The sequence below is a fragment of the Paenibacillus sp. V4I3 genome (assembly GCF_030817215.1).
Taxonomy (GTDB): domain Bacteria; phylum Bacillota; class Bacilli; order Paenibacillales; family NBRC-103111; genus Paenibacillus_E.
Genome location: NZ_JAUSZA010000001.1, coordinates 4,972,484 through 5,030,154 on the forward strand (window position 1 = coordinate 4,972,484; position 57,671 = coordinate 5,030,154).

At 40.2% G+C, this 57,671-nt stretch carries 57 protein-coding genes, 6 pseudogenes and 1 other annotated feature (2 of these 64 running past the window's edge); of the genes and pseudogenes, 53 read left to right on the forward strand and 10 right to left on the reverse strand.

From position 1 onward, the window contains the following. The 3 genes and pseudogenes from QFZ77_RS22860 to QFZ77_RS22870 form a co-directional block, all read left to right on the forward strand. Positions 1-39, forward strand: the final stretch of a protein-coding gene (locus QFZ77_RS22860; protein ID WP_307442903.1) for a carbohydrate ABC transporter permease. It extends 774 nt beyond the left edge of the window; only the last 39 of its 813 coding nucleotides appear in the window; the start codon falls outside the window, past its left edge; the stop codon is at positions 37-39. A 101-nt stretch (positions 40-140) separates the two neighbouring features. Beyond that, a pseudogene (locus QFZ77_RS22865) lies at positions 141-422 on the forward strand (sigma factor); the annotation flags it as partial. 230 nt (positions 423-652) lie between these two features. Then, positions 653-1,405 (forward strand): hypothetical protein, encoded by a 753-nt coding sequence (locus tag QFZ77_RS22870; RefSeq protein ID WP_307442904.1) that lies wholly within the window; start codon positions 653-655, stop codon positions 1,403-1,405. 814 nt (positions 1,406-2,219) lie between these two features. Here the strand turns inward: QFZ77_RS22870 and QFZ77_RS22875 are convergent. Then, positions 2,220-3,452, reverse strand: a complete 1,233-nt coding sequence (locus tag QFZ77_RS22875; protein ID WP_307449764.1) for an IS110 family RNA-guided transposase — start codon at positions 3,450-3,452, stop codon at positions 2,220-2,222. Between the two features lie 300 nt (positions 3,453-3,752). Here QFZ77_RS22875 and QFZ77_RS22880 point away from each other — a divergent pair, with 300 nt between their 5' ends. Then, on the forward strand, positions 3,753-4,022 hold the full coding sequence (locus QFZ77_RS22880) for a hypothetical protein (protein WP_307442906.1): 270 nt from the start codon (positions 3,753-3,755) through the stop codon (positions 4,020-4,022). Positions 4,023-4,067: 45 nt separating this feature from the next. Here the strand turns inward: QFZ77_RS22880 and QFZ77_RS22885 are convergent. Beyond that, positions 4,068-4,163: pseudogene (locus tag QFZ77_RS22885) on the reverse strand (SDR family NAD(P)-dependent oxidoreductase); the annotation flags it as partial. Positions 4,164-4,280: 117 nt separating this feature from the next. Next, positions 4,281-4,901 (reverse strand): hydrolase, encoded by a 621-nt coding sequence (locus QFZ77_RS22890; RefSeq protein WP_483874679.1) that lies wholly within the window; start codon positions 4,899-4,901, stop codon positions 4,281-4,283. Between the two features lie 500 nt (positions 4,902-5,401). Between QFZ77_RS22890 and QFZ77_RS22895 the strand changes: the two genes are divergently transcribed. The 6 genes and pseudogenes from QFZ77_RS22895 to QFZ77_RS22920 form a co-directional block, all read left to right on the forward strand. After that, on the forward strand, positions 5,402-6,571 hold the full coding sequence (locus tag QFZ77_RS22895; protein WP_307442908.1) for a murein hydrolase activator EnvC family protein: 1,170 nt from the start codon (positions 5,402-5,404) through the stop codon (positions 6,569-6,571). Between the two features lie 141 nt (positions 6,572-6,712). Continuing rightward, a complete protein-coding gene (locus QFZ77_RS22900) occupies positions 6,713-8,539 on the forward strand; it encodes an amidohydrolase (RefSeq protein ID WP_307442909.1) in 1,827 nt (608 codons plus the stop codon). A 39-nt stretch (positions 8,540-8,578) separates the two neighbouring features. Next, positions 8,579-8,785, forward strand: coding sequence for a CDGSH iron-sulfur domain-containing protein (locus QFZ77_RS22905; protein ID WP_307442910.1), 207 nt, complete (start codon positions 8,579-8,581; stop codon positions 8,783-8,785). Positions 8,786-9,884: 1,099 nt separating this feature from the next. Beyond that, positions 9,885-10,403 carry a GNAT family N-acetyltransferase gene (locus QFZ77_RS22910; RefSeq protein ID WP_307442911.1) on the forward strand — a complete coding sequence of 173 codons (519 nt, stop codon included), beginning with the start codon at positions 9,885-9,887 and terminating at the stop codon, positions 10,401-10,403. A 103-nt stretch (positions 10,404-10,506) separates the two neighbouring features. Then, positions 10,507-11,028, forward strand: coding sequence for a P-loop nucleotide/nucleoside kinase family protein (locus tag QFZ77_RS22915; protein ID WP_307442913.1), 522 nt, complete (start codon positions 10,507-10,509; stop codon positions 11,026-11,028). A gap of 184 nt (positions 11,029-11,212) precedes the next feature. After that, a pseudogene (locus QFZ77_RS22920) lies at positions 11,213-11,671 on the forward strand (IS110 family transposase); the annotation flags it as partial. Between the two features lie 1,537 nt (positions 11,672-13,208). Here QFZ77_RS22920 and QFZ77_RS22925 read toward each other — a convergent pair. Continuing rightward, a complete protein-coding gene (locus QFZ77_RS22925; protein WP_307442915.1) occupies positions 13,209-13,475 on the reverse strand; it encodes a spore germination protein in 267 nt (88 codons plus the stop codon). Positions 13,476-13,972: 497 nt separating this feature from the next. Between QFZ77_RS22925 and QFZ77_RS22930 the strand changes: the two genes are divergently transcribed. The 14 genes and pseudogenes from QFZ77_RS22930 (at position 13,973) to QFZ77_RS22990 (ending at position 23,581) form a co-directional block, all read left to right on the forward strand. Then, a complete protein-coding gene (locus QFZ77_RS22930; protein WP_307442917.1) occupies positions 13,973-14,542 on the forward strand; it encodes a TetR/AcrR family transcriptional regulator in 570 nt (189 codons plus the stop codon). A gap of 875 nt (positions 14,543-15,417) precedes the next feature. Beyond that, on the forward strand, positions 15,418-16,167 hold the full coding sequence (locus QFZ77_RS22935) for an SDR family NAD(P)-dependent oxidoreductase (RefSeq protein ID WP_307442918.1): 750 nt from the start codon (positions 15,418-15,420) through the stop codon (positions 16,165-16,167). An 82-nt stretch (positions 16,168-16,249) separates the two neighbouring features. Beyond that, positions 16,250-16,435, forward strand: a complete 186-nt coding sequence (locus QFZ77_RS22940; RefSeq protein WP_307442919.1) for a hypothetical protein — start codon at positions 16,250-16,252, stop codon at positions 16,433-16,435. 388 nt (positions 16,436-16,823) lie between these two features. Next, positions 16,824-17,576 carry an SDR family NAD(P)-dependent oxidoreductase gene (locus QFZ77_RS22945; protein ID WP_307442920.1) on the forward strand — a complete coding sequence of 251 codons (753 nt, stop codon included), beginning with the start codon at positions 16,824-16,826 and terminating at the stop codon, positions 17,574-17,576. A 134-nt stretch (positions 17,577-17,710) separates the two neighbouring features. Next, positions 17,711-18,463 (forward strand): SDR family oxidoreductase, encoded by a 753-nt coding sequence (locus QFZ77_RS22950; protein ID WP_307442922.1) that lies wholly within the window; start codon positions 17,711-17,713, stop codon positions 18,461-18,463. A gap of 271 nt (positions 18,464-18,734) precedes the next feature. Continuing rightward, a pseudogene (locus tag QFZ77_RS37945) lies at positions 18,735-19,064 on the forward strand (transposase); the annotation flags it as partial. Beyond that, positions 18,991-19,275: an IS3 family transposase gene (locus QFZ77_RS22955; protein WP_307442925.1), complete on the forward strand. Its 285-nt coding sequence runs from the start codon at positions 18,991-18,993 to the stop codon at positions 19,273-19,275. The pseudogene QFZ77_RS37945 and the gene QFZ77_RS22955, both read left to right, overlap by 74 nt. Next, positions 19,259-19,585 carry an MFS transporter gene (locus QFZ77_RS22960; protein ID WP_307442926.1) on the forward strand — a complete coding sequence of 109 codons (327 nt, stop codon included), beginning with the start codon at positions 19,259-19,261 and terminating at the stop codon, positions 19,583-19,585. The genes QFZ77_RS22955 and QFZ77_RS22960 overlap by 17 nt, the downstream gene beginning before the upstream one ends. 156 nt (positions 19,586-19,741) lie before the next feature. Beyond that, positions 19,742-20,620 (forward strand): SDR family NAD(P)-dependent oxidoreductase, encoded by an 879-nt coding sequence (locus QFZ77_RS22965; RefSeq protein ID WP_307442928.1) that lies wholly within the window; start codon positions 19,742-19,744, stop codon positions 20,618-20,620. Beyond that, positions 20,541-20,906: a hypothetical protein gene (locus QFZ77_RS22970; RefSeq protein ID WP_307442930.1), complete on the forward strand. Its 366-nt coding sequence runs from the start codon at positions 20,541-20,543 to the stop codon at positions 20,904-20,906. Before QFZ77_RS22965 ends, QFZ77_RS22970 begins: the two co-directional genes overlap by 80 nt. Positions 20,907-21,547: 641 nt before the next feature. Then, positions 21,548-22,036: a GNAT family N-acetyltransferase gene (locus QFZ77_RS22975; RefSeq protein WP_307442932.1), complete on the forward strand. Its 489-nt coding sequence runs from the start codon at positions 21,548-21,550 to the stop codon at positions 22,034-22,036. A 111-nt stretch (positions 22,037-22,147) separates the two neighbouring features. Continuing rightward, positions 22,148-22,630 (forward strand): hypothetical protein, encoded by a 483-nt coding sequence (locus QFZ77_RS22980; RefSeq protein WP_307442934.1) that lies wholly within the window; start codon positions 22,148-22,150, stop codon positions 22,628-22,630. Positions 22,631-22,760: 130 nt separating this feature from the next. Next, positions 22,761-22,898, forward strand: a complete 138-nt coding sequence (locus QFZ77_RS22985; RefSeq protein WP_307442935.1) for a hypothetical protein — start codon at positions 22,761-22,763, stop codon at positions 22,896-22,898. A 158-nt stretch (positions 22,899-23,056) separates the two neighbouring features. Next, complete coding sequence (locus QFZ77_RS22990) at positions 23,057-23,581, forward strand: GrpB family protein (protein WP_307442937.1); 525 nt, start codon at positions 23,057-23,059, stop codon at positions 23,579-23,581. Positions 23,582-23,798: 217 nt separating this feature from the next. Here the strand turns inward: QFZ77_RS22990 and QFZ77_RS22995 are convergent, their stop codons facing one another. Further along, positions 23,799-24,527: a hypothetical protein gene (locus tag QFZ77_RS22995; RefSeq protein ID WP_307442939.1), complete on the reverse strand. Its 729-nt coding sequence runs from the start codon at positions 24,525-24,527 to the stop codon at positions 23,799-23,801. A 466-nt stretch (positions 24,528-24,993) separates the two neighbouring features. Here QFZ77_RS22995 and QFZ77_RS23000 point away from each other — a divergent pair, with 466 nt between their 5' ends. The 6 genes from QFZ77_RS23000 to QFZ77_RS23025 all read left to right on the forward strand — a co-directional run bounded on the left by QFZ77_RS23000 (position 24,994) and on the right by QFZ77_RS23025 (position 28,711). Then, complete coding sequence (locus tag QFZ77_RS23000; RefSeq protein ID WP_307442941.1) at positions 24,994-25,449, forward strand: SMI1/KNR4 family protein; 456 nt, start codon at positions 24,994-24,996, stop codon at positions 25,447-25,449. Between the two features lie 158 nt (positions 25,450-25,607). Then, positions 25,608-26,183: a DUF3841 domain-containing protein gene (locus QFZ77_RS23005; protein WP_307442942.1), complete on the forward strand. Its 576-nt coding sequence runs from the start codon at positions 25,608-25,610 to the stop codon at positions 26,181-26,183. A gap of 145 nt (positions 26,184-26,328) precedes the next feature. After that, the gene (locus tag QFZ77_RS23010) at positions 26,329-26,607 is read left to right on the forward strand and encodes a hypothetical protein (RefSeq protein WP_307442944.1); all 279 of its coding nucleotides are present in this window, start codon (positions 26,329-26,331) and stop codon (positions 26,605-26,607) included. Between the two features lie 338 nt (positions 26,608-26,945). Continuing rightward, positions 26,946-27,395, forward strand: coding sequence for a hypothetical protein (locus tag QFZ77_RS23015; RefSeq protein WP_307442946.1), 450 nt, complete (start codon positions 26,946-26,948; stop codon positions 27,393-27,395). Between the two features lie 180 nt (positions 27,396-27,575). Continuing rightward, complete coding sequence (locus QFZ77_RS23020) at positions 27,576-27,980, forward strand: hypothetical protein (protein WP_307442948.1); 405 nt, start codon at positions 27,576-27,578, stop codon at positions 27,978-27,980. Positions 27,981-28,234: 254 nt separating this feature from the next. After that, positions 28,235-28,711: a DUF4871 domain-containing protein gene (locus tag QFZ77_RS23025; RefSeq protein ID WP_307442949.1), complete on the forward strand. Its 477-nt coding sequence runs from the start codon at positions 28,235-28,237 to the stop codon at positions 28,709-28,711. A 188-nt stretch (positions 28,712-28,899) separates the two neighbouring features. On the opposite strand, the gene QFZ77_RS23030 is transcribed toward QFZ77_RS23025, so the two are convergent. Further along, positions 28,900-30,270, reverse strand: coding sequence for an FtsW/RodA/SpoVE family cell cycle protein (locus QFZ77_RS23030; RefSeq protein ID WP_307442951.1), 1,371 nt, complete (start codon positions 30,268-30,270; stop codon positions 28,900-28,902). Continuing rightward, on the reverse strand, positions 30,267-30,599 hold the full coding sequence (locus QFZ77_RS23035) for a PadR family transcriptional regulator (RefSeq protein ID WP_307442952.1): 333 nt from the start codon (positions 30,597-30,599) through the stop codon (positions 30,267-30,269). Before QFZ77_RS23035 ends, QFZ77_RS23030 begins: the two co-directional genes overlap by 4 nt. 290 nt (positions 30,600-30,889) lie before the next feature. Between QFZ77_RS23035 and QFZ77_RS23040 the strand changes: the two genes are divergently transcribed. From QFZ77_RS23040 to QFZ77_RS23130, 20 genes and pseudogenes are all read left to right on the forward strand, one after another. Next, a complete protein-coding gene (locus QFZ77_RS23040) occupies positions 30,890-31,582 on the forward strand; it encodes a CTP synthase C-terminal region-related (seleno)protein (protein ID WP_307442954.1) in 693 nt (230 codons plus the stop codon). Positions 31,583-31,768: 186 nt separating this feature from the next. Beyond that, the gene (locus QFZ77_RS23045) at positions 31,769-32,236 is read left to right on the forward strand and encodes a GNAT family N-acetyltransferase (protein WP_307442955.1); all 468 of its coding nucleotides are present in this window, start codon (positions 31,769-31,771) and stop codon (positions 32,234-32,236) included. Between the two features lie 30 nt (positions 32,237-32,266). Then, positions 32,267-32,425: a hypothetical protein gene (locus QFZ77_RS23050; RefSeq protein WP_307442956.1), complete on the forward strand. Its 159-nt coding sequence runs from the start codon at positions 32,267-32,269 to the stop codon at positions 32,423-32,425. A gap of 12 nt (positions 32,426-32,437) precedes the next feature. Further along, on the forward strand, positions 32,438-32,887 hold the full coding sequence (locus tag QFZ77_RS23055; protein WP_307442957.1) for a hypothetical protein: 450 nt from the start codon (positions 32,438-32,440) through the stop codon (positions 32,885-32,887). A 185-nt stretch (positions 32,888-33,072) separates the two neighbouring features. After that, positions 33,073-33,294 (forward strand): hypothetical protein, encoded by a 222-nt coding sequence (locus tag QFZ77_RS23060; RefSeq protein WP_307442958.1) that lies wholly within the window; start codon positions 33,073-33,075, stop codon positions 33,292-33,294. A gap of 67 nt (positions 33,295-33,361) precedes the next feature. Further along, positions 33,362-33,820 (forward strand): methyltransferase, encoded by a 459-nt coding sequence (locus tag QFZ77_RS23065; RefSeq protein ID WP_307442959.1) that lies wholly within the window; start codon positions 33,362-33,364, stop codon positions 33,818-33,820. 355 nt (positions 33,821-34,175) lie between these two features. After that, positions 34,176-35,468: a TolB family protein gene (locus QFZ77_RS23070; RefSeq protein ID WP_307442960.1), complete on the forward strand. Its 1,293-nt coding sequence runs from the start codon at positions 34,176-34,178 to the stop codon at positions 35,466-35,468. A gap of 585 nt (positions 35,469-36,053) precedes the next feature. Then, positions 36,054-37,394 carry an AAA family ATPase gene (locus tag QFZ77_RS23075; protein WP_307442961.1) on the forward strand — a complete coding sequence of 447 codons (1,341 nt, stop codon included), beginning with the start codon at positions 36,054-36,056 and terminating at the stop codon, positions 37,392-37,394. Continuing rightward, positions 37,395-38,066, forward strand: coding sequence for an HNH endonuclease (locus QFZ77_RS23080; RefSeq protein WP_307442962.1), 672 nt, complete (start codon positions 37,395-37,397; stop codon positions 38,064-38,066). It begins immediately after the preceding gene. 26 nt (positions 38,067-38,092) lie between these two features. Continuing rightward, on the forward strand, positions 38,093-39,949 hold the full coding sequence (locus QFZ77_RS23085; RefSeq protein WP_307442964.1) for an ATP-binding protein: 1,857 nt from the start codon (positions 38,093-38,095) through the stop codon (positions 39,947-39,949). A 434-nt stretch (positions 39,950-40,383) separates the two neighbouring features. After that, positions 40,384-40,788, forward strand: coding sequence for a hypothetical protein (locus QFZ77_RS23090; RefSeq protein ID WP_307442967.1), 405 nt, complete (start codon positions 40,384-40,386; stop codon positions 40,786-40,788). Positions 40,789-40,976: 188 nt separating this feature from the next. Beyond that, entirely contained in the window at positions 40,977-41,561 is a 585-nt protein-coding gene (locus QFZ77_RS23095) for a GNAT family N-acetyltransferase (RefSeq protein WP_307442969.1), read from the forward strand. A 566-nt stretch (positions 41,562-42,127) separates the two neighbouring features. After that, positions 42,128-42,292, forward strand: a pseudogene (locus tag QFZ77_RS37950) (transposase); the annotation flags it as partial. A gap of 903 nt (positions 42,293-43,195) precedes the next feature. Further along, entirely contained in the window at positions 43,196-46,045 is a 2,850-nt protein-coding gene (locus tag QFZ77_RS23100) for an Ig-like domain-containing protein (RefSeq protein WP_307440786.1), read from the forward strand. Between the two features lie 828 nt (positions 46,046-46,873). After that, positions 46,874-47,518, forward strand: a complete 645-nt coding sequence (locus QFZ77_RS23105) for a copper amine oxidase N-terminal domain-containing protein (RefSeq protein ID WP_307442971.1) — start codon at positions 46,874-46,876, stop codon at positions 47,516-47,518. Positions 47,519-47,916: 398 nt separating this feature from the next. Beyond that, the gene (locus tag QFZ77_RS23110; protein ID WP_307442972.1) at positions 47,917-48,582 is read left to right on the forward strand and encodes a nucleotidyltransferase domain-containing protein; all 666 of its coding nucleotides are present in this window, start codon (positions 47,917-47,919) and stop codon (positions 48,580-48,582) included. A 167-nt stretch (positions 48,583-48,749) separates the two neighbouring features. Next, on the forward strand, positions 48,750-49,529 hold the full coding sequence (locus tag QFZ77_RS23115; protein ID WP_307442975.1) for an alpha/beta hydrolase: 780 nt from the start codon (positions 48,750-48,752) through the stop codon (positions 49,527-49,529). 159 nt (positions 49,530-49,688) lie between these two features. Then, a complete protein-coding gene (locus tag QFZ77_RS23120; protein WP_307442978.1) occupies positions 49,689-50,258 on the forward strand; it encodes a GNAT family N-acetyltransferase in 570 nt (189 codons plus the stop codon). A gap of 212 nt (positions 50,259-50,470) precedes the next feature. Beyond that, positions 50,471-50,731 (forward strand): hypothetical protein, encoded by a 261-nt coding sequence (locus QFZ77_RS23125; RefSeq protein ID WP_307442980.1) that lies wholly within the window; start codon positions 50,471-50,473, stop codon positions 50,729-50,731. A gap of 131 nt (positions 50,732-50,862) precedes the next feature. Then, complete coding sequence (locus QFZ77_RS23130; protein WP_307442981.1) at positions 50,863-51,654, forward strand: P-loop NTPase family protein; 792 nt, start codon at positions 50,863-50,865, stop codon at positions 51,652-51,654. A 135-nt stretch (positions 51,655-51,789) separates the two neighbouring features. On the opposite strand, the gene QFZ77_RS23135 is transcribed toward QFZ77_RS23130, so the two are convergent. Beyond that, complete coding sequence (locus QFZ77_RS23135) at positions 51,790-52,149, reverse strand: winged helix-turn-helix transcriptional regulator (RefSeq protein ID WP_307442983.1); 360 nt, start codon at positions 52,147-52,149, stop codon at positions 51,790-51,792. A 176-nt stretch (positions 52,150-52,325) separates the two neighbouring features. Between QFZ77_RS23135 and QFZ77_RS23140 the strand changes: the two genes are divergently transcribed. Further along, positions 52,326-53,072 (forward strand): NADPH-dependent F420 reductase, encoded by a 747-nt coding sequence (locus QFZ77_RS23140; RefSeq protein WP_056837635.1) that lies wholly within the window; start codon positions 52,326-52,328, stop codon positions 53,070-53,072. Between the two features lie 182 nt (positions 53,073-53,254). Here the strand turns inward: QFZ77_RS23140 and msrA are convergent, their stop codons facing one another. Together msrA and QFZ77_RS23150 are read right to left on the reverse strand one after the other, a co-directional pair. After that, positions 53,255-53,782 (reverse strand): peptide-methionine (S)-S-oxide reductase MsrA, encoded by a 528-nt coding sequence (gene msrA / locus QFZ77_RS23145; protein ID WP_056837637.1) that lies wholly within the window; start codon positions 53,780-53,782, stop codon positions 53,255-53,257. 1 nt (position 53,783) lies between these two features. Then, a pseudogene (locus QFZ77_RS23150) lies at positions 53,784-53,978 on the reverse strand (peptide-methionine (R)-S-oxide reductase); the annotation flags it as partial. Between the two features lie 731 nt (positions 53,979-54,709). Further along, positions 54,710-54,948: a binding site (T-box leader), on the forward strand. A gap of 75 nt (positions 54,949-55,023) precedes the next feature. On the opposite strand from QFZ77_RS23150, the gene gltX reads away from it, so the two are divergent. Together gltX and QFZ77_RS23160 are read left to right on the forward strand one after the other, a co-directional pair. Further along, on the forward strand, positions 55,024-56,706 hold the full coding sequence (gene gltX / locus QFZ77_RS23155) for a glutamate--tRNA ligase (protein ID WP_307442990.1): 1,683 nt from the start codon (positions 55,024-55,026) through the stop codon (positions 56,704-56,706). A 772-nt stretch (positions 56,707-57,478) separates the two neighbouring features. Beyond that, positions 57,479-57,671, forward strand: the start of a protein-coding gene (locus QFZ77_RS23160) for a YdeI/OmpD-associated family protein (RefSeq protein WP_307442992.1). 338 nt of this gene lie beyond the right edge of the window; 193 of the gene's 531 nt are visible here — the first part of the coding sequence; it begins with the start codon at positions 57,479-57,481; its stop codon lies beyond the right edge, outside the window.

Genomic DNA, 57,671 nt, shown 5'->3' on the forward strand with positions numbered 1-57,671 from the left:
ATTGAAAATGCATTGACGGCAGGAGCTATTTTGAAGTAATAGGAATAGGTTGAGTTGAACAACACCCTTAGTGATTTTCACTCCATTATTATCGGGGCGGGGCAATCACTCTTACATGTCATGAACTAAGTTACGTTGCTTTGTGTAAATTCGACAACACCGGAGAAGATTTGATCACCATTGGGACGATTGGATTGATCAAGGCTATCGAATCTTTCTCACCAAATAAGGGCACGAAGCTCGCGACATTTGCTGCACGATGTATAGAGAATGAGATCCTGATGCATCTGCGATCATTGAAGAAAACACGGAAAGATGTTTCACTGCATGATCCCATTGGAACGGACAAAGAGGGGAACGAGATTACCTTGATCGACATACTCGGCAGCGAGGCGGACGATGTGGTGGATGCGGTGCAGTTGAACGACGCGAGAACTTGCCCTTTCGTAGGGGAAGAAGAGCGGCAGCTACGCTAAACATTCCTCCCTCTGTATGAATGGTTTTTCTCGTAAAATTTTCAAAGTTATAAAAACAAAAAAGTCACCAGAAGACGCCATTAACAATATCACAGTTTAGTATCGATAATCAGGAGTGTTTTCACGATTACTATATTGATCACGATTTTACTCTAAATTCTTATAGAAGAGAAAATATGTCTTTCTACAAATATATGTATAGACAGAGTGTTAACGTATTCAAATCGATAGAGAGTCACTTATTAAATGGTGAATTAAACAAGCATAAATCATGTATTAAAAGGTTACGCGAATTAAGAAAAGAAGAAAGAGGGGAATATCCCGAAATCTGCCCATTTGCTTATTCCTATGTATTTTGGAAACACTCAATTATAGGTGATAAGTCTTTTTTCAGTGATGATCTATTGGTAAATCCTTCAAAGACACTACACGGATTTGAGCTACTGTCCGGATTCTTTCAACCTGATTTGGTAAAGTTGATTAAATTATTAATAGGAAATAATAATCAACAAAAAAAGATGCAAATGGGTTTATTTAAATGGATTATAATGAAATTTGTCTCAGTTAATTATTTGCATAATTTTAACTACTGGAAAACATTGGCGGTTGAAGGAGCGGCTAATAAAAAGGTACCCAATTATAACGAATTAGTTGAAAATAGGCATATAGAAATACCTATGATGATATTGAAGTTACCTTATCCAAGTAACTTATTCAAAGAATCTATGAGTACGAGTTTTATTGTAGATCATGATAGAAAAAATTCAATGTCAACAATTAATCTAATTTGCCCATATAATTCAAATAAGAAAAGAAAAATCAAACCAACTGAAATATCACATCATCCAATGTTATTGGCCGTAAATAAATCATCACATTCAAGTCTAACTGAAAGATACGTTAAAAATTTAGATATTTTCAGGATATGAAATTAGCCCTTTGCGAATCCGCGAGGGCTTTTGTATTGGAACAAGGGGCGGGGAATCCGGAACAGATTCTTGTCATTTATCGGAACAAATTCTTGTCATCCGACACATATGTAGGAGGACAAGATCATATATCCATTTGAATCCGTGATTTGAGCGGATTTTTTATTTTATGGATACAACTTCTTGTCTTTTCTAAAAGACAAGAAGTTGTATTGTTTTCCAATAAAGGACACTAAGTTGATACCTTCCCCTTAGTTGCTAAACGATACAGATTAGTGGTCTATTTAACATTATACAATACATCTTCATATCCTAAAATTCGGCTTTCATTACATGTTAATATTGAAACATAGCGATGCGAAAAACAGGCTCAAACTAATACAAAGGATAAACGGCCATAATCGGCTGATTTTGTTCAACTCCCTCAGAGAATAAGGATTTTCTCACGAATGCTCGCTCATTCGCAGGATTTCAATATGCATGTTAAATAGGGGTTCAGGTGTTTGGGTAGTATGTGGCAGGCAGTTCCGTTAGAGAGCATGCGGGAACAGAAGGTGCTGATCATTTTTACAACATCTTCCATAAAAAAGTTATACTGCACGCTTCTCTCCACAAGGTCCTTGGGGATTCACTCTCCCAAATCTCGACGGGTCTTTGCCCTCACATTCCTTCGTCCTATCTTTCCAAGGTGTGGAGTCCGATCATCGTTAACGGAACGGGTCTATGCCCTAAAGCGGAAAAATCTCGGTACTCGTGCTTTCTTTGTGAGATCCTGCGAATGAGCCAATCTACGTGTCAGGGTTACGATTTACTTTTATGCTGCTAACGGTAGCTGGGCCTTATCCATGGAGAATGTTTGTCCTTCTCTTGCCATGGCTACAAGCATCCGGGCCAGTTTCCCAATGAGCTTCATCATGGACTGCATTTTCGTCATTCGTTTTACGACGGTATTGTGCGCATGCATGGCTTGGAACGCTCCATTGAAAGATAACAGGTGAAACACAGTGAAGTAGAGATGCTTGCGCAGTAGTGAGTTGCCTCGTTTGGTGAGCTTGATTTGCCCCTTATACTTGCCTGAACTTCGTTCTGCTAAGTTCAATCCTGCCTTGCGTAGTAATTGATTTCCGTGAGACAGATTACGTAAGTCCCCCCCAAATGCCAATATGGCAGCCGTTGCAGGAACGGAAGCACCGACAGATCGAACGAGATCAGAACAAGGAATTTCAGGCAGTATCTTTTCAATCATCTCGTCCGCTTCGTCAATAATTCGGCAGATTCTTTCATACTCTTCGATGAGGTGCCTTAGCTCCCATTTGTCTTCTTCAAGGGCAGTAGTGTCTCCCACGCTATGTCTAGCGAGTGATTGAAGTTCCAACGCCTTGTTCTTACCTCGCACCCCGCCAGGTCTGGCCATATACTCACCCCAGATCTGTACCATTTGCTCCGGAGTTAGCTGCAAGAGGTCAGAAGGGGCTGGGAACCGGCGCAAAGTGGCCAACGAACGATCGCTAAAAATATCATCAAATGCTTGTCTGTATTCTGGAAACCGGATATCAAGCCAGCGGTGGATTCTATTCTTAGTCCTTCCTGATTTAACAACCCAGTGCTCTCTGTTTGTAACCATAACCCGTAGGCGGCGGAATGCTTCATCCTTTGGAGAGAAGGGCGTGTAGAACCCACGGCTCACCGCATCGGCGATGACCAGAGCATCTTTTGGGTCGTTCTTGGAAGGTGAGTTATCTCTGTTTTCCTTATTGCGTTTGGTTGTCATTGGATTGACAAGAGCTACATCAATGCCTTGACCCACCAACCAGTTGGCAATATTGAACCAGTAGTGACCGGTGCTCTCCATTCCCACAACGAAGTCATTCATGCCGTGCATCTTCTGTAATTTCCGAATACTGTGTTCTAAATGCTCAAAGCCAGCAAGGTCATTCGAAAATAGAATAGGGCGCTTGGAGAGGACAACACCTCGAAAATTAATGGCTTGTGCAGCGTGCTTCTCCTTGGCAATGTCGATGCCTATAACCAGAGTGGTAGTGGAGATTCGTTATACACGTTGATTTTGAGAATTAATTAGATTAGACTTCATGATAACGCCTCCTAAGGTGAGTTCTGAGGGCTGCAACCCAGTATATACTCATCCTAGCGAGGCGTCCTTTTTTCTGCAAGTTCAATCTACTAACACCTACAGGAATGTTAACGGGCAGTTTAGCGTGGTAGAGGTTGAAAGTATTTCAAAATACAATATGTAGGAAAAAAAGTTAATTTAAGTGAAATACTAAAGAGGATGGCTTAGGGAAATTCTGTGGTCGAAAGCATTTGTTTAAATCTAGAGGAGGTCAAGATGGGGAGTTTTGCCTTAATCTGTTTAATCGTTCTAACTCTAATAGCTGTTGCGATCTTTTATGGATGTGTATTATTGGACTTTATCAATCCAAGCGCTCTTCAAGTTCAACTTTTAGGTGTCATTATTATACTGTTCGGAGTAATTGTTTTGCTGTCTTTTGAAGATTCTTCTGGATATGGATTTACTTTTGGGTTAATTGGGCTTATTACAGGTATTTTCGGTTCATTTAGAGAATCCCAAAGGGCTAAACAAGAAAAAGATGGTTGAACTAGCGCAGAACGTTAGTATTATTTCCTGGTATTTCCTGTTTAGTTCACGTCGTCCACAAATAATGACTTTATTTCCAGCTTTTATAAAGCGCTCAGCAAAAGCTAATCCTATTCCAGCACTTCCGCCTGTAATAAGAATTTAACTCATGATATTGCTACAACGAAGAACTATATTTGAGGGGTTGCTTCGCGGCAGCTCTTAGCACAACATAAAAAAACCGCTAAAGGTGCTTCGGCGGTCATTTTTGTTTGAAGATTATTTTCCTTCTTTGCCGCCGAACATCTCCTTGGCGTATATGACACCAAGTCCATAAGCGCCGCCATGATCTTTGGCAATCGTGAGCACATCATTATAAGTCTTTTGATTCGCCCAGTCGCGCTGCATCTCGAGCAAGTATTGCAGCCAAGTCATAGGTACGGCACCGGCCTGGATCATACGTTGTACGGCCCTCTCGTGTGCCTCTTCGCTTACGCCTCCGCAAGCATCCGTAATAATGTATACTTGATGCCCCGCATCGATTGCCGAAAGAGCCGGATCGACAACGCAAACTTCTGTCCAAAGCCCCGCAATGACAAGTTTCTTTTTACCTGTCTTCTTAACTGCATCTACGACGCGCTGGTCTTCCCATGCATTCATGGTTGTACGATCGATTGGCGCTTGATCGGGAAACACAGCTTGAAGTTCCGGAAAGATCGGACCGCTAAACGTTTTGGATGCCACTGTCGTAAGAATCGTCGGCACTCCGAACAATTTCGCGGATTTAGCAGTCCCAGTTACGTTATTTCGAACGGATTCCAAACTATGGGATTTCGTTGCAAATGCCATTTGCGGTTGATGGTCAACTAATAAAAGTGTGTGATCGGTTGGGCTCAGCAATCGCGGTGATGCATTCGTGGCATTCGCTCTAATATCTGCCCCTTCTGAAACCTTTGTAGCAAGCGAGTTAAATTCTGTTTGTGGAGCCCCGCTTGCTGCATAAGGTTGAACCGTATCACTTGCGGTTCGGGCAACATAAGTGGGTGGGACTTGGCCGTCAGTCAATGTGTTAGCCTGAAAGTTCTTTGTTTGATAATTGGGATTGGTCCCTCTAGCTGTGCATCCTGTCAAAGCAGATAGTAACATGACGCCAGCAATAGGGTATATCAACTTTTTCATTAATAAACACCTCCATTCATAAGATGATTCTGTTGAGGTAGCATTATTCAAGTAATTAGTTCCATTTTTTAGAGTTAAAACGTCGTGTAGATAGATATATAAAGATTGTGCCACAAGATTCCAATGACATTCATCCTGCTCAGCTTATATACTTATCTATAGAGCAGTTCTAATTTCACCTGCCATCGAGACTTCTTAGAACAACTAGAAGGGATGATAGGATGAAATCCAAAAAACGTGTTATACCTTTCATCATCACCGTGATGTTAATGGTTTCCAATATGAATTTGGCTTATGCTCAAAATGATGCCAATCTGGCGGTCAAAGACTTGATCGATAATTATAATAAACGTCTGGAAGTCATTCAACAGCTTAATAATCAAGAAGAACAGATTCAAGGTCAGCTTTCTACGATTAACCGGCAAATATATGAATATGATCAATTGGTTAGCGAGCTGCAACCCGATATCGATAAAATTACAATGAAAATGCAATCCATACAAATCAATATCAGCAATACCGAGAAGAACATTGACTATCGTAATCAGTTATTGAAAAATCGCCTTAATAATATGTATACAAGCGGAAATCTCTCGGTTTCATTTATTGAAGTGCTTTTGGGTTCTACGGATTTTGGCGATTTTATTAATCGGGTGAGTATGCTGACGATGGTTATCAAATCGGATAAGCAATTGATCGAAGTCATGTCGCAGGACAAAGTAAATTTGACAAAATTAAAAGATGAGCTTGACCAACAACAAAGTTTGCTCTTGGCACAGCGGAATACATTAAGTTCTGCAAAGGCTGCACAAGAAGAAAAGATCAATCAACGGATTGCTTTATTAGATCAGTTACAGAAGAAAAGTCAGGCTGAAGTGGATACTGCTCATAAAGTAGAAGAAGACTTGTCGAGTATTGACGATAAGCTTACCCCTGAGGTTGAGGCGCAGCTCAATGCTGTCTTACAAAATAAGGTATGGAGTGACGGTTTTTGGGACTGGCCGGTTCCTTCCTCCCACATGATTACATCGGATTTTGGCCCGCGCGTACAAGAATTTCATGCGGGAATCGATATCGGTGCACCGATCGGAACATCCATCGTTGCGGTAGATAACGGGATTGTGCTTTACGCCGGGAAAGCGAACGGATTCGGCAACTGGGTTGTTATTAAACATTCCAACGGTTTAATGAGCGTATATGGCCATATGTTTGGAGCCGGGATCTACGTATCCGTAGGTCAGGAAGTAAAACTCGGGCAAACCATTGCAGTTGTCGGGAATGATGGGCAATCGACAGGTCCCCATCTGCATTTTGCCGTTGCTACAGGAATTACCGGAAATAAAATGAACTATATTGATCCTCGCCCTTATTTGGATAATAAAAAACTATAATCATGAAAACTCCCTTGGCGGCCATGTCCAACTAGGGAGTTTTTGATTTATAACCATGGGTACAATGGGCTGAATACATAGTTGCCAATTTAATGAATAAAGTGATGTAAGGAATTGTCATACTAAAGGAGGCGTACAGGTATGCGGCTTGAGCCTGATTTTCCAGAGGCTGATTTAGTCATTTATAACGCTAACATCGTAACCATGGATGAATCCAGACACATCGCAACAGCAGTTGCCATTAAGGGAGACCGTATTATTGCTGTGGGCAGAGATGCCGATGTTATGTGCTATAAAGGACCAAAGACTCGTGTTGTGGATGCTAACAAGCGCCTTATGATTCCAGGATTGAATGATACGCACATTCATCTAATACGCGGCGGATTGAACTATAACTTGGAGCTGCGTTGGGATGGAGTGCCGTCGCTTGCTGACGGTTTGCGTATATTAAAACAACAAGTAGACCGTACACCACCACCGCAATGGGTGCGCGTCGTCGGGGGGTGGTCGGAGTTTCAATTCAAGGAACGCCGATTGCCCACTTTGGAAGAAATCAATCGTATAGCTCCGGATACGCCCGTGTTCATTCTGCATTTATACCAACGAGCCCTTTTGAACAAAGCGGCTTTGCGCGCGGTTGGGATTACGAAGGATACGCCGGATCCACCAGGCGGTGAAATTCAACGGGATAGCCAAGGCAATCCGACCGGGCTGCTATTAGCCAAGCCGAGCGCAACGATTCTATATTCGACTTTAGCGAAAGGGCCTAAACTATCACATGAAGATCAGTTGAACTCCACGCGGCTGTTCATGCGTGAAATGAATCGCTTTGGCGTGACCAGCGTCATTGATGCCGGCGGCGGCTTTCAGAATTACCCGGAAGATTATCAAGTCTTTGAGGAACTCGACAAGAACGGAGAAATTACTATTCGAACGGCATATAATTTGTTCACGCAGCATCCCGGCCACGAACTGGACGATTTTAAAACATGGACGGCTACATCGAAGCCTTATACGGGGAGCCCTTATTATCGTCACAACGGCGGCGGTGAAATGCTTGTATACAGCGCAGCTGACTACGAAAACTTTGCCGAACCTCGCCCGATTTTGCCCGCTGTCATGGAAAGCGACTTATATAATGTTGTCCGGCTGCTGGTTCAACAGCGCTGGCCTTTCCGACTCCACGCAACCTATGGCGAGGACATCACGCGCTTCCTCAACGTGTTTGAACGTGTAAATAAGGAAGTTCCATTTAAAGATCTACGGTGGATCTTCGATCATGCTGAAACGATCCGCGAGCCGGATCTGGAACGCGTTATCGCGTTAGGCGGATCCATTGCCGTTCAAAACCGGATGGCGTTTCAAGGAGAATATTTCGTTGACAGATATGGAGCTGAAGAAGCTAAGCACGCTCCACCTGTCGTTAAGATGCTTTCACATGGATTGCATGTAGGCGTCGGTACGGATGCTACGAGGGTAGCCAGTTATAACCCTTGGGTTTCCTTGTACTGGCTAATTACCGGTAAAACGCTTGGCGGACTGCGCTTGTACCCTTCTTCCAATCGGGTCGACCGGCACCAAGCTCTTCGCATGTATACAGCCGGAAATGCCTGGTTCTCGAAGGAAGAGGATGTAAAGGGCCAAATCAGGGTAGGTTATTACGCAGACATATCACTCCTTTCTGATGATTTCTTCCGTGTCTCCGAGGAAGAAATCAAACGCATTGAGTCCGTATTGACTGTCGTAGGCGGTAAGATTGTTTATGGCGCTAGTGAATTCGCCAGATTATCGCCTCCAGCTCCGAAAGCAAGTCCAGACTGGTCGCCGATCAATTACTATGGCGGATACTGTAAAGCCCCGCATGATGGAGGCGGGGGTGGTCCGTGGATACATCGGCCGCAGCATGCGCATCATTGCGGCCATCATCACGGAAGCGGGTTCTGCGACTTGGATTGCTTCGTCTTTTGAACCTAACAACTAACTCACAAACAGAAAGGTCTGGCATGTATGTCCGATTTAACGATTAAAGTCAATGATAACGGTCCTTTACGGATCATGGGAAAAGTAGACATGGTGGATGCAGAGGGGAATCGCTTTGAGACCCCGGAATCTTTTATTCTGTGCCGCTGCGGACTATCCGATAAAAAACCGTTTTGTGATTTGGCACACAAAGGCAAGTTTGAAAGTGCTCCTCGTGCTGCCGATCAGGCTTAAATACAACAAAATAACCTTGAAGAGACAGCTGCGAGCTTGTCGTTCAAGGTTTTTTTGCATTTCTCGGGAAGCCGGCAGTTCAGGATTATGAGCGGCGATAGGCTTTCTCGTGAAATTTAATTATGCTTCGGAACAGCACCTTCCCGTCATCCGGCAGCCGATCCTTCTCATTAATAATCCTTCAAAAAAAGTAATGATAAAAATCGGTATGAGTTTTATTAAAATGTTCAGTCACTCGAAAGTTGAGAAAGATAGTCCTTTAAATAAACATGTTCTCTTTCATAAAAAGCAAAAATAATTCAGCTAACGGATACAAGAGCTCAAACTACATCACGAGGCTAACGCAGGAATAATTCGGCGGCCTCGTTAAGCTATCGGGCAGGATAGAGGAGCATAAGCGCAATATATCATGGTAGTATATAGAGTGAACACTGATTTGTGGAGAGGAGGATTTCTTGTTGAAGTATAATGAATTAATGGAACTGAAAGATGTATTCTTCCTTGGTCTTACAGAGCCTGAGATAAACGTATTAAGGCTTTATTTTAGCAGAAGCAATATCAGTGATACGCCTGAACCGCTCATTATAAGGTGAGAAAAACTTTGGAGATTCGTATTCAATAAATATTGATAAAAATTCCCCGATAATACAAATTGATTTTCACACATACATTGCGTATTCCATTCGAAATGAATCATTTACATCATGGGATGATTATGAGGAATTTGAAGGGAAGGGAAGATATTTAGGATTTACAAGAAATCTAGGTATGTATCCCGAAATCATCCCGCCAATACATCATCGATATATGTTCTTGTCCTCCGACACATCCGACATTTGTGTCGCGAAATGTCTGGTGACAAGAACATTATCTCATTAATATCCGTGTAAATCGCGGCTTTTTTATTTTATGGGATCAAGTTCTTGTCAAAAACCAATGACAAGAACTTGATCCCATTCCCGATTTTGACAAGAACTTGATCTCATTCCCGACGGATCCCCGGTCGAATACATTTTTGTTACGGTGAACTATAGCCTAATACGACGTAGTGCAGCTGCTGACAAAGATCGGCAGGCGTGTTCAACTAAAGGGCAGAATAATGCAACTGTCTAATGAATATTTATGGTATATTTTAGTGGATGAGGAAGGAGAGATTAATGTGGGCTTTGCATTCTTGGATTTAGAATTTATTCCTGGTAAAGAAGTTGACTTAGTTATCTCTGAGAAAGTTCCAGGTGATGAAGAGAAGGGATTTGTTCCTGCATATAAATACAACATCGTTCGAGCTGGTTCCAATGAAATCACAGGTAAAATAGATGTTCGGATTGGTAGCAATGAAAATCTTTATTATGGTGGACATATAGGTTATTCGATAACAGAGAAATTTAGAGGGAACCATTTCGCTGCAAAGGCTTGCTTATTAGTCAAGCAAGTAGCACTAGCACATGGTATGGAGAAATTAATTATTACATGTAACCCAGATAATTTCCCTTCGAGAAAAACTTGTGAGTACATCGGAGCTAAATTGAATGTAATTGTTGAACTCCCTCCACATAATGACATGTACCTTGAAGGAGAGAGGCAAAAATGTATTTTCGAGTGGTCATTATTGAGCTAACGGATACAAGAGCTCAGCGATAGAATCGATCCATCGCTTTTTCTGTATTTATTACGGCGGGCCGCTTAATATATGCGGCTTGGTTGTGAAGGAGGCGAATTTTATGCTCTATATATTTAGCGGGTTGCCAGGCACCGGGAAGTCCACGTTATCATCGGCTTTGGCTAGAGAGTTTCAGGCTACGTATCTCCGGGTCGATGTCGTGGAACAAGCTATGCGGGTTGCTGGGACGTGGGCAGATGGACCCGCGGGTTACATCGTGTGTTATGCGATTGCATCGCAGAATCTCCGACTGGGACTCGATGTGATAGCAGATACGGTCAATCCCATCGAAATAACGCGCCAAGATTGGCGCAACGTGGCGGAATCTCTTGGAACTCTGTTTGTGGAAATCGAAGTAGTCTGCTCAGACGATCGTGAACATAGGCATCGAATCGAAACGCGTGTAGCCGATATTCCCGGCTTTGCTTTACCTACATGGGAGCAAGTCAGGAACAGACAGTACGATATTTGGGAACGTGAACACATCGTCATCGATACAGCTCACCAAACTGTGGCCGAAAGTCTGAAGACGTTGCGCGAACGGTTGGATCGGGAGCGTAAGAAGTTTAGTAGATTCCGCTAACGGAGACGGAGCTTCAGGGCAACAGGCTGCTAGCATCAATGGCAGCCTGTTGAGCTATCGGGCAGCATTCCTATTATGAAGAAATACGAGACTTGAGAAACAAAAAGGCTCCTTGGTATGATGTTTATGGGTCCACGATGCTGGCCAGCTAACGGATCCAAAAACAAACCAAGGAGACTACAAGATGCATTCTACTCAAAATGAACGAATTAATCAAATCACTTCTTCTACCTTAATTGTCGGTGTCGACATCGCCAAATTCAAACATGTGGCTCGAGCCCAAGACTACCGCGGAGTCGAGTTCGGGAAGCCAATCACGTTTGAGAACAACCGGGAAGGTTTTGAATTGTTTGTTAATTGGTACCAAAAGATATCAACGGAGCAAGGATTCCAGGACGTAATTGTCGGCATGGAGCCGACAGGCCACTACTGGCTGAATCTTGCATATTACTTAAGAGAAAAGCGATTTAGGTACGGTGTGGTGAATCCACTGCACGTGAAGAAAAGCAAAGAACTGGACGACAATTCTCCAACGAAGAATGACGTTAAGGACGCGAAAGTAATTGCACAGCTAGTCAAAGACGGGAGATACGCCATACGAAGCCTACCTCAGGGCGTTTATGCAGAACTGCGGGAAGCGATGATAACTCATTTCATGTCGGGTGACAAGAACATATACGCTTATGAAGCCGCATATCTGCGGCTTTTTTCATTTTAACGATAAGTCAAAAGCCAGTGACAAGAACATGTATCGTTGTCCGCAGTTGAGGATTATTCTCAATTTGAATGCTTAAAAGGCAGGCAGAAGAGCGATGTGTATTCAAATCCAAGCAGTGAGAACAAACAATATATAAAATACGTAGACCAGTATGTAGCTCGATTAAGAATTTAAATTATCAGCGTTGCCGATAACTTGTTGTTATTGGTAACGCTGATTTTTTTTTCGAGGGGGAACGGAACAGAAACATTAATGTATAGAAGAATGTATAGAAGTTCTTGTCGTTTTTGTATAGAAGTTGTCGGGTGACATGAACATTATCTCTTTATTAGCCGCGTAGATCGCGGCTTTTTGCGTTATGGGATAAAGTTCTTGTCAAATTTTAATGATAGAACTTTATCTCATTCCCGATTTTGACAAGAACTTGATCTCATTCCCGACAAGCGTCATGACAGAGGTATTACCGTTCGGGAAACTCAGGTCATACAGGATATTGAAGGTGCTCTGGTTCGCTTTCGGATCGGTCAATGAGGATGTATCGCATCAACACGAAGATGACATGTTCAATTTTGACCGGGATTGGATCCATTGATTAGCTGGCTAACACTGGGAGACGGCGGGGATCAGGAATTATAGCAACTCTATGGCAAGATGCCAGCATTTTCTAACGGATGTGGTACGCCAAAAAGAGCCGGGCACCCGAAGGCGAATAAGTGCTGAATCTGATTTGCCTGGACGGAGTCCCAGGCGGAGGTGATCCGTGTAATTTCCTTCCAGTTTTGTATTTACGAAGTTCAGCAATTTGCGTAAGATGGAGGTATTCACGAAGTTCGTGAATATGACGTTATCCGAAACCTTCGAAAGCATGTTGAAGACACGATATTAACCATACAAAACCAAGAAGAACAGACCGTATAAATTAGACGCGCCAGCAAGCGAGCAATTGGGTAACCCCCTTCGCCGCCGCGGCGCTTTTTTAATGATGTCAGAAACCAAAAAGTGGTATATACTACCAATATCTAAGGGAGAAAGAATAAGAGAATGGAATGAAGCTAGTCGCAATGGAATTGTATGTTGGAAAAAGAAACTAGAAGAATAAAAAGCAGAACAAGAAAGAATCAAGCTAGTCGCGATAAAATATTAATGGGTAGGGGAAGGAAATAGAAGAATTCGAAGGTTGTTCAAGAGGTCGAAGGCATCGGATAACAACGTATTCATGCATCGGGGTATCCGCCCCTCGGTCCGGCCGAGGATTTTCGGGGAGGCAGGAGCAGCCGGACACATCTGCAAGACTAATTACGCTGCGCGAACCGGTGTGATGGATGGCTGCGCCGATCCAATCTGTCCCTTAAGTCTTTTGACGTCGTGAATACAGTAACGTTATGTGAAATGACCGCAGTTCAGAAAAACAAAGCCAAAATCCGGGAAAGTATTTGAGGCCACAACACGAGCACGTATTATCTTAATTGAAGAAAAAATTGGTGTACAGGTCTGGGAGCAGTTGGGTAATAGTTTGCAAATTTTGTTCAATGGACTCTACGAAGGCATTCTGTGGGCCGATAATCTGTGATTCAATTTCAGGTGCTGAGGCCTGTCGGCCGTTTTTTGCAGTTGTTTTAAATAAAATCGTCATATTAGAAGAGCTATGGATCGGCATCGAACAGCCTTGCACGATGTCCATCGCCATTTCTTCAATATTAGTCGTTGTTGCATGAATATTGACTTGCACTTGTGTGACGATTTCTTCAACGAATTTTTATCTTCTGGGTGATTTGGGATATAACGTATTAGTGGTGCCAAAAGATGCATGTAAACCAGTTCTTTGTCGACGACATATTCAACTTACATTAACCAACTTTGAAGCTTTGGCTGTGAGATGTCTTTTACCTTATTCTTTTGAGGAAGCATTTTTCAACACGTTCAAGGATTATGTTTTGATGTTTCATCATCTTACAAACTGAGCTCCTTTCTTTAAAAATTAAATTAGAAATTTAACACAACATTAATATTACCAGATTGTCGGAATATATCTTTTGTTTCGTAAATTTAGGTTAATTTGCAGGATTAAATTCTTGTATTATAATTCAAACGGGAAGTATTCGTTTTTCTTTTTTTTGCATTTATGTATAATTGACAGGTATTATAAAATAAACATCTGGTCAATAATGAAATAACTTATTCAAGTTATTTAGTCTATTTTAAATAAAGACAAAAGGGGAAGATGTAATGCGAAATGCAGAGGTGACAAGAGAACGAATACTGGAAGCCGCAATGAGAGAGTTTTCATCTTTTGGAATAGCAGGGGCACGTGTAGATCGTATAGCTAAAGCAGCAGATTGCAATAAAAATATGATTTATATCTATTTCGAAAGTAAGGAGAAGCTCTTTACTACTGTCCTTAAGAAACATCTTTCACGCGTATATGAAGAAATACCTTTCCTTCCGCAAGATCTCCCTGGCTTTGCCGTACAAGTGTTTGATTTCGCCATGGCTAATCCCGATCTGATGCGCTTAATGACTTGGTTTAGCTTGGAAAACAAGGACGAACATCTGGTTGACAGAGATACTGCCCAAAACTCGAAAGTTCAAGCATTGTTAGAAGCACAAAACAATGATCAAGTGGGGCAAGCATTTTCACCGGGTTTCCTATTAACGGTTGTAATGTCGATAGCTACTGCATGGACGACAGTGAACCCCTTTGGACCGTTTATTGATTCTAATTCTTCCAGCAATAATTATAATGAAATTCGGGATTATGTATCAAAAGTAGTAAGTATGATAACTCAGAGCAGCTGACTGGTCGCCGATTTCATCTTCAGCGACTGGTATAGTCAGCAAATATAGGATTTGGTCCTGTGCCCGCTTTATTGACGACATTATCGAAGTGGTCCGTACCCCATGTAGAAGCCAGGGCATCTTTTACGATAGCAATAAATGTATCGAAGATATTCTCTTTACTCACATCAAGCTTAAAGGCAATGGCTTTTCGGCCTGATTTTTCAACATACTAGACGACTTTCTCTGCTTCTTCTCGATTGGAATTGTAGGTGAAGATTGAATCAACCCCTCTTATAGCTAGTTCAAGAACAATACTGTCCAATGCCGTGGCTTCCACCAGTAAACAACAGCAATTTTGGTAATGTTAACTCAGTCCCTTTCATTTATTCTGATTTTTTGCTACATAGCTCTATTATTGATATAACTAAAAAGTCAGTTATGAAAATTTCAAAATAATCGCTCATGCAAAAAAGTAGTATGACCAGACGATGATTTTGTATTTATTGTCGGTTCATATTAGTCAATTATATACGAAATTAGGATTATCTCCCCGAATCCGGAGTTGTTTTGAGAGGTCGATAATTCTTTTGCTGTCGCGGGTTTGTGCTCTAAACCAATTATGCCAATGAAGACTTGATGAAGTCCGCTGACGCAGAATTGTTTCGCAGGATATAGATCGATTGCGTCAGTCAATTAGTGCCGTCGCTGCTGACTCCAGAATTTAACAAGTTGAAGATAGGAGGGGCTCTTTCCATAAACGGTGGTTTTCGTGCTTTTTTATCAAAAATGCAATCCTAATTTTTACATTGACCTAACTATATAGTTAGTTATATATTATAGACATCCGGTCGACATGAGTCCCGGACAAAACTTCAGAAAGAAGGAAATTTCAAATGTCAAAAATCGCGATTGTAACTGGCGGCAGCAGAGGGATTGGCCGCAGCACCGTACTTTCACTAGCAGAGCGTGGAATTCATTCAATTTTCACATATAACACAAACGTCGAGGAAGCAGAAAAGGTAGTTGAACTCGTTACAAAATTAGGCGTCAAAACAACTGCGTTAAAACTGGATACAAGTAATACAGCCATGTTCGACCCCTTTATTACAAGCGTGAAGGAAGTATTGGCAACGTGGGGGCATGAAAGTTTTAATATTCTTGTAAACAACGCTGGTACATCCCATCATGGGTCTTTTGCCTCCACGACTGAAGAAGAGTTAGACGCTTTATATAACATTCACGTCAAAGGCGTATTTTTCCTCACCCAGAAGCTACTACCGCTAATCAATGACGGCGGCAATATCGTGAACATTTCGACTGGCTTGACTCGTATTATTGTCGGCAGCGCTCCTTATGCAGCTGTAAAAGGGGCGATTGAAGTGCTGACGAAGTATCAGGCAAAAGAGCTTGGGGCACGTCGTATAAAAGTGAATGTTGTAGCCCCTGGTGCTATTCAAACCGACTTTAGCGGAGGCATGGTACGGGATAATCCGCAAGTAAACAAAATGGTATCGGATATGACTGCACTTGGCCGCCCTGGACTTCCAGAAGATTTAGGTATGATGATCGCTTCTCTCGTTTCTGAAGAGAATCGTTGGATAAATGCACAAAGAATTGAAGTTTCAGGTGGTATGGGCATCTAACCTGCATGTTACCGAATTCTGATTTGGTTTGAATATATGGGATGCTTCTGTCGTTGTCATGAAGCACAGAAGGATGCCCTGTATGTCGATTTGGGAGTTGCCAGCTAAAGTGCGCGTTGCGAAATATTTGCCTTATAACGCTTTCCTGCCACTGAATATGGGAACGTACAATTCGCTCTGTCCAACGGTGTACCGCTTATTGGGGCAGGCGATTCGGAAGACAGGCCTGAAGTCAACCAGCGTATCGCATGGTCTGAAGCTGGCTTGAATTTGTAGTCGGGAACGCCATCGGTTGAACAACTTCGAGATGCTATAAACAAGTGCTTACCGATGGGAAATTCCGGGAGCGCCTTATAGTCATTCTCTTCATTCAGTTGAAACTAAACAAGGTAATTCTGTGTACAAACTTCATCTAAAGCAGCTCTTGGCCGAATACGACATTGCTTGCCAACAACTGCAAGTGGTTGAAGCAGAGTTAATTGCTGTGTCAGACTGTATTCCTTTTGCGAAATCAATGCGGGTTCACTAGGAGAGGCCGGGATTGTGGTTCAAAGGAAAGAAAATATATCTTACTAACCGTTTGGTTAGGTATATAGTTTACTCGACCGAATGATAATATGTTCGGAAAACACATTTATGAAAGAGGGAAATTAAACATGTCCAAAATCGCTATTGTAACCGGCGGCAGCCGAGGCATTGGTCGCAGCACCGTTGTTGCGTTGGCAAACCGCGGCTTTGATACGATCCTCACTTATAACACCAACAGCGAGGAAGCAGATACGGCAGTTAAACTTGTTCAAGAATCAGGCCGCAAGGCCGTTGCGTTAAAGCTGGACGTAAGCAATACCTCCACATTCGACGCTTTCGTTACGAGCGTGAAAGAGGCGTTGTCAGCTACATGGGGCAAAGATCGTTTCGATATTTTGGTCAATAACGCGGGCACTGCCCATCACGGCACATTCGCATCCACGACGGAAGAAGAACTGGATACGTTATATAACATTCATATTAAAGGCGTCTTCTTCTTGACTCAAAAGTTGCTTCCGATTATGAACGACGGCGGCGAAATCGTGAACGTTTCTACAGGCTTGACCCGGATTATCGTCGGCAGCCCTCCTTACGCAGCCGTAAAAGGCGCGATCGAAGTATTGACGAAGTATCAAGCGAAAGAGCTTGGACCACGCCGCATCAAAGTAAACGTCGTCGCTCCGGGCGCCATTCAAACCGACTTCAGCGGGGGAATGGTACGCGATAATCCGCAAGTAAACAAAATGGTCTCGGATATGACCGCGCTTGGTCGTCCCGGGCTTCCCGAAGACCTCGGCATGATGATCGCGTCGCTCGTATCGGAAGAGAATCGATGGGTGAACGCGCAACGGATCGAAGTATCCGGCGGTATGGGTATCTGATTTAATGTACATGTTTATCAAAAAAAACTGAAATCGAGCGTGACCTGTCGAAGTAGGAACTAACTTGCTAAAACAGTTCACGCTTTATTCATTTATTTGATTCGACATAACAGCAGGTAAGGGGCTAAACATCTATGACCAATTTGAAAAATAAGGTTGCTTTAATCACCGGCTCCGGGCGCGGTCTCGGTAAGGCGATCGCCGAGCGGTATGCTTCTCTAGGTGCAAATATCGTCATTAATTATAGCAGCAGTAAAGCTTCGGCAGAGGAAACGATGGCTAATGTTTTAAAATATGGCGTTAAAGCTATAATGCTTCAAGCGGATATTTCCAAAGCGGACGAACTCCGAGAAATGTTTCAATTATCCTTGAAGGAATTCGGGAAAATCGACATTGTCGTTGCCAACGCGGGTATTGAATCGGAACGAATTCCGACGGTCGACATATCGGAGGAACAGTTCGACAAGTTTTTCCGAATCAACACCAAAGGTACTTTTATTACTTTACAAGAAGCGGCCAAGCACGTTGCGGATAATGGACGGATAATTTATATTTCGTCTAGCACTACAGCCAGCGCGTTGCCCGGAGCAGCTTTGTATGCCAGTAGCAAAATCGCGCCAATGTACCAGGTAGAGGTGTTAGCGAAGGAAATCGGCTATAGGGGAGTGACCGTCAATTCAATCGTGCCGACGGGCATAGAAGGTGCGGGAGCATTTTCCAATCCGGAGGAACGCGCGGAATTTATTAAGCAATTTACTCAAAGCCATCCCATGAGGAGGCTGGGCAATTTAGAAGACGTAGCGAATGTCGCCGAATTTTTCGCTAGCGAACTTAGCTCTTACGTGAGCGGCCAGCAACTGCTACTAAGCGGGGGAGCGTTACAATAATTTTTAATTATTAAAAGGAATAAATGTAGGCCTGTTGATTAACCAATATTTAGTTAAGGGAAAACCACATATAAGGCCAAATAAACATTCCATTCTGGAGGTTGAAGTGCACCCCCTATAATAGACATTGGATAAACCCCCTGGGTAAACCGATGAATTTATAGGGGGTGCATTTTTCATGGCGATTAAAGGACAAACGTTTAAACATTATCCAGAATCATTGAAAATCGAGGCAGTTCGACTGCATGTTTAAGAAAGCTGGAGCTACAGAAAGATAACGGAACAATTAGAAATACGGGATAAAGATCGTGTGAAGAGGTGGATGAGTAGCTATCGCAAAAGTGGAATCGATGCTTTCAAGGATAAACGTGGGAATCCTTCGACAATAGAGACAGAGCATGAACGCCAGATACGACGGTTGCAGTTGGAGGTAGACATCTTAAAAAAGTGGATACAAATCTTAAAACGGGAGGATTGCAGGACAGATACGACGTCATTGATCATTGATGTGCTAAAGAAAACCAGAAGTGTTAAGGAACTATGTGGCTATTTGGGGTTACTACGCCTATGTGAGGCGCAGAAAGGAAGTTCGGGACGGTGAACTAAAACTCAAAATCAAAACGATCTATGAAGAACGAGATAAGATTCTGGGATACCGTCGCATACGAGATGAGTTATACCGTCAGCATAATCTTATTGTTAACCATAAGAAGGTTCTGCGCCTTATGCAGCAGTTAGGCATCAAGTATGATGATCGGAATGTCTCTGGTCATGATGCCCGCGCAGACAACGGGCTTGAATCAGCTGCCTAGCCACCTTTATGCGCACGGCACCGCCATCTTGAACACGTTGCAGCAGGTTGCGGGTGCGATCGGTATTGCTTTGTTCATCAGCATCATGTCGTCTGGCGCGAAAGATTATATGAAAACATCACCGGACCCGGCTTCGCCGCATGAAGCGCTCCAATCGATGGTCGCGGGGCTGCACGACTCTTTCATGTTTGGCCTGATCTTGGCGGTGTTTGCGCTGGTCATCAGCCTCTTCATTAAGCGCACCCATGCGCCGAAGGAAAATAGCCCTAAGCAGCTGTTAACCGCGAAGGAGCAAGTGAACAAAGGATAATCAATACAGGACGATCATCTATGTTAAGCACAATTTGATCACAGGGGGATGCAAGATGACTGAGCATATCAGATGGAGCCGTGGATTCATACGGATTGACGAAATCACGCGAGATGTTTCATTTTCTTGCGGCATTCAATCAAGGAGGATATCATAATGAGTGAGGGTAAGGGCATGCCGCGGACTGCAGTGGTGACAGGTGGCAACAGTGGCGTCGGTTTGGCCGTCGCTGAAGCTCTCGGCAAGAAGGGCTACAAGGTTTGGATCGTGGGCCGGAACGCCGAAAAGGGCGCGGCCGCAGTGGAGCGGCTTCGGCCCCACTGCTCGGCGGGGATCGCATTTTTGCAGCTGGACGTGATGCTGTTCAGCGGCATCGAGCAGTTTGTATGCACCCTCAGGCCGCAGCTGGGCGGGCGGCTGGATGCACTGGTTCACTCGATGGGTGTAGTTGGCACCAAAAGGAAGGTGAGCTCCGATGGACTGGAAGAAGGCTGGGCGACGCAGTTCCTGGGCCGCTATCTCCTCACCGAGGCATTTACGCCGGAACTCTCAAAGTCCGAGGATGGCCGCGTGGTCTTCGTCAGCGCGCAAGCACCGAAGAAGCCGCAGTTGTTCGAGGACGATCCCTCGCTCGAAAAGAACTTCAGCACCATGCGCGCGATCGCGCAGAATCAGTCTGCGTGCGTGCTCTATGAACAGATGTACGCGGCCGAACATCCGAGCGGACCGGCCATTAGTGGCGCTGTCGCGGGTCTGGTCCGCGATACCGGCATCACTCGCGCGCATCCCGGTTTTGCCAGGGCGATCGCCGGCGTGATGTATAACCTCTTCGGGATCACGCCTGCGCAGTCCGCGATGAATATCGTGGCGCTCGCCAGCGATCCAGCACTCAAGGATATCTCCGGCTACTGGTTTTCAAAGCCGCAGGACCTCGAGAAACGTCAGAAGTTGGCGTATGACGAGATGCACGTGGAGTCTTTACGCCGCCTGCTCGGCAGGTACGAAGGCGTTAGAAACACTCTGCTGTCGGTCTGATTCCAACCATACAGCCGGCCGCTCTCGCCCTAAGTGGAAGATTGGTGAACGTATCGAGATTGGATGGCATGGAGGAGACAACCACGTAACAGGACTGACTATTGACGGTGATTACGATGAATACATGGTGGCCTTCGAGGAAAGTTTGTCTCGTATACCGGATGAATTGTCCGCCTTAGAAGCTGCACCACTTTCTCGCGCGGCAGGGACAAAGAAGAAGGAATTCGCCATCTTGGTGCACATCATTATATCGATTCTGAACAAGAAGATCCGGCTCTCGCATTGAAGGCACTTGGGGGAGATAGAAACAAAACGTAAGCCAAAAACCGAGATCAAGCTGATCTCGGCTTACTTAGTTTTTTCTAGATGGATAAGCAAAGAGAAACAAAGTATATAATGTGACACATCATATGTCGGGTGACATGAACATAGTAACATGCCGCATATATTGCGGCTTTTTTGTTTTATGTTATCAAGTTCTTGTCAAAATGAAATGTCCGACAATAGTGAACTCATCATTGTGTAGCTGGTTCAGGTGACAAAAGCCGAGATCAGCTTTGTAATTTTGCAGAAAAAAGAGGATGTCCAATGACACAAATGTGCCTACATAATTTTAAATGCAAATGCCTGAGGAATCAGGCTTATTTATTTTTATGTAGGAGGATTTGTGTCATCTAAAAATGCACAAATGTACCAACATTGTAGTCTGGCGACACAAAATCACCTACATTTTAGGAGATCAATTTTTGGATCGAATCACTCAAGAGATTATCCACTTGCCAACAAAATAATCCTAACCGCTCGGCTAACGGGCAGCATAGTTATTTGGACAAAGGGTATATCATGTCTTTTGGCGAACTTAGTGTAATCAATTATAAGAAGTCGTTGCAAATAATATCATAATTGCCGAGGTTAGGAAGTGACAGATTGATTGTAGTATTGGAAAAAATTACGGATGAAGGATTAGATGCTTTAAAAAATCTCTTTGAATTTGCTGCGTATGATCTTTCAGAATTAAATAGTTCCAACATTAATGAAAAAGGATCGTATATCTCGATTCTCAATTGCAGAGATTGGTATGAAGATCCAAACTATGATTTATTTTTTATTCGAGTTGATGGAGAATTAGCAGGATTTGTTATCATAAAGCATTTATTAGAGGAAGAAGTGTACTACCTCAATCACTTCTTTATCTTGAGGAAAAATCGTAGAAATAATATTGGAAAGCAAGCAGCTATACAGGCATTTAAATTATATATGGGAAAATGGAGAGTGAGTCAATTCGATTGGAATACTCCCGCACAAATCTTTTGGAGAAAAGTTATTAAGGAATTTACAAGCGATCAGTATTATGAGATCAGGAGAAAAGATAACAAAGGCCCAGCTCAAGAGTTTACTTATTGTTATTCAGAATAGTTTATCGCTGACTTCTGAGACAGTAACAAGTAAGTTAGTAGGGATTCTGGTTCCTTATATGGATATTTATTTAGTAGTTCAATGAAAATTGAGAGGGGGCTATTACAACAAATGGATTATAAACAAGAGTTGATTGAGACTATGGAAAAAATGGACATTGAAAACGCAGAGTATTGGTCGGACCAAGAAATATCCGACAAAAAGTATGCGACACTTGCAATGCTTCGATTTTTAAGACCATTCCAAAAATCATTAGACAATTACTTAGATAGCCATGAAAATTGGATAAAAAACGAGATGACTAGAAGGAATAGTAAATTATCAGGCGTACTTGATGAAATGATTAGTGCTGGTGTAAAGTCAGAATCTATCGGAATTCTAGCATATTGGATTTCGAGAATGACATTGAACAGCGTATTGTATAGATTAGATGACCCCGCAGGTGGGGATTATGATTTAGAAAATGAAGGTGAAGATCTCCCAAGATGGGTCCTGTTAGAACAAATAATATCAAAAGAAAATAATAAAATTGATGGAAAACTAACTGGCAGAATGCTAGCTGGAATGTATGAGGTATTCCCTTTAGAATCCTAATGAATAGAAATTCACACGAATGCTTCACTACGCTTAACGAGAAACAATATCACACAAATAACAGACTTCTGGCAGAAAACAATGAGCAGGCTGAGAGCAGACAAATCTGAAAAGGGAGAGATAAGGAATATTGAAAAAAAGATTTTCGGTTGGCAAGGCAGAGTGGTCAGATACAAAAGAAGAACAGTATAGAAAAGACAGTCTAGTTATTGCTTTTGGATTTGGAGACGAGACATGGCTAAAGTTAAAAGATTTCTACGGAGTCTAACACGATTCAACTAACGCAGAACGTTTGTTTAATTAGAAACCAAGACGAGGCTGCCGGCACTTCGGCAGCCTCGTTGAAGTAATGGGGCAGTTAAGTTCAAACACATAGAAATATAAAGTGTTAAAATAAATGAAATATTCATTTTTCTGGAGGCGTGTATGGAGAAAAGCGTAGTTATTGAGGAGTATAGCTCGGATTGGTTTTTTCAATATCAAAAAGAAGCTATGAAAGTAAGAGAAGTATTACGTGATAGAATTCTTGGAATTGAACATATTGGTAGTACATCGGTTGAAGGATTAGGCGCAAAACCGATTATTGATTTTATGGTTGGAGTAAGTGATTTAAACAAGGTAGATGAATTCATTGAACCATTACACAGAATTAACTATGAGCACGTTTTTCACAAAGAACTTCCAAATAGAAGGTTCTTTAGAAAAGGTGAAAGAGGTGCTGGCACACATCATCTGCATATGTATAAATTTGGTGGTGAAGACTGGGACAATAATATTTTGTTTAGAGATTATTTAAAAACGCATCCAGATGTATTAATACAATACTGTAGCTTGAAGAAGAAGCTTGCTGAAGAATATCCTAATGATAGAGCTGCATATACGAAAGCTAAACATCCCTTTATAACACAAATAATTGAAAAGGCTAAAATTGATACAAGTAATGGAAAATGACTATTAGGTTGAACTAACGTAAGAACGTTGTTCAATACACAGCATGGGAGGCTGCCGGCACGATCGGCAGCCTTTCGCTCACCTAACGGGCAGTTTAACTCAATGTGATGTACTGTAATTGTCAGAAGTAAATAAAATATTAGACTGAGAAAATAAAGTTGTAGACTGGGAAAATAAAGTATTAGACTGACGGCGCGTCATTAAGCTAACTGGCAGTTTAAAGTGGCTCCCTAAAAAGCAACCTGCTTCTTCTAAATGCTTGAATTTGGGATGGCCTAAGTTTAATTCTGTTTGGGTCAGATACTCTGGGTACAGGCGCATGCATTAGGTTAAGAGGATCGGGATCATGAGGAGGGAAACTTCTAAACGTTCGGTTAAGTAATGCATGACCTATCTCGTGTGCAATTATCCAAGGATTTGATGGATTAAGTGCATTAACATCAAGAAAAATGTATATAGAGTAGCGATTAGGTTGACCAAAAGTTAGAGTTGTCCCTAACAGTGAGGGATTATCCGTAAATCTTGCACGCGGAACTATAATTCCAGATATTACGGGACGATTAAGAAACATTTGGGGCGGCCTCAGAAATTCATTATTATTAATTAGACTTGCCATCTGAGTGTTACCACGTTCAGTTAATTGGGTGATACAGGGTGTTCCCCGCTCTCCACAAATTATATGGCCAGCACTCTTGTTATTACCATTATTAAGGGATATTCCGCATCTTTTAAACAGAAAATCACCTGTTCTCCGCTGTGCATCAAAAACTTGCTCTTCCAGATTATCAAAATCAAAATCCGGATCATCTCTTCGCAACACTATATCCCAATCGATCAATAGGTTGAGTGTAGGGGTGATCTGTGTAGGGGTGATCTTAGCAGAACGCCTATTCGTAATGATCCTCGGCCTAGGAATCAGAATTAACGGTCTATTACTTCTCTTCAAGTCAAAATCCCTCCTTTAAGAAATGCCTGTTTAATTTTTTGTAGGTTTTTTAGTGTTTCTTTCTTATCAACTTATTACCTACTCATCATATGATTGGAATAAAAAGGTGATTGGGTGTATGAGGAACGACCAAACCAAGACATGTGCATTTAAACTAATCAAAAGTGAAATTCACCAACGTGTTTCGACTAAAGGGGTGATGTTAGTTCATTAAGACAGCGGCAGTCACGGCAGTCTAGGACTTTATTTTCTAGTCCGTGGCTACCGCTGTTTTAAATTTTGGGGTCAGTCTAATACTTATTTTACGAAATCTGGCGGTTTTGTAATTCAAAAAGCCGCGTGGGACCAACACATCCAGTCTAATACTTTATTTTCTTTCTACAGTAATCCGTGTAAATTTCATGAACAATTACAGATAAAAAATGGTAATATCTTTAGTAAAAGCTAAAAGAAAGGGGCTCTTACTTTGGAATTCTGGAGTCAGGAAAGTGATTACTTCAAGTTACAACCCCTTACAAAAGAAATGGTGGCACATGCAGAAAAAGAATTAAAGATCAAACTACCCGAATCCTTAATAACCTTACTGGAGAAGCAAAACGGAGGATACATTAATTTTGATGCACATCCCACTTCGCTTCCAACTGAATGGGCGGATGACCATATAAAGGTTGACCACATATATGGGATAGCTCCGAATGAGGGATTACTACAAAGTTCTTACTTAATCAGTGAATGGGGACTACCAAAGAAACTTATCATCATATCAGGCGATGGTCACTGGTGGATTGCTTTAGATTACCGCAATTGCAACGATCTACCTCCAGTAATATATATTGAGAGCGATAGCGGATTCACTATTGAGTTGGCTAATAACTTCAACTCGTTTCTAACGGGTTTATGTAATTGGGAGTATGAAGATTAAAAAAGATTTATTTTATTGTGCTAACGGAAACGTATGTTCAATAAGAAACCAAGACGAGGCTGTCGACATGAAACGGCAGCCTCGTTGAAGTAACGGGCAGGGTAGTTTAAATACCTTCACGAATACTTTATTACGAGGTTAGTAAAAAAGTGGTTATTATGAAAGGTATTTTTGACAGACTCAAAGACAGGGGATATCGAGTGGAAAAATATTACTGGACACTTCAAACTAATGAAGCCTGGGATCAATTTAGGAAACATGGCTTCATTGTTGGATCTTCAGAATTTTCAGGCTTCTCAGAACAATATAAGTGGATGATGAAGCAGATGAGTATCCGATTAAACAAATATAATAATGAGTATCCCATTTGGGTGTGGTTGAAGAAACCAGATATGCGAACAGGCGGTTTTTTTCGGAGAGGTACTAGGTGTGTGAGAATCCAACTTAATCTGAATGAGGAAGATGTACTTGTATCAGATTTTATGGATTGGCACTGTGTCTTAAATAATAATTACCTCTCAGATAATGAACAGGATTGGGATGAATATATCTTTGCTGAAGATAACGGAATTGATAATGATGAAATAAAACAGAAAAGTTGGGAGAAAATTTTTCACTGGAATAGAATCAGAGATGTAGAATGGGAAGGGACAGAAGAAAGAGTTTTACAAGGTGTGACGGGCAAGATCGAATTAAATAAGATAATGAATGTTGAGCATTTTATTGCGAGATAAACATAGCGTAAATGTTTCAGGATGCAGCTCGAGGCATTAAACTAACGGGAAACAATAGTTCAATATCAATAGGGCTGTCTCGTGTAGACCTTTGCACAGACTTTAAAACCAGGATAATAATGTACGAGAGGATGATACAATGTCGATGTCGAAGAGAAAGCAGAATTGGGTTATATCTATCACGACATTGTTAGTGATTTATTTGTTTTTCTTTCCCACTCCAGCGGCGGAATTAGCGGTTAGGAAGCATTTATTCTTCTCTCTCCATCCGATTAAGGTTTTCAGTGCTCAAGTTAAAGGGACGGGAAGTACTTCTTTTGGGGGAGCGAAATTGTACTATGTAGGTGATGTATCCCGATCGTTTATTTGGGTGAAGAAAAATATGTTAGGTTATCGTGTGATTGCGGATGGAACTGGACCATGATTTTTACGAACGCACTGCGGTCCAATGCCGACAGACAACAGTGGGGTAGGAAGTTTGGAGTTTTTGGGGTAATAGGGTTAATAAGGTTTAATGCCGTTCAACTAACGAGGAACGATAGCACAATAACAACAGGCTGCGGGCTTACTCGGCAGCCTGTTGAAGTAACGGGCAGTTGAGCGAGGTGGTAAAAGCTGTTTTATACTCAATGCACCCATAAGTTACATAAATGGCGAAACCAATTTGTAAAAGTTAAAATTTCCCATATTGCGAAACTTTGTACATGCACCAAGCATCTGTAAAGTAAGGGGCAGGATAAGAAAGGAGATGGGGAAGTTTCAATGAAATTCAATAAGAAAAGATACTTAATAATTCCAATAGTTTTAATTGCAATAGGCTATTTGCTGTACACAATGTTATATATAAATATTTACGGTTTTACAATAAGGAAATCTAAAATCCAAGATATTATTGTTTATACATCAACTGATACCTACCAAATTAACAACAAAGAACTTCTTGAAAAAATTTTAGATGAAATGTCTAAAATGAAGAAAACAACAAAAATGGAAAACAATTTTCCACCAGGCGAGTTATATTCTCAGATGCCAAAAATTCTATTACAAGAAGGAATTAATAAAGAAACTAATTCTACTTATGGTGGTAGCTTGTGGAATGTAGGGAATCAAATTTGGCAGGATAGTAATGGATATTATTGGAATGTAACATCTGAGGTTCTCGATCTTATTAATGAATCTATAAAAGATAAAGAAACGATTAAACTGCACTAGGGAGAATTATCAAAGAAGAAGATTAAGCTATCGTGTAGCTATCGTGTCCCTATAGCTTCATAATAATTTGACTTGTATATATTTAGCTAAAAGGTTATTCAACGGAAAACGATAGTTGAGCAGTATGCTTCGCGGCAACGCTTCTTTTTTTATTGAGGTCATTCTATTCTCGGGGGAAAGATGCGAATTCATATAATTATCCTTCTTTTCCTTATGGTAATATTAGGGTGTACTAGTTCAAACAAAGCTTTGACACTTGAGCATGTATTAGAAGTTTTTCAAAATGAGGGTTTACAACTCACTGAAGCAGATGAAATTGCAGATAACATATTCCAGCAAGGAATAAACGAGGTAACCCCAAGCTTTTACCAATTGACTGACGGCGTAATTCATTTTTATATATTCAAGTCAGAGAAAGAACGGATAAAAGGTCGTGAAGATTTTTATAATAGACCTGTTGATTTTGTAAAACACAAAGCGTTCGTTATAGATAATGTGTTAATACTTTATGTCTATGGAAAGAATCAAAGCAACGAAATGGATGAAAAAATTAAGGTTACTATCGCAAAGCTGAAAAAAAACTAATTTTCTAGAAAGATGAACGCAGCGTAAGGGGATTAAGCTAACGGAAAACGATAGTGAAGGAGCTTGCCTCGTGGTAGCTTCTTTTTTTCATTCAAGTAACGGGCAGTTTAGTTACAAATAAAGGAAATTATTGAGCCATGGAGAAATAGTTTATAGAATAGGTCAAAACGAGGGATGAAAAAGTGTCAAAGTGAACGGTTTTTTAAACTATTGAAGTGTCATATTAAATAAACATGTATGGAGTGGAGGAGCCTATGAAGGTACCATTTGTTCTTTTTTCACTGTTTATGATAGTTAGTATATTAGTAAGTGGCTGTAAATCCGAAAAAGAAGTTGACGTTCAAGCCAGCCCTACTTTCAAAAGCGGAAGCTATACTTTACAAGGGATTGAAGGAAGAATTGGCATACTGACTCCTGGGTTTAAGGCAAATTCTGCGAATAAGTATATGTGGCATTTTTGGGGAACGAAACAAGAATTATCCCGGACACCATTTAGAGTTGAAGCCGTTGATCTTAAATCTGGCAATAAACATCAAGCTTTACTTACAGGTATGGGAACTCCTGAGAAAAAACATGTATGGGAATACGAGGGCGGTTTAGGTGGTCCCAATAATGGAGCAGATGCACATATTCCATCAGGCTTGGAACTGCCACATCCAGGTAAATGGAAACTAAATGCCTATTTAGGCGGTGAACTATTTGGAAGCATTGTTGTAGATGTTTCTCAGTAAGTATTGAACTAACGAGAAACGATAGTTCTATAACCAATAATTAGGAGGAAACACGCATTTTTTACAAATTTTGACTATTAGCATTTACTAAGTGTGCCATATTGGTATAATAATATTTCAAATCCAAAAAAAGCTGATGCCCGTGAAAACGGATATCAGCTTCTTCGTAGATCAACCTTCAGAGATTATTAATCACTTTGTTCGGACGTATTTATCCAAGAGCCAAGGTCTTTGCGTCTATACACACTAAGCATGAGACCTATTGCCGCAAATTGAAACATCACAAGCGAACCTCTGTAACTTACGAATGGAAGCGTAAAAGAACTCAATGGAGCTAAACCTAAAGACATGAGCATACTCCAGATATACTGGATAGCAAATACGGTTAGAAGAACTGATACCAATGCTTTTCCGTAGTGGTCTTGCACCTTAAAAGTGATACGTAAAGCATGCTGGACGAAAAGTATGACAGTCATAAAAATACAAATTCCTGCAGCCCAACCGAAACAATAAATGAGAAAACTGAAGATCATATTGGAATGAATTTCAGGCAGGGTGTTGATTGGTGATCCAAAACCGTGCCCCCACCAGCCAGCTGATTGAATAGCGATTTTTGATTGCATGACCATATAATTTTGACCTAATGTATCTTCATTTTGTTTTGTAAAAGCGAGAATACGTTCAATTTGATATGAATGAAAAGATGCTCTTAATACGAAATAACACAATGAAACGGCAAGCAGACTAAGGTGAGTAAATAAAAAGATTCGATTTTTTCTTAAGACAATCAACAAGATCATACTTCCAATAAAGAATAGCACCAAATCCACTAACGATGGTGCATATAGAATTAATATACTTGGTAACAAGACTGTCCCGATGTATATCCAAATAACACGAAACAAAGTCTGATATGAGGATTCATATTTAATTGATCGCTGTTGTGTCGTCCAAATACCAGCTAATGAGATAAGAAGCAAGTAGGGGGAGAGTGAGATGATATTTATTTTAAATATTCCCCAAAAAATATAACCTTTAAGACCTGGACCTAATGTCGTACTCCCAGCTATTACAAAGGAATAGATAATTAACAAAATTGTTCCAATGTATATTCCCCATGAGTACCTAGCTAATTTACTATAGTTACTGAAGCCTATCATCAGCATGAGACATCCACCAACACAAAAATAAATAACTTGCTTAAATCCGATAGAACTAAGGCCTAAACGATTAGATAAAGCTGTTTGAGCGGCAAAAACGGCTACCAAACCGAACATCATGAAGAGAGCTATTAGAGTAAGTAATCTCCAATCGACACGCGGGAGATGTGCCTGATGAAACTGTTGACCGATTAAGTCCGGGGTACCCATCTGACTAATCGCTTCCCTAACAGCTGAATCTGGATCTATTCCGCTACTAATTTTCTCATCGATTAACTCGTGCAAATGACTGACAAGCTCCATACTTACTTGGTGGTGGACTTCTTTAGCCTTGATATGTCCGCATACTTGCTTCAAAAAACGTTTGATTTCGTCATGCTGAGAATACGTCGTATTCATACACTGCCCTCCCCAATGACACGATCAACAGTATTTCGAAAGAGATACCATTCCTGTTTCTTTACTTTGAGTTCGGCCTTCCCTCTCTTAGTTATTCGATAATATTTACGCTTACGACCATCTTTCTCGTCCCAGTATGATTCAACATAATTTTCAGATTCAAGCGTATGAAGAATTGGATATAGTGTTCCTTCCTTCAAAGTGAATACACCATCAGTGTGTTTCTCCATCTCTTTAGTCATCTCATATCCGTACATATCGTTGCGATCCAGTAAGGTAAGAATCATGATAACGGTGCTTCCTTTCATAAGCTCTTTATTAATTTTCATTGAGGTTTCCTTTCTTCAGGCATTGATTTAATATGCATCGATTATCTATGTATAAGTATAAAAGAAAACAAGCTTATCAGCAACTTTTACCAGTTAATTATTTTTTATTAAACTTTTGGAAAGCGATAGTGGGGGAGTTTGCCTCGCGGCATCTCCTCTTTTGTTCATTCAGCTTAAAGGACAGTTTTGTATAGATAGGAATTAGCACCGGAATTGAAATCATCTCATTGAAATAATCGCCAAATTATAGTATAAATTTCTAGTTGAGTTGGAAAAGGGGGGGCTACAAATTGAAAATTGGAATTGTTGGTGACTTTAGTCTAGAATATCCATCACAGATCTCTACTAATAATGCTTTTATGCATTCATCTAGGAAATTAGGGGTATCTGCCGAGTATGAATGGATTCCTACAGCTACAATAAGTAAACAAATGGATACCATTAAGAAAACGTATCAAGGTTTTTGGATAGGCCCAGGGCTTCCCGATTCTATTGATGGGGTATTAAGCATTATTCAATTTGCTCGCGAAAACAATGTACCTTTGCTAGGAACATGCGGTGGGTTTCAATACATCATTATGGAGTATGCAAGAAACAAAATGATGTTGGAGAATGCAGGACACGAAGAACGAGATCCTCACTCAACTCAATTAGTTATTAGTAAACTAGCTTGCTCATTAGTTGGCCAAAAAAGTGAAGTTATAGTAAAGAAACCCTCGAGAGTCTTTGAGATTTATCAGGTGGAAAATGTAATCGAACAGTTCAGATGTAACTATGGAATTAGTCCAGAATATGAGAAACAAATTCATGAAATGGGATTAAGAATAGTCGGGACAGATTCCATAGGGAATCCTAGAATAATTGAGATACCTGAACATAAGTTCTTCATCGGTACGTTATTTGTTCCTCAATTAAGCTCGACCTCGGATTCTACACACTGCATCGTTGACTCCTTTATTAATACTGTATTTAACAAGCTATAAATCTGCTATAAAGTGGTTAGTACATAGATAATTGAACTAACGAGGAAGTATAAATCAATCATGACATGACGGCAGCCGGCACACGATCGGCTGCCGTTGTCCGTTGAACTAACGGGCAGTTTTCTTCAACAATATAGAGTATCGTTATGGTAGAATATGTATATATGATGGTTGAGGAGACTAGAAATGAAATCTGTTGCAAATGTAAGGCTAGCATCTTTAACGGATGCTGAAGAACTTTCTAGACTAAATCAAGAGTTTAATGGTGGGGTAAAAAGACCTCCAGCTAAGATAATTGAACGCCTAAATACTAATCGTAACGAGTTGATTGCCGTAGCAGAGATAATGGGTAAGATCGTTGGTTTTGGCTGTGCTCAAAGTTTTTATTCATTTTGTTATGAAGAACCACACGGAGAAATTACTGAACTTTATGTAGAAGAACAAGCCCGAAGAAAAGGAATTGCAATTGCAATTATTTCTTGTCTGGAAGAAAACCTTAGGGAACGCGGAGTAAAAAGTATGAAGGTACTGACAGGTAGAAAGAATGATGCTGCAATTAGAACGTATGAACATTGCCATTATGTTAAAGACGATGAACAGATGTTAAAGAAAAGGTTAGGGGATCGAACAAACGTAGAAACGAGAATTCAATAATAACATGACAAAGTAAAGGAGAGACAATTATTGAAGCAAACAATACATTTGAAATATGATTCTAACCTTGAAGATATTGCAACAGAATTACAAGGCATCTTAGGTACTGGATATCAGGGAGCTTGGGATTTATCGCCTGTTTTCGTTTCTGTGCGATCCGCTCAACTATCGGGCAGAATTCACAAATAGAAAGGAGTCAAAATGAATACCATTACAGTTCAGGGTATGCTCCCTTCAGAGTTTATAAATACCTATAAAACAGATTTAGTTTTCAAACAAATCAAAAGATTCAAGGATAGAATAAATCAAGAATGGGATAAGGTTATCCATGATTTTTTAAAATTGGATTATGAAACTGAAAACTTAATTTATGTTTTTGTCTCATTTATGGAACAAGATATTTATATTGGTCAAGAATTTAACCGTTATTGGTATAGAAATAATCCCAAAGCAATCAAAGAAATTGAATGCAGAATTTGTACAATTATAAACCCACTTGTATATTTACCCGTGGATAAGATTGAACAAGGGCATAAAGCGATATGTGTATTACAATTTAACTCAACAACTAAAGAAAGATTTCAACTTCCTTTGATTGAGGGGTTTCATATGAATAAAGATGGGAACGAAGTAATTCTATCCAATGAATAGCTGGGTTCGTGAAGACAACTCGTTTGTGATGGGGGATTAAACTAACTGGGAACTATAGTTGAGGAGCCTGCTGCGCGGCAGGCGCTCCTCCTCCACTTTTCTTTTTTTATTAAAAAACGGGCATTTTCCAGCAAGTATATATATTAGTGTTTTAACATATAGGTATAATTGCAGGAGGTGGGGAATTGAAGAAAGTGGCATTATACATATTCGCAATAATAATAGTGTTCATTTTTTGGTTTGCCTTCTCGTTATTCCACAAATATGAAGAATGGTGGTTAATATTTGAGTTCGAACATATTGGTTCTGATGTTACCATTGCAACGATATCATGGTTAAAAGTTGTGATATTTGGAATAGTTAGTGTCGGTATAGGATTTGTTGGATTCAAAAATCATAAACAGTAATATTGGACAAGAAATCCGTTCAACTAACGGTGAACGATAGCATTCTGGAGGAGTTGAAGAATCGTCTATGATTAAGTTAGTAGTTCGTACAGCATTGTTACTGTTAATCACAGTCCTATTTCTCACCGCTTGTTCAAAAGATACGACTGCGATCACTAAAAGTATTAAGTATGAGAACGAGAAGTATAATTTCAGCCTTGCGTTACCATCTAAATGGCACGACAATTATGAAGTTGTTGAACTCAAACATGAAGATGTTATGGCCTTCAGATTTATCACAAAGGTTGGAAAGGGCGAATTATTCAGGGTTGAGGTTTGGCCTAAAGATCAGTGGGAAACCAAAGGGATCGAACTAGCTAAGATTATTCATATTTCTAAAATTGGTGAGCTAGGTAATATTGTCTATGCATTTGACACTCCAACGGATGTGCAATACGATCCTAACAACCAGGAAGATAAAGAACAATACACTTTGTTGGAAAAAGACATCGAACATATAAAAGTTAGTTTCGAGGTTAAGAAATAATCCGTGATATTCTTTAATTAAAGTCTTCTCGAACTATGTTGATCGATCGGTAGCTTCGTTAAACTAACGGAAACGATAGTGAAATGATAACAACAGGAGCAGGCGCGGAAGCGACCTGCTCTTGTTCGTTGAAGTAAACGGGCAGTAGAACGGAACAGATGCAGGTTGCGATTCCTTCATACGCTATTTTTCTTTGGTATGAGACTTTTTCCCCTTGTTGCAACAAATCAGAACTCATTACGTCTAATATATGTAAATATATGGGTTTCGAAGATCCCGTATTTAAGAAACTTAGCAGCCGATGATCGTTAGCCATTATCAGCTCGAACTAAATGTAATGAAAGGAAGTTTGCTTATGAAAAGTTTGAATTATTTACTTGTCTGTGTTTTATTATGCATCACTCTAACCGGATGCGATTCTAAACAGGGCAACGAAAATACGGCTCTCCCTTCACCCATTATTACACCGGTTCCCAGTACTGAACTAACTTCGATACCAACAAATTCCGTTGAACCTCTTCACCCTTGGACATGGAAAAAGATAGGGAAGGGTGATCTTAATGTTTTTCACACCAAAGATGGAATCATTCTATATCCAGAACCGATCACCTATATTGGATTAAAAGGACATTCCGGAAAGGATTTTACCTTGGGGACGACTACCGCCTATTTTATGCGGGATTCTGACCAACAATTTTCAAGCCCCGAGACACTCGAAATAGCGATGAAACCCTTAGCTATGGGCACGGGTTTTACGGTAAAGAATCAACTGTTTCCAGCAGATGGAATGTCGATGAAAATGGCAAGTGGAGGTCTGGTTAGAAGTGATGGAGATCAAAAAAACTTATGGCTCTTATCGGAGGACGGCAATTCAGCAAATCCCATTTTAAGCACTAAAGGCTATGATGAACTGAACATTAAGGTCAAAACGGACAAAGCCAACTCCGGGGAAAGCAAATATAGTTTGAACTGGGGTTCGGATCCGCATCCGATGGCGAACGGGATGAAAATCGCATTTGTATCCAATAGAAATGGAATTCTCTCGGTAAAAAGAGGGCAAAGCGTCTATATTGTAAATAAAGATGGTAGTAATGAAAAATTACTCATTGATTCTCAAAAGTACGGCAACCTGACGATTGTAGGTACTGCAAAAGATTTAGTCGCTGCCGAAACCGATAAACATTCTCTAATTATTGTAAACACTACAAGTGGCGAAGTTAAAGAGTTGCCGGTAAACGGTTCGTCAATCGCTATATCTCCTGATGGGGCAAAGGTCCTTTTTAGAAAGGTAGTGGAAGCTTCCGTTCAAAAAGATTTATGGTTGTTAAACGTGGAAAATGGCAAGGAAACGATGGTCGCTGGCTTTCCGCAAGGTTACTTTTTCAATACAGCGGGTGAATGGTCTCCGGATGGGGCAAAGTATGCGTTTTACGGCAATGGCATAGAGGTTATAGATAAAACAAAAGGCTATAGGGACAATAACATACTGCTTATCATAGATTCCGCCTCATCAACTATGAGTTCATACGGAAAACCAGAAGGCACAGCCAACATATATCCGCTTGGGACAAATCACTGGATCGACGCCATGCATGTGCTCGTTTATCTGGACGATGACACGACTTGGATCGCAAAAATAAGAGAATGAATTAGAGGCAGTTTTTGAGATGATATGTTAGGCAGGAATGTGAAAACAGATATAATAGAGAAAAAATTAAAAATTACCCAAATTTAACGGATACTATAGTTGAACAAAACAAGGAGCAGATCTGCTGGTGCAGCTGATTCTTGTTTTTATTGAGGGACGGGCAGTTTAATGCAACTTTGTATATGGTGGAACCGATGGTCCACCATCGGTTTGTTTCAGGAAAAAGTCCATTCCGCAAGGGATGACTTGAAAGCGATAGTCGTTCAACTAACGGTGAACGTTAGTTAATATCAGCATAAAGGATTTCAGGGAACTGATACTACATAAATCTGGGGGAAAAGCGGATGCACAAGGCATTGAGTCTTCATACAGACATCTGTACAAAATACTATGTAACCTATATTTACGTCTGAGATAAAAATGCTAGTTTCAGCCTGCTTTTATATGGGTTGTGACACAATATATAAAAACAAAGATGAGGACAGAGGAAACGCTGACCTATTTTGTCGTGTTAATAGGCTATATAGTATTAAAGAACTATGGTAGAATTTCCTAATGAACTTTTTAGGAATTCTGGAGGTAAAGATGAGGTTAGATAAGTTGTGGCTAAAAAACTTTAGGAACTTTAGTAATATGGAACTAAAATTTATGAATAACTTTACCGTAATCGTAGGGGAAAATGGTACTGGAAAAACCGCAATAATGGATGGTATATCAATTGTTATATCAGAATTTATCGCTATTTTCGCTAAAGAAGAGTCTAGGAAAATCCACCATGCAGATATATTTTTAAAACGAAATATACACCAACTGACTATTGAACCTAGACCAATGGCTATGATTGAATGTCTAGTAAAATTCGAAGATGAATGGTCAATTTATTTAGATGATGATATAGATAAGTTTTGGGCGAGCGAACTTGTCGATAGAATATCGAGTGTTTATGGGGATAGTAGTGTATATGACCTTGCTGATGAAGTGAAATTTTATATAGATTTGGATATTGAATTCCCTTTGCCTATTTTTGTTTATTATCATACTAACAGACTTTGGACCACGAGCGATCCTAAATATTCAGAAAAGCTTAATTTAGATTCTCGTTATGCGGGATATAGTAATTTTCTAATGCCTACAACCAATGAGTCTGAATTTGAAAAATGGTTTATTGAAATGAGTATGATAAACCTCAACGAAAAGCCATCTAATGCATTAACTTCTGTTAAAACTGCTATTAAAAAATGTCTTGAAAGAGCCGGTGTCATAGATATTTACTACGAACATTTAACTAATGAAATAATATTGATTTTTGGAGAAGAAGTTATCCCTTTTTACTTATTAAGCGATGGATACAGAAGTATGATTAGTATGGTAGCTGACATTGCGTATAGGATGACGATATTAAATCCCTTTTTAGAAGATCATCTTAAAACACATGGAATTGTATTAATAGATGAGCTTGACTTACATTTACACCCGAAGTGGCAACGAAACATTGTAGAAGATTTAAAATCTACATTCCCTAATGTTCAATTCATTACAACAACTCATTCTCCATTTATTGTACAGTCACTTCAACCTGGTGAGTTGTTACTTTTAGGTGAGCACACAAATGAAAGTCTAGGCTTAACTTCTCCTCATTTATTTGTAAATAAAAGTCTAGAAGATGTTTCAACAAACATTATGGGGATTAAACACCCTCAAAGAAATCAAAAGTTACAGGATTTGTTTTATCTAACTAAAGAGTATTATTCAATGATAAAAGAGAAAATTGAAAATCCCGAACAAACTCCAATTTTAGATCCCAATATTAATGAACTTAAAAGCAGAATAGACGAGTTAACTGTTATATTTAGTGACAATATTGCCTTTCACGCGATACTTGAACTTGAGAAGGAAGAATTAGAGCGAAAGGGAAAGAATAAGTAAATGCGACCAATTATAAGAGGAGCAGCACCTACGGATGCAAAAGGTGCGAAGATAATATTTAATCATTATTCTGAAGCGCGAGGTCATTTAAAATTAAGTATTGGACCTTACTGTTCTTACTGTGAGCGCAGGCTTGAATATGGCGTACAAATAGAGCACATACATCCAAAATCCCTTAGACCCGATTTAGAACTAGAGTGGACTAATTTTCTTATAGCTTGTCCAAATTGTAATCCCATTAAAAACGACAAGCCTATAATTATTGAGGACTATGTATGGCCAGACCTTCACAATACATATCTCTTCTTTACTTATTTTGAGGGGTTTGTTTTCGCTTCGAAAACTAGTGATATAAAAAAAGCCCAGGCAATGATTGATTTAATAGGATTAGATAGAATAACAATCAATGATCCTCTGATAGACGGGACTCAAACAGATGAAAGGCAACTATATCGTTTTGAGACCTGGGAACTTGCAAAAAGATATTACAATCAATTGTTGGAAAACGATACAGAAGAAAAAAGAGGCAATATAATAGATTTAGCAATTGCAAGAGGATACTGGTCAGTCTGGATAACTATATTTAAAGATGACGAAGACATGGTTGATAGATTAATTAATGCTTTCTCTGGTACAAACTATCATTACTTCAATAAACACCAAAATGTCTAAAATGAGATCTATTGCCTGGAGGGTCTATGAAATTAAAAACATTAATTATTGAAAACTTCAGATCTTATAAAAATGAGGTTCGTATTGAGATCTCTGATTTAACTGCATTTATAGGTGCAAACGATGCAGGGAAATCTACTTTACTCGAAGCAATGGAAATTTTCTTTAATAATGAAGTAGTGAAAATTGATTCAAATGATTACTGTGTTCATAATGAAACTAAGATAGTTAGAATCGGATGTGTATTTACAGACGTTCCAGAAAGTATTGTTATCGACTCATCCTCTACAACAAATTTAGATGAGGAATTCTTATTAAACTATGAAGGTAACCTTGAGATACATAAGTTATTTGATTGTTCCAACAAATCTCCAAAGGAAAGTGTCCTCATAAAATGTATTCATCCTAATAAACCGCAATTGAACGATTTACTACAGTTAAAAATTTCGGACCTTAAAGGCCGATTAAAAGAATTGGATATGGAAGAAAGCGGTGTTGATCTCCGGATTAGCTCATCCATTCGAAGAGCAATATACCAACATTATGATGGCCAATTACAGCTTTCTGAACGATATATACAACTAAACAAAGAAGATGGAAAAAGTATCTGGGAGAGTCTTAAACAGAAACTGCCAATATACGCATTATTTCAAGCAGATCGTCCAAGTAAAGACGACGACTCTGAAGTTCAAGATCCAATGAAATTAGCTATTATTGAAGCAATTAGACAAGTAGAAACTGAAATCACTCAAATAGTTGGAGAGATCCAACGTAACGTCGAAGAGGTTGCCAATCGAACTCTGCAGCATCTCAAAGGATTTGATCCTGCATTAGCAAACGAATTATTGCCGCAGTTTAAAAATGATCCAAAATGGGATAGTTTATTTAAGCTTACCCTTAGCGGAGATAATTCAATTCCAATAAATAAAAGAGGCAGTGGTGTTAGAAGGTTAATATTACTTAGCTTTTTTAAAGCTGAAGTAGAGAGAAAACGAGGTCAATCTTCAATCCCTGTTATTTATGCGATTGAAGAACCAGAAACATCACAACATCCAACAAATCAACTAAAAATAATTAAGACCCTGCTTGAACTCTCAACTGAAGATAACTGTCAGGTGTTAATTACTACTCATGTACCAGCACTAGCTGGTGAAGTCCCGACCGATTCACTTAGATATATCACAGTTAACTCAGAGGGTCAAAAAGTTGTGCTTGAGAAGACTGATTTTGTATTTGAACAGGTTGCATCGGCTTTAGGTATCATGCCAAATGTCTCCACAGTAATAACACCTGTAATTATATGTGTTGAGGGATCTAACGATGTACACTTCCTAAAACACATTAGCAAAGTATTACATGAGAAAGAGCCATCTTTTCCGGACATAAATAGTGATCCTAGAATAACTGTCTTACCGTTAGGTGGAAGTTCATTAGCAGAGTGGGTTAAGCACCGTTATTTAAAGAACCTAGGAGCCATTGAAATTCATATTTACGATAGGGATTATGAACCTCCAGCAGAGCCTAAATATCTGTTCTCTGCAAATAGTGTTAACCAGAGGCAGGATGGCTCAGTTGCTTTTATAACTTCAAAAAAAGAACTGGAGAACTACATTCACCCTGAATGTATCAAAAATGTAATGAACCTGGATGTAACTTTTGGTGATTTTGATGATGTTCCAAAGTTGCTTTGTGGAATCTCAGAAATGGGAGAGTCAAAAATAAAGAAATGGCTAAATGATAAGGTAGCTGCAACAATGACATATGAGCATCTATGTGCAATTGACAAAGAGAAAGAAATTGAAGGTTGGTTTATTGAAATCCATAAGAGACTAAGTAGAGGTATGCTATTTAGCGAAGTTGCAGCTGGTACTGAAACGAATTAGTGAGATAAAAGAGGCAAGAAGTTCACAAACTAGTGACTACTTGCCTCTTTTAAATATGTTATAAATATCGAATATCTCTTTAACATTAGATATGTCTCTAGTCAGTAATTCTCCACTAAATACTTCAATTAATTCTTCTTTAGAAAGCTTAGAAGATGTCCCGATCTCATCATTTCTTTAATATGTCAAGAATATGTTCCGATTGCCGATCTGATGTAGGTCAACTAAAAAAGTGGGACATTGATAAAAAACAAAGATGAAAGCAAGTGATTGATTGTGACACAATTGTCCAATGACACAAAACTACCTACATAGCAGGATTTCGGATTTTAAAAAGATCCACGTATAGTGTAACGATTAAGCTAACGGGCAGGATTGTTCAGTTTACAAGCGAATATTCATAATATAATGAACAACTGTGGGGGCTGAATTTCTTGAAATTTCAATATGAAGTAGATAACCATGTAATGGAAGATATTGATCCAGATATTGATTTTGTTATCAATTTCCTCAAACAAATGAACAACATAACAAGTTCCTTTTGTACATTATCGTTTAATGATTTTTTATTTATTCAATGTGCGGGTTCTAAGTCAAAAATGACAATAGAATACAGATCACCAGATAAAAGCGGAAACGATTTTAGGCATTTTGTAATAGGTGTTAAGAGTCTGATCAAGACAAGTACTAAGACCTATAGCGGTGGAGAAATAAAAGTAAGGACAAATGAAGTTTTGAACTCTGATCAAGCAGTAGTACTTTTTAAAGCTTTTTTTAATGAAAGAGTGATACTGAGTGATTATGTTCAAAGAGAAACAACAGAAATATTCAAATCTTAAGGCTATTACAGTGATACAGCGTCATTACGTTAACGGGACACGATAGTTGAACATTCAACCTAGAAAATGGCTGCTGGCATAAACGGCAGCCTTTCGTTCACCTATCGGGTAGTTTTCATAATTTTATATTGAAGAATGCATAAAATGCTGTTAATCTTATGGAAATATTTTCTATAGGGGGTTATTGAATGAGTATTAAACCAACCGATCCGATACTATATACGATACCTGAGAGCTTTGAAAGTAAACGATTGCTTATAAGAGCCCCATTATGGGAAGATGGCGTGAGGGTAAATGAGGCAGTTAAAGAAAGTATTGAAGAATTGCGTCCCTGGATGCCGTGGGCTGGGAACATTCCTACAATTGAAGAGTCTGAATTAAGTATCCGACGATCTAAGCTTCAATTCTTGGATCGCACCGATCTACGATTACTCCTTATTCTGAAAGAAACAGGTCAATTAATTGGTAGCAGCGGTTTACATCGAATAGATTGGCAATCGCGAAAATTTGAAATTGGTTATTGGGTGCGTACATCTTTTGGCAATCAAGGATATATTACTGAAGCAGTAGAAGCTATTACAAACTATGCTGTACATGAGTTACAAGCTAATCGAATTGAAATCCGATGTGATGGACGCAATGCTCGAAGTTCACGAGTTGCCGAACGCCTGGGATTCACACTAGAAGGAATTCTTCGAAATGATAAGTGTGATGTAGATGGTTCATTGAGAGATACTATGGTATTTTCTAAGGTTCGCGGTGTGGAGTTTTAATTATTTTTCCAACCCTTTACGACTAAACGTGAGGTGAGTCATTTTTGAGGATCGGTGAGGTAACATCAGAGGGTTTTACCTTCTTTAATTTAGATAAGGAAACTTTCGTCGATTTTAGAGAGTGCAATGAAAATTGGGTTATGTATAACAAGAGGAAAAATAATTGGATGGATGATGAAGTTCAATCTTATCGTACAAAGAGTAAATGTGTCGGAGAACGGGATATCTGTGCAAAACCATGTTGTTTTATATTCTTTACAAAGCCTTTTACTAAGATCGAATTTACTAATTTTAATGCAAAAAAAGAATTTAGGGATCTTCAAATGAAAATACTTGAAGTTGGTTGGACCACATTTGACTTGAGCTGATTCAACTAACGGAAACGATAGTTAAACATAAAGGGTTCCACATATTAGTCATACATAATATGTAGAACCCTTTTTTTATTTGATTTTCTTAAGTTTAGGTCTTTTCAGTCTAATACTTTATTTTCCTTGAACATAATGATGATATAGCCGTTCGCATTCTACGAGTTCAAATTACCAAATTGAAGTGTCTACGGCAAACGCTGGCGCATCGAAGTTTTCTTCCGGGTCGCTAAGCAGGAACTCGGCTTTGAGTCTTGCCATTCCAAATCCGAGGCACACCAGCATGCACATATGGAATTACTTTTTGCAACCGAAACCCTTCTTACCTATGCGTTATGGCAATTAAACAACAAAAAAACATAGTGATGATGAAGGCTACACCCACGGCGAAATGGTTCGTGGCCTCTTCCACACTCGTTGTCAGGTCCGTCGCAGAAACCGCAAAGGGTCTGAACGAATCTTCATCGATTTTGACATAGAAGCACGCCGCTTTGCAAGTCTTATTTCGGATTACTGGCCTCCCCAACTTTTCATGACGTGATGGCCGGTTTACTCAAACATAGATTCTCACAAATACCAATTAATCTCGCGAACTGCATAAGTCCTGTGAGTTTTTCAAGTCTCTCAATTATATGTGATATTTACACCTATGTTACAAGAAGTTAATATTTAGACAACAAAGTTAGTTTATTCTATAAAAGTAGTTTAATAGATAACTAATACCTAATAAGAAACTAACGATCCTTAAATATGTATCTAAAAAACCCCTTCAGTGAAGAAGTGAAGAAACTGAAGGGGTTTTTTAGATACAATTAATTAAATATAAAATGTAACAAGTAAATTATCTTTTTTTCGAACATATCCACCTAAGTAGTCGTGGGCTTTAAATATGTAGCATCATACGGGGCAAATCATCTATGCAGCAAAAATGAGAAAGGGACAGCTTGTATGGCAATACGATTAGGGATAAAAACTTGATATAATTGACCAGTGGTTAAATAGTCATTGATCCCCAAGGACTATTTAATTTGAAAGGATAAGCATGCCAGTAAGCAAACTAACGGCGTTTATGTTGATACGGATCGATTCCAGTAGAATTTAATTTTATGAATGTCGAAATCAATGTGAAAAGTCACAAAACAGATGAGTGGAAATCAATGCTATATTTCTGAAAAATCAAAACTATCGCTCTATATGATATACATTTTTTATAGTCTAATATTAGGTTGAAAGGCTGATTGCTATAAAAAATACGGAGGTTGGCAAATGAGAACAAAGGTAACAAAGCGAATTACAGTATTAACTCTCATCTTTATAGTAATCCTGTCTCTATTTAGTAGTTTGGCTTCTGCCTCGCCTGAAAAGTCAGTAAAGGCAGAAGGGAAAACAATTGTATCGCTCGTTTTAGCTGCACCTAGAATTACATTCATAGATGAAGGGGAAGAGCGTCCTATCGCTTTGAAAGCACTTTATAGCGATGGTTCGATGGAAGACGTAACTAATTTAGCTAAATGGGAATCAAGAGATCCGTCGATTGCAAAGGTTGAAAATGGCGTATTAAAAGGGATATCACCAGGTGATGTTTCATTGAGAGTAACCTACTCAACTTTCCCACAGATAAACTTCTTTGCTTCTATAAGAGATGTTCCAGAAAATGTAACGGCGCTTCTACTTTCGGCTGGCAAGTTGAGGTTAGAAACCTCTGATAAGCCGGTTCAAGTATTTGCCTTTACAAGGGACCCCGAGAGTAGACAGGTTACTTCTTTAGGAAGTTGGACAACGACAGATCGTAATGTTGCTACAGTTAGTAAAGATGGTCTGATTACCCCAGTTGGAATAGGCCAAGCATATATATATTTTAAATACGATAAATTGGTTGATGCTGTACTTGTTAATGTTGTTAAGCCGGAGAAGCTTGTAATTGATGAACCTGCTGTTGAAATTTTGCCAGGTGCAAATTGGCCGGTTCAATTAACCGAAGTATTCAATAACGGAGAGTCAGAGAATGTAAATCCAAGTGAAGTGAAGTGGACTGTCGAAGATAGCAGCATTGCAACGGTAACGGATTCAGGATTAATCATAGGAGGTAAGACAGGTAAAACAATTGTGACAGCTTCCTATCGATCAGATGTTCTTCCTCCAGTTAAAATTGAGGTTACTGTCACCAATAAGCTTACTACTCCAAGAGTTATTGGTTTGGCTGCTTCTCCATCAAACCTCTCCATAGGTGTAGGTGATGAAGCGCCAATTGCAATAACAGCGATTTACAGTGATGGGAGCACGGAGGATGTCACAGCTTCCGTTCAATTGTACTCCGACAATTTCTACGTAGCTTCAGTTCAGCAAAATTTTGGTGGTACATCAAAGGTTATTGGTCAATTGAGTGGCGCAACCGTTTTGCATGCTATCTATGCTAATGGTCGTCACACTGTAGATATCCCGGTGGCTGTCGCGGATAAAGACGGTCAGAAGAAGGCTCCAACCCCTGAATCGATTTCTGTTACACCAAATATAAAAAATATGGTGGTACATCAACAGCAGCAATTGGAGGTAAAAGCGAGCTATACGGACAAATCTGTTGTAAATTCGACTCCATCTGCGGTTTATAAATCATCTAATCCTGATGTTGTTAAAGTGAATAAGGATGGCCTACTTACTGCTGTAGGTACTGGTACAGCCATAATTACCGTAGATAGCTCCGGTTACTCAAAGCAGGTTCCTATTGTCGTTTCAAAAGAACCTTCTAAAGATTTAGTGAATAAAATTGTTGATCTGATTCCTAGTGAAACTAACATCTCCTTTCGGTTAGCCGAGGGCATGCATTCGTTTTCTGTAAAAGCAAAATATCAAGATGGTTCAACAACTGACGTCACTTCAGATTCAAGATTCACATCACTAGACCCAAGCATTGTTACAGTTAAGAATGGTGTTCTTACAGCCGTTGCACCAGGTACAACTCAGGTCCTTATCAATCACGGGACAAGCACCGAAATCTTGAAGGTTTCAATCCTTTCTGAAAATAATGCATCTACGGGGGATTTAAAAATAGAATCATTGCTTGTATCCTCATTGGATGTTATTGTTCAAAAAGATAAGCTTTATCCCGTACATGTTTTAGCCCAATACAATGATGGAACTCAAAAAGAGATTACGAAGTCAATCCAGTGGATTTCAGAGGATCCTAATGTTGCTGGTGTTACAGACGGGAAATTTACTGGAAAGAAAATTGGTAAAACGAAAGTTAGTGCAACAATTGAAGGTTTCCCTTCTATTCAAATTCCAGTAAAAGTAACAGAAAAAGAGGGACCAGTTAATTTAGTCGGAATCACTAAAAACATACTGGGAATGCTAATACAGCCTGAGGCAGGAGCTCCTGTAGATGTGGACGCCTTTGCGGAATATACAGATCATAATATAGTTCAGGTTGATACTGATGGGAAGTGGGAATCTTCCGATGAGAAAGTAGCAACTGTTGATCAGAACGGGGTCATTAGATGGGTCGGCCCTGGTGAAGCATACATCTATTTCAATTATGGAGGTTTGAGAGATTCTGTTTGGGTAAGAAACACAAAGCCTGTAGCTTTAACGTCATTTCCCCGCAATGTGATGTTAGAACCTAATAAGTCGACGGACGTGTCTATAATTGCTTTCTTTGGTCATCCGGGCAGAGATGGTAATTGTGATTGTTTTGATGTTACTAGCCTAGTAAAATGGACGGTGGCGGACGAATCGGTTGCAACGATTTCTGCTGATGGACATATCATCGCTCACGCTGTTGGAAAAACGACGATAACTGCTACTGTTTTTGGTATGTCAACGACAATTAATGTTGAAGTCGTAGCAAAGTATCCTACATTTACATTGGGGATAAGCTCTTCGCCGGGTTATATCGTAAATTCAGCAGGCTCAACAAGTGAGGTAGTCATTAATGCAATGTCTAGCGATGGAACGGTAAAAGTCGTTACGGCTGATGTCACATGGAGTACGTCTAATCCGGAAGTAGCTGAAGTGACCGCTGATCATAAGATCGTAGCGAAATCAGAAGGAGCAGCTGTGATATTTGCGGAATATGATGGATTTAAAATAATTATTCCTGTTGTAGTAAAACCTAAATAAATAATGTCAATTATGAATTATTGATGATGAGATGAATTCTCCAGCCATATTCAATTTGAAAAGCCAGCGATTTGTTACGCTGGCTTTTTTTACTATAGTAAGTTTGGAGGCGATACAAATAGAACATTACATGAACCGTATCACAAATAGAAGCATCAGTTTCATCTCAAGCAAGAAATAAAGGATTTGCAGCAGCATCAAATATTTTTGACACATCTTCCATAGGAACATGCTTGTACGATAAAGGTAAGAGTCAGAATTTTATCCTCTAAACGTAATGGTTGGAATTGATTTTGTTTCGTTTAGGAGTTATATTTTAATTCAAACAATGTGCTAAGTAATGGTGAGCAGTAGTCCGCGTAAACCGCGGGCTTTTTTATTTATCGGCTCAAGTTCTTGTAAATTGACAATGTCAAGAACTTGAGTCGATTGCCGATTTGTGACAAGAACATTGTCCGAATGCCGACACATAAAATTTAACCGCTAAACTAACGGGCAGTAGAGCGTGGTCATGATGAGATAGTCATAGGTAATTTAGACCTCTAAAATTAATCTGTGAGTGACTAGGAGAATAAAAGCGCAATTGTAAAATAAGACTAATGCTCACCTATCAGGTTGAGTAACGGAATAAATAATTTGATGTAATTTGCTTCATGGTGACAACGAAACAATACACTAATGCGAATGCTATGGATAAAATTTTTTTGCAACAATTTGAACTAATCATACGTTTGAGGTACTGTAAGCGAAAACTAAACTCAACGAGGGTATAGAAACTGGCGTAAGCATTAGAGAAATGATGGGGAAACAAAGTGAGGAGGAATTTACTTGAAGAAGAAATTATTAATTGCACTTGGACTTACTGGTGTAATCGCAGCGTCTATTGCTGTTGGGGCTTATGCTGCAACGGATATTAAATTATTTATTAACGGGAAAATAATCAATGCGGATTTGCAGATCGTAGATGGATCCAGCTATGTTCCTTTGAGGGTTGTTTCTGAGTCACTTGGAGCTGATGTAAAGTGGGATGGGGAAAAACGGGAAATTAGTATTACGGGACAAATGGGTCAAGTAGGCCAAACCATCTATGAGAATATCCAATACGGCTTCCGTTTCACGCTGCCGGACAGTTGGAAAGGGTACACGATTGTAACGGACAAATGGGAGGGTCTTTCTGTAGGGGATGCGCAAGGCGATAAGGTCAGCGGCGCGAAACTCAGCATCCGCCATCCCGAATGGACCTCTGAACAGCCTAGACAGGATATCCCTATTCTCGTCTTTACTGTCGACCAATGGAACGAGCTTCAGCAGGATAAATTCCACATCGGCGCAGCGCCTATCGGCCCAAGCGAACTGACGCGCAATGACAAATACGTGTTCGCACTTCCGGCGCGCTATAACTTTGCCTACCCTGATGGCTACCAAGAAGTGGAGGACATCTTGAAGAGCAAACCGATTCAACCGATGAAGTAATCAAATCTTACAAAAAAAGATTACCATTTGCCGTATACAGCCTAGAGAACTAACTCCACAATTAATTAGTGAGGACAAACCATTGTGGGTAAGCAATATGTAGACACAATGTTATTGGGCTAAAGATGAACGAGAGTTGTATTTGTTACATGATTGAAATCTTATTTTTATCTGGCATTAATCATTAAAGATTATAATGAAGTTCGACCCCCTTTTTAATATAAACTTAGACCCTCAGCCCGTTGCTGAGGGTCTCTTTTTACGATTAAACTAAAGGGCAGTATAACGCGACGATAATGAGCAGCAAAACAAGCGACAATATAGCTCTACCCACCCCATATACTGTAAAATCTTACTAAGAGCTCAAGAAACGATATCTTTTTGGGGAGTTGATAATTATGGAGAAAATAATTTCACAAGCTCGTACATTTTTTTATGATCGAGGGTTTGATTGGTCAATATGCGGTGGTGGGGCAATTGATTTATTTCTTGGTAAAGAAACTCGAATTCATAAAGATATAGATGTTGCGGCATTTTGGGAGGATAGAAATATAATCATTGAGTTAATGTTAAAATCGGGCTGGAAGGTATTCGAGGCATGTGGTGGAGGAATAGTTCACGAGTTGTTTGGAAAGCAAGAAATACCTTTTGAAAAACGTAATTTATTTAGCTTCACTGGAAATGAGAGCCGAGTTAAATTAGATCCTATTGGAGACGATAGGTATCGATTCGGTCTTGAAAAGCAGGAGCAAAATGGTTTTACATACGTAGAATTCCTTTTCAATAATCGTGATGATAGATATTTTTATTTACCTGGGAAAGCGAATGTTAGACGCCTACTAAATAAGGCCTTACTAGCATCAGATGATGTACCGTATTTAGCCCCCGAAGTAGTCCTTTTTTATAAATCAAGTTACTTAGATGGTTTTGATGTAACTGATCATATTCAGGACTTTAATCTGTCCTTAGCATTTTTAGATCTTGAGCAAAAACAATGGCTAAGGGAATCTCTTGAAAAGGAATACCCAAGTGGCCACGCTTGGTTACAAAGACTAGAACGATAGTTCAATCACAACACAACGGCAGTCGGCCCACGATCGGCTACCGTTATCCGTTGAAGTAACGGGCAGGATTGCTCAACAAGAAAAGTAATGCTTATCAAGGGATAAACTGTAAAATCTGATATAATAAACATACAAAAAATTAGATTTAGAAAGATAGGAGTTTCTTTATGCTAGAAAAGTTTCAAATTCATATGACATCATTCTATCAAGATCGGATGATTAGGGTATATTTGCCCCAAGATTACAATGAAAAAACTAAAAGGTATCCTGTACTTTATATGCATGATGGTCAAAATGTCTTCGATGATGAAGACGCGTTTGGTGGAATTTCTTTGGGACTCAAGGATTATTTAGATAAACAACGTTTAGACGTTATTGTTGTTGGCATTGATAGACATGCTTTAAATGAAGAGCGTGTTAACGAATACTGTCCTTGGACAAACGGTGTGTATAGCAAAAAACTAATAGGACAAGTTGATCCACTAGGTGGGAAAGGCAAAACGTATCTTGATTTTATCGTAAATGAACTCAAGCCACTAATTGACGGCAAGTACCGTACCATTTCAGATCAAACTTCTATGGCTGGCATTTCACTGGGCGGACTTATTTCTACTTTCGCAGCATGCTGTTATCCACATATCTTTACACGCGTGTTCATTATGTCTTCTGCTTTTTATCGGAATCAAGAAGAAATTGAAAATCTCCTACGGAATTCCGACCTATCTTCCATAGAAAAATTTTATTTAGACTGTGGAACCAATGAAGCTGGGGACGATGAAATGATTAGTAAAGAATTTCTAGCATCAAATAAAAATATATACCATATTTTGGAACCTAAAATAACGCACACACAATTTGAGATTTTAGAAGAAGCAGAGCATAAATATGTACATTTCAAAAAAAGAGCTCCTGAAATTTTTTCGTTTTTATATCATGATCTCCTTTAGGAATGAAAATAGTATAAAAATACATTCCACTTTTTCTAAATCCCCTATTAATAATGATGAAAAAACTGATTACTTCTATCAGGCAACCGTTGAACTAACGGGAGGAAAGTTCAATATAACATTTGGTAGTCTTTCAAATTGGTATAGGGGGGCAAACAATTGATAATTAGCAATGAAGAATTTCATGTGAATGGCCTGACCTACACCATTAGGTCTTCCATCGAAACCGATGCGAAAGGTTTGTCCGAGTTAAGACTACAAATTGATGGAGAGACGGAGAATCTGGACAGGGAAAGAGGAGAAGCTTTCATTGATGTACCTGGATTTGAACAATTAATACATACAGACACGATCAGTACAAGAAACTTATTTTTGGTTGCTGTCGCTGATGAACGTATTGTTGGCTTCTCGAGATGTGAAGGAACTTACCTCAAGAGATTCTCTCATAAAGTCGAATTTGGTGTATGCGTACTCAAAGATTTTTGGGGATATGAGATCGGAAAAAATCTTCTAAAAGAGTCTATTGCTTGGGCTGACTCAAATGACATAAAAAAGATAACTCTGAATGTCATGGAAACCAATACTAAAGCCATTGAACTGTATAAAAGGCTCGGCTTTAAAATCGAAGGCTTATTAAAAAACGACAAAATCCTATCCGACGGTGAATACTATAACACCATTGTTATGGGGAGATTCAATGACATCCATAGAAAACCGTTGTTAAGCTAACGGATACGATAGTTGAGGAGCCTGCTTCGCGGCAGCGCTCCTCTTTTTGTGATTTAAGTATTGACCAGATTAATTCCAAATTATGGTATACTCTGAATTAAATGAGGTAACCCGAGGTGGTATTTACGAGGATAACAAAGACAAATATTAAAATAGTTGTGTTTAGTTTTTTCTTATTTATTTCTATCGTCTATTTTGGGAACATTATTAAATTGTTCTTTGATACAAGAAATATTGATTCTAGTCCAGAAGCTTCAATCGAACAATATTTAAGCTCCAATACCAATGAATATAAGATTATAAATATCACCTTAAGAGAACAAAAGGTAAAGTTTAGAGAGCGTATGTATATCATTGAATGCGTTTGTAACTTTAAAAATGAAGTGAACAAAGGAACTCAAAAATATAACGTTTATTTAATTGAGGATATAGGTTGGGTCGTTACTAAAATTGAGATGATAAAAAATTTGTAAATAACAGGATTTAGTCAAAACAGTAAAGAAGAACTCATTCGAACTCATTTGATTCTGGAGCCAGTAGTTATTCAACTAGCGCAGAGATATAGTGAAGTTACGGGTGTAAATAAGAATTAGGAGCAACTCGCATGCGAAAGAATTGCAAATTGATTTTGGTTGAAGGTTTGTGCGGCACGGGCAAATCGACGTTAGCAGAACGATTGTACTGCTACCTAGTACAGCAAGGTATTTCCTCCCGTTTCTATGACGAGGGTGCAAAGGGGCATCCAACGAGTTTGAATTGGCACGCTTTCTTCCGCGAAGAGGAATATAAGGAACTTCTGATGCGGTATCCAGACACCTCTAATGAAATCCGTTCATGGGCCATAAAAAATGGTAGCAATTATCTGATTCCTTATCGTGAAGACAAGGAATTCAATGAGTTGGATGCACTCTATTCAGAGCTGAAGTCCCGTGAGCTATGCTGGACGGATTCACCCGTAGCCTCGCTGTCAGAGTTTACATATACGATTCAGCGGCAATGGGCACGTTTCTCTGACCTTGCCAGCACTTCAGAGGAGGTATATGTGCTCGAAGCAGTGTTTTTTCAGCATCAGATTCATGATTTGTTAGGTCATTATCAAGCTGTTGATCGCCATATCGAGCAGCATATTCAGGTAATCGCCGATCAGATTGCTGCTTTACAACCTGTGGTAATTTATTTAACTCAGCCTAGTGTGCAGGTTTGGATTTCTTCCATCCGTTCAAGACCCCACTTCGCGACGGAACAAAATATTAGGTTTATGGAAAACCGCAAGCGGATCGAATTGAGGCTGCTTGATATGCTGCCATTTCCAACCTATACAATTGAAAATGTAAACCTTGACTGGGAAGAGGTTTTTAGTAGTATGGTGGGGGCCATAGGTCGAAAAATCGGATAAAGTGTGCGGTAGACGTTCACAGCAATGGTTTATTAAGCTAACGGAAACTATAGTTCAATGCAGCAACGGCAGCCGGCTACACGATCGGCTGCCGTTGTCCATTGAAGTAACGGGGAGGGTAGTTTAATAATATGGTCAGTCTACTTTATCGCCAAACCTCTTCCCGAATTCTTCCATTAAATCAATAATAGGAATCAATGCCTCCCCTTTTGATGTTAATGAATATTCAACACGCGGAGGCACTTCTGGATAAATTTTGCGATTAATTAAGCCATCTGTTTCTAGTTCTCGTAGTTGCATTGTTAGAGACCCTTGTGAAATCCCCCCTAAAAAAGTTTTGATTTCATTATAACGACGCTCTTTAAACTTCAAAAACCAAAGAATCAGATATTTCCAACGTCCCGAAAGTATATTTTGGGTATAGGCAATGCCATATACTTCTCTTTGTTCCTTTATACATTCTTCATCAAATCCATCCTTACATATTCTAGACACCTTTTCACCTTCATTCTGCTGTTAGGTACAAAAAAATGTACTATGTCAATTATTATTGCCCTCTTCAAAAATACGAGCAATGAATATATTCTAGTCCATGTAACCAAATTACTCAATCGAGGGAATATAACTCTTTTAGAATTGGAAGAATAGGATATTAATTAGGAGGAATTAAAATGAGATTTGGAATTATAGGTGCAGGACCAATCGGGTCAAATATTTCTAAAAAATTAGTTAAGAATGGACATGATGTCAAAATTGCAGATGCTCGTGGGATTGAACGTCTGGAAGGAAAAGAACTTACAGGAACACCTGTGAGTGTAGAAGATGTAATTACAAATATTGATGTTCTTATAATTTCTATTCCTTTCCACGCAATGCCAAGCATTCGCAACGTTGTAGATAAAGTTAGGGAGGAAGTAGTCGTTGTAGACACTTCAAATTATTATCCTTTTAGAGACAATAAAATCGAAGAAATTGAGAACGGGATGGTTGAAAGTGTTTGGGTTTATAATCAATTAAGTAGACCTATAATTAAAGCTTTCAACAATTTATTAGCCTTTACTTTAGAAAATGAAGGAACTCCCGAAGGTACTAGTGGACGCATTGCCATAGCGATAGCTGGTAATGACCAGTCACAAAAACAAATAATCATGGATGTAGTAAATGAGCTTGGCTTCGACGCAGTAGATAGTGGTTCTTTAAGTGACTCTTGGAGACAACAGCCAGGAACTCCTGCTTACTGCACAGAGCTAACAAAAGATGAACTAACAATAGCATTAAAAAAGGCTAATAAAGAAAAAGCACCATTACTACGAGATAAGGTGATGGAAAGGTTTGCAGAGCTCCTTGCAGAAAAAAAAGAAGTTGCATTTTCGCATAGGGATGTTGTGAATTTAAACAGAGAAATATACAATTCATAAGTTAGAACCATTATTGAACTGATGTGTTTGAAGTTCAAATAACGGGAGTCGTTATTTACAAGGAGGGCTGCTCTTAAGCAGTCCTCTTTGTAGTTTCATCCGATTGGTTTAAGCGGTTTCAGAAGAAATTAACAACCTTAGTCCGGTGGAGTACCGAACTAAGGCTGCTTAGTGCTCTTATTTCATTGTTGTCTACTTGACGGGGCGCCACCGGCCTCCCGTCTGGGAAGGACCCAGTTGGGGCGCGGGAAGTGGCAGGTGTAGCCGCTCGGATAGCGATCCAGATAGTCCTGGTGCTCCGGCTCTGCTTCCCAGAAGTCGCCAACAGGCGTCACTTCGGTGACCACCTTGCCCGGCCACAGATCCGACGCGTTCACGTCGGCGATCGTCTCCTCCGCCACCTTTCTCTGCTCGTCGCTCGCATAGTAGATCGCCGAACGGTAGCTTGTGCCGATATCGTTGCCCTGACGGTTCCGCGTCGTAGGATCGTGGATTTGGAAGAAATACTCCAGGATGCGCCGATAGCTCGTCTCCGCTGTATCGAAGACGATTTCGATCCCCTCCGCATGAGTGCCATGGTTTCGATAGGTCGCGTTCGGAGTGTCACCGCCAGTATAGCCGACGCGAGTCGAGACGACGCCGGGAAGCTTGCGGATCAAGTCCTGCATTCCCCAGAAGCATCCCCCAGCGAGTACAGCGCGCTGATGCATGTTAAACCTCCTCAATCTGATCGAGATATTTGCCGTAGCCCTCGCTCTCCATGTCGTCGCGATGGATGAATCGGAGCGACGCGGAATTGATGCAGTAGCGTAGGCCACCGCGATTAGCCCAGCCATCCGGGAAGACGTGACCGAGATGGCTGTCGCCGTGAGTGGATCTAACCTCGTTCCTTATCATCCCATGGGACTCGAAGCTCCTTGTCTAGGATGTCCCATATCCGCATTGGAAAGGCAATGTTTTTCTAACTACCTTAGAGCTTCGTTAGATCCTCAACCATTATACCCGCGGCATGCGTGACTCAAACCTGTTGTTTTTTACAGTTGAAGAACTATCTTACCTTAAAAAAGCAAACGTGTATCCTCATCGCTTTCGTCATAACTCAGTATTGCGGTAGATACTGTTGATAATAATGAAACAAAACAAGTTCAGAAATAGGTAACTCAGTACGTTTTTATGTCCTCAAGTTCTTGTCAAAATCAGATGACAAGAACTTGAGGACATTCCCGATTTTGACAAGAACATTATGACATTCCCGATGGATCCCACTAAGCATTGGATTTCTATGTATTCTTAATCACGTCAGTTTCTGGTTGATTTAACTGGCGGGGGAGCTAAATAAAAACGTCGGCGTGAAACGGTGGCCGCGTTACGCTAACTGGCAGGATAGTTGAGCAATCATAGAGAATAATGATTGTATAATTCATTCCATATATAGGGGTTAAGATATGAGTTTGAAAGTAAAAGAAGACCAAGAACTTATAAAAAATTGAAAGCTGATCGCCATCAAATTTTAAGCAGTAACCGATTATGCGCAAATGATAATGTATTCATTCTTGCATAAAATCTGATTCGGGCGTATCTCACCTTGACGCTGCATTAGCCTTTATGCTACCGTAACTGATAACCATATATATTCGAGAAACGCGATTGATGAGGAAGAGTAAACAAGTATTCGAATTGCAGAGAGCCCTGCTGGTAGTGGAAGGGGTATTCGAGCTTGGAGAAAGAAGCCTCGGAGCATCAGACTGAAAGAGGGAGTAAGTCTGGCGGGTCTTCCCGTTATAGAAGAGATGTCGCAGTTAAATGCTGCATCTATGAGCGGGTCCGTTGACCCAATCAAGGTGGTACCACGGAAGCGATGCCTTTCGTCCTTGTTGAATGAGGATGAAGGGCTTTTTTTATTGTCTGAGAGTTTACTGTCTACAATCCCGAGGAGAAAGAAGGAACGATTATGAATCAAACTGAGCCTGCCCAGCGTTTATTTCCAGCTATTGAGAAGCTGCCGGAGGACGTTCTGGTCAGTTACCCCACGCGACAAATGAAAGAAGGAGCCAAGGTTACACGGTTCGCGCCTAGTCCGACCGGATTTCTTACGATTGGCGGCATCTATGCCACGCTCATTTCTGAACGGCTTGCGCATCAGAGCGGCGGCGTCTTCTACTTGCGAATTGAGGATACCGATAAGAAACGGGAAGTGGAGGGGAGCATCGGCGATATTCTTCAGGCGTTAAGCTATTGCGGTATTTATCCGGATGAAGGCCCGACTGCAGCTGGCGAAGAGGTAGGGGAATACGGTCCTTATAAGCAAACCGAACGAGCGAGCCTTTACCATGTCTTTATTAAGAATCTAATCGTGCGAGGATTAGCCTATCCTTGCTTCTGCGATGCGGATGAGCTGCAGCAAATCCGTGATAAACAGCAAGCAGCCAAGCTCAATCCGGGCTATTATGGAGAATGGGCCATTCACCGCAATCTGACGCAGGAGCAGGTTGAAGCGGAGCTGGCGACTGGAAAGCCGTATGTAATCCGGTTGAAATCGCCGGGATCACCGGATCGAAGAATCAAGTACAATGATCTGATCAAAGGTGAAATCGAAATGCCTGAGAATGAACAGGACATTGTTATCATGAAGTCCGACGGTATTCCGACCTACCATTTCGCGCATGCGGTGGACGATTGTTTGATGGGTACCACACATGTGATTCGAGGTGATGAATGGCTTGCTTCAGTTCCGATTCACCTGCAGCTATTCGACATGCTTGGCTTCCGCAGACCGGAATACGGCCACCTGGCTCCGCTGATGAAGATGGACGGTGCCTCGAAGCGCAAATTCAGCAAACGTAAAGATCCGGATGCAGCTGCGAGCTATTACGAGCAGGAAGGTTATCCGGGAATTTCAATTACGGAGTACTTGATGACGCTCATTAATTCCAATTACGAGGAGTGGCGGATGAGCCAGCCGGAAGCGCCATATTCGGAATTCATGATCGACATGAACAAAATGAACGTGAGTGGCGCGTTGTTTGATGTGAATAAGCTAGGTGACATCAGCAAGGATGTAATCGCCCGGCTACGCGCATATGAAGTATTCGAGCACACAGCAGCATGGGCGGCGGCGTACGATACGGAGTTGGAAGCGACGCTTCTTGCCAATCGAGAATATGCGACGGCGGTCTTCCAAATTGGCCGCGCGTTGGAGAAGCCGCGGAAGGATATTGCTAAGTGGTCGGACGTGAAGGATTTGTACGCGTACTTCTTCGACAAATCGTTCAGTAAGTCGGTAGCAGCGGGCTACGATTCGCTGCTTGCCTCAATGCCGTCGGAGCTGGCGAAGCAGGTCGTTCGCGAATACGCGCAAACACTTGATTTGCAAGATGACCGTGACAGCTGGTTTGGTAAAGTGAAGGCAATTGGCGTGCAACTCGGCTTCGCCAAGGATGCCAAAACGTACAAGAAGAATCCCGAACAGTATCCAGGGCACGTCGGTGACGTTGCGATGATTCTTAGAGTCGCTTTGACGGGCAGAACAATGACGCTGGATTTGTACGATATGATGCATGTTATGGGAGACGCTCGTTTACGTAACAGGCTGAACCAGTTTATCGGCTATTCTCCACGGGGATCCCGTTCTTGAACAAATCCGTTTTGACTAAGTAACGAAGAGTAGGTTGCCTTCATCTCGCGGCCTTCTCTTTTTTTATTAATCAAATAGTGATGCTCGGCAGTTTGTTCAACTAACGGAAACGATAGTTGAATCATACCTGGGAGCAGATCGCCACGGCAGCTGCTCATTGTTGTCATTAAGCTAAAGGGCAGTAGAGCGTGGTGGCAAACGGCTATTTTCACTAGGGCATGAAGGGGAAGTAACAACAGATGTTCAATGAAAATAAAGTATTTGACTGAAAATTATCAAGACCTTAGTTGAGAAAAATATATTAAAATAAAAGGGTTTACATATTAAACATAACTAATATGTAACCCCTTTTTTTTCGTACTGAGAATAAATAGCATTAATTAATGATCGATCGTTAACGGGCAGGATAGTTGAATAGAGGAGGCTTAACTCAGTTGGGAGTAGGAGCTTGCTGGCGATCGTCCTTACTATAATTAAGAATTAAGAACTCTTACAGAAAATACTCAACTTAGCGCCGATCGAGTGTTGTCTACTTTCCGTACTTGGAGAATCAATCGGCACACAGGTTAATTACATCGCTCGGCTTCTTGATTGAATCCCACTCGCACGCATTTTATGAATAATCATATGCTTTTTTGAAGAGTGCGACCAAGGGCTACCCCCTTACGAGCATTGATCAAAAAAGGGCTCTCGTTCCAATATCTCCGGTTGAAAATCACTGACTGTAATTGTCAGCAATAATTGTATACACTTAGATCAGGAGGCGATTCATGTGGTGAAAAAATCGAGTGACTTACCGATTATGTCCTTTGCCGATCCACTGTCTTTTGAGCGTTGGCTTGACGATAATTGTGATACCTCACCCGGCATCCGATTACAGATTGCGAAAAAGAATTCAGGCGTCGTTACCGTTTCCTATAACGAAGCGCTCGAGGTTGCCTTATGTTACGGATGGGTCGACAGTC

Excerpts from the sequence above, each read along its gene's own strand:
- QFZ77_RS22870 (WP_307442904.1), top strand. The coding sequence starts at position 653 with ATGTCTTTCTACAAATATATGTATAGACAGAGTGTTAACGTATTCAAA.
- QFZ77_RS22880 (WP_307442906.1), top strand. The coding sequence starts at position 3,753 with ATGGGGAGTTTTGCCTTAATCTGTTTAATCGTTCTAACTCTAATAGCT.
- QFZ77_RS22895 (WP_307442908.1), top strand. The coding sequence starts at position 5,402 with ATGAAATCCAAAAAACGTGTTATACCTTTCATCATCACCGTGATGTTA.
- QFZ77_RS22900 (WP_307442909.1), top strand. The coding sequence starts at position 6,713 with ATGCGGCTTGAGCCTGATTTTCCAGAGGCTGATTTAGTCATTTATAAC.
- QFZ77_RS22905 (WP_307442910.1), top strand. The coding sequence starts at position 8,579 with ATGTCCGATTTAACGATTAAAGTCAATGATAACGGTCCTTTACGGATC.
- QFZ77_RS22910 (WP_307442911.1), top strand. The coding sequence starts at position 9,885 with ATGCAACTGTCTAATGAATATTTATGGTATATTTTAGTGGATGAGGAA.
- QFZ77_RS22915 (WP_307442913.1), top strand. The coding sequence starts at position 10,507 with ATGCTCTATATATTTAGCGGGTTGCCAGGCACCGGGAAGTCCACGTTA.
- QFZ77_RS22930 (WP_307442917.1), top strand. The coding sequence starts at position 13,973 with ATGCGAAATGCAGAGGTGACAAGAGAACGAATACTGGAAGCCGCAATG.
- QFZ77_RS22935 (WP_307442918.1), top strand. The coding sequence starts at position 15,418 with ATGTCAAAAATCGCGATTGTAACTGGCGGCAGCAGAGGGATTGGCCGC.
- QFZ77_RS22940 (WP_307442919.1), top strand. The coding sequence starts at position 16,250 with ATGTCGATTTGGGAGTTGCCAGCTAAAGTGCGCGTTGCGAAATATTTG.
- QFZ77_RS22945 (WP_307442920.1), top strand. The coding sequence starts at position 16,824 with ATGTCCAAAATCGCTATTGTAACCGGCGGCAGCCGAGGCATTGGTCGC.
- QFZ77_RS22950 (WP_307442922.1), top strand. The coding sequence starts at position 17,711 with ATGACCAATTTGAAAAATAAGGTTGCTTTAATCACCGGCTCCGGGCGC.
- QFZ77_RS22965 (WP_307442928.1), top strand. The coding sequence starts at position 19,742 with ATGAGTGAGGGTAAGGGCATGCCGCGGACTGCAGTGGTGACAGGTGGC.
- QFZ77_RS22970 (WP_307442930.1), top strand. The coding sequence starts at position 20,541 with ATGACGAGATGCACGTGGAGTCTTTACGCCGCCTGCTCGGCAGGTACG.
- QFZ77_RS22980 (WP_307442934.1), top strand. The coding sequence starts at position 22,148 with ATGGATTATAAACAAGAGTTGATTGAGACTATGGAAAAAATGGACATT.
- QFZ77_RS22990 (WP_307442937.1), top strand. The coding sequence starts at position 23,057 with ATGGAGAAAAGCGTAGTTATTGAGGAGTATAGCTCGGATTGGTTTTTT.
- QFZ77_RS23005 (WP_307442942.1), top strand. The coding sequence starts at position 25,608 with ATGAAAGGTATTTTTGACAGACTCAAAGACAGGGGATATCGAGTGGAA.
- QFZ77_RS23010 (WP_307442944.1), top strand. The coding sequence starts at position 26,329 with ATGTCGAAGAGAAAGCAGAATTGGGTTATATCTATCACGACATTGTTA.
- QFZ77_RS23015 (WP_307442946.1), top strand. The coding sequence starts at position 26,946 with ATGAAATTCAATAAGAAAAGATACTTAATAATTCCAATAGTTTTAATT.
- QFZ77_RS23020 (WP_307442948.1), top strand. The coding sequence starts at position 27,576 with ATGCGAATTCATATAATTATCCTTCTTTTCCTTATGGTAATATTAGGG.
- QFZ77_RS23025 (WP_307442949.1), top strand. The coding sequence starts at position 28,235 with ATGAAGGTACCATTTGTTCTTTTTTCACTGTTTATGATAGTTAGTATA.
- QFZ77_RS23030 (WP_307442951.1), bottom strand. The coding sequence starts at position 30,270 with ATGAATACGACGTATTCTCAGCATGACGAAATCAAACGTTTTTTGAAG.
- QFZ77_RS23035 (WP_307442952.1), bottom strand. The coding sequence starts at position 30,599 with ATGAAAATTAATAAAGAGCTTATGAAAGGAAGCACCGTTATCATGATT.
- QFZ77_RS23045 (WP_307442955.1), top strand. The coding sequence starts at position 31,769 with ATGAAATCTGTTGCAAATGTAAGGCTAGCATCTTTAACGGATGCTGAA.
- QFZ77_RS23055 (WP_307442957.1), top strand. The coding sequence starts at position 32,438 with ATGAATACCATTACAGTTCAGGGTATGCTCCCTTCAGAGTTTATAAAT.
- QFZ77_RS23065 (WP_307442959.1), top strand. The coding sequence starts at position 33,362 with ATGATTAAGTTAGTAGTTCGTACAGCATTGTTACTGTTAATCACAGTC.
- QFZ77_RS23070 (WP_307442960.1), top strand. The coding sequence starts at position 34,176 with ATGAAAAGTTTGAATTATTTACTTGTCTGTGTTTTATTATGCATCACT.
- QFZ77_RS23075 (WP_307442961.1), top strand. The coding sequence starts at position 36,054 with ATGAGGTTAGATAAGTTGTGGCTAAAAAACTTTAGGAACTTTAGTAAT.
- QFZ77_RS23080 (WP_307442962.1), top strand. The coding sequence starts at position 37,395 with ATGCGACCAATTATAAGAGGAGCAGCACCTACGGATGCAAAAGGTGCG.
- QFZ77_RS23085 (WP_307442964.1), top strand. The coding sequence starts at position 38,093 with ATGAAATTAAAAACATTAATTATTGAAAACTTCAGATCTTATAAAAAT.
- QFZ77_RS23095 (WP_307442969.1), top strand. The coding sequence starts at position 40,977 with ATGAGTATTAAACCAACCGATCCGATACTATATACGATACCTGAGAGC.
- QFZ77_RS23100 (WP_307440786.1), top strand. The coding sequence starts at position 43,196 with ATGAGAACAAAGGTAACAAAGCGAATTACAGTATTAACTCTCATCTTT.
- QFZ77_RS23110 (WP_307442972.1), top strand. The coding sequence starts at position 47,917 with ATGGAGAAAATAATTTCACAAGCTCGTACATTTTTTTATGATCGAGGG.
- QFZ77_RS23115 (WP_307442975.1), top strand. The coding sequence starts at position 48,750 with ATGCTAGAAAAGTTTCAAATTCATATGACATCATTCTATCAAGATCGG.
- QFZ77_RS23130 (WP_307442981.1), top strand. The coding sequence starts at position 50,863 with ATGCGAAAGAATTGCAAATTGATTTTGGTTGAAGGTTTGTGCGGCACG.
- QFZ77_RS23140 (WP_056837635.1), top strand. The coding sequence starts at position 52,326 with ATGAGATTTGGAATTATAGGTGCAGGACCAATCGGGTCAAATATTTCT.
- msrA (WP_056837637.1), bottom strand. The coding sequence starts at position 53,782 with ATGCATCAGCGCGCTGTACTCGCTGGGGGATGCTTCTGGGGAATGCAG.
- gltX (WP_307442990.1), top strand. The coding sequence starts at position 55,024 with ATGAATCAAACTGAGCCTGCCCAGCGTTTATTTCCAGCTATTGAGAAG.